Here is a 57195-nt window from a genome sequence, read left to right on the forward strand (position 1 = left end):
CCTTTTCTCAGACGAAGAGTGCTACAACTACTTCAAGGCCGCAGGATATGAGGGCCATTGAGTGCAACATGCTCTAGTAGTGATGTTACGGCCAAGCAGGTCCGAAAAACCTGAAGGCTCGTGCATGCCCCCACCGTGCGCCGCCTTAACCGGGGCCCACCTGTAGGACAGGTCCGACGCAAGTCCGACGTTTGTCTGATCACGCAGTGCCAGCAAAAACAGGGGCATTAACCCGCAAATCGTCGAAAGCCGGGCCGGCCATCGCGCGGTGGGTCGCGCAACGGCCTGTGCCGGTCATTCAGATTTTCCCGCAACCCCGAAGCTGGGTGTCGTAAAGGACCGCCCGCGCCTCGACCTCACCCGCGATGCGGACCAGCCAGCTTTTTGATCGCCATGTGCCGCGCTGATACCCTGTTCGCCCGTCATGATAGGCAAGATATTGGTTGCGCGTGTCATGGATCGGCACGCCGGTTTCTTCAACCGTCTGGGCCATATACCAGCCCATGAAATCAGTGGCGGCGAAGATATCCTCGCGGCGAGCACGGCTGCCAGCCACTTCTTCTTGATACTCTTTCCAGGTGCCGTCCAACGCTTGGCTATAGCCCACAGCTGATGATTGACGGCCGACGGGGATCACCCCCAGCGCATATTGATGCGGCGGGCGGTTATCGCCGATAAATTTACTTTCCTGATAGATAATCGCCATCAAGGACGGCACCGGCACACCATACCTGCGCTCGACCTGCTGGAAAGCTCTCAGGTACTCGGGACGCTCTGACACGATGCTACAAGCGTTATCAAGCTCCCGTGGTGCGGAAAACTCACCAGAGCCCCCACCACAGCTGCCCATCAAAAGCACCAGTGCCATCGCGCGAAAGAAACTGCTCATCTGCCTCTCGCTATGTTTGTTTTTTTTCAACAATAGCGGATCAAATGCGGACTGTGAACGCAAAATGCGGGTGTTTCAGATCACAAATGCCAAAATCAGGGGCAATGTGGCGACGGATAGCAGGGTCGAAACCACGACAAGTCCCGCCACGGGCTGCGCGTCGGCCCCGTATTTTTCCGCCAGCAGATAGGATGTGACCGCGACCGGCGTGGCCAGTTGTACGATCAGCACTGCCGTGGCGACCGGTCCAAGACCGAAGACCAGCGCAGCCCCCCAGCCAGCGCCCACGCAGACCGCGACCTTGATGAGCGACAGTACCAGCGCTTGTGTCAGCGCCGCCGTTTCCAGCCGGGCAACGGCTACGCCTAATGTGATCAGCATCATGGGAATCGCCATTTGGCCAATCAATGTGAGCGTATTTGTCAGAAAATCTGGCGTTTCCCAGCCCTGCCACAGGAACACTGCGCCCAGTAAAGTGGCCGCCACCAATGGTTCCTGCGCAACACGTTTCAGCGAACCGCTGCCCGCGACCATCCAGATGCCAATGGTAAAAGACAGGATCGCCATCACGGCAAAGACCACCACCGCATAGCCCAAGCCGGTCTGGCCGAAGGCGAACAGGGCCAGCGGCAGGCCAAGATTGCCGGTATTGCCGAAAATTAGCGGGGCGAGATAGGTGCGCGTCTCCAACTCGCCCAGTTTCACCACGACAAAACTGACTATCATCACAAGGGCATAGGCTACGAATGCGGCCAGCGACAGATCGGCCAGCGCGGCCGGGTCAATCTTGGTCTCCATCAGCGCGGTGAAGATCAGGCAGGGCACGGCGAGCGTCATCGCCATGCGGGTGACGAACTGGACTCGATACTCGAACCCCAGTTTGACCCACACAAAGCCAACCGCTGCCAACAAGAAGACCGGCGCGGTGATGTTCAGTACTGTCAGGATGATGCTCACAAACTGTTTCCCTTAAAATAACGCTCAAACCATAGACTCTGCGGTTTCCACGGGCATATATGGAGTAAGGGGCAATGGAAATGTTTCAGAAAAACGCCAAATATCATCTCGGCCAGATCGTGCGCCATCGCAAGCATCCCTTTCGGGGGGTGGTTTTTGACGTGGACGCGATGTTTTCGAACACTGACGCATGGTACAACGCCATCCCCGAAGACAGCCGTCCGAAGAAGGACCAGCCATTCTATCATCTGCTGGCTGAAAACGATCAGAGCTTCTATGTGGCTTATGTGTCTGAACAGAACCTTGTCGCGGATAATACCGGCGAACCGGTGGATCATCCTGATCTGGATGAATTGTTCGGCCCGTTTGAGGACGGCCAGTATCCCCTGCAGGTGCAGTTGAACTAACCAGATATGATTGCGTGGCGATCGGCAATTCCTGATACAGGATTTGCTTGCAGAGTTTCTCTGAAACTCTGTTTTCGGTCCTCACGAGCCAGCCAACTGCGTTCTTTCTCTATCTTAATCCCGCATAAGTCACTGCTTTTAGCCATTCATAGGTAAAGTCGGCCAACAGGCCAGCGGGCTGGTCATCCGGTGTGACCGTGATACATCCCTGCCAAGGATCACCAAAGGAAAGCCACCAGATGCTCGTCGTCGTTTCCCCCGCCAAATCGCTGGACATGAACCCCGTTGATGTCGTTGCCACAGAGCCCGCGTTTCAGGCCGATGCGGTGCGGCTGGCGAAAACCGCGCGAAACCTGACGCTGAGCCAGCTGAAAGAGCTGATGGGTATTTCCGACGATCTCGCCCGGTTGAACCGCGACCGGTTCAAGGCCTTCGCCGCCGAACCTGCCCCTGAAGCGACCAAACCAGCCGCACTGGCCTTTAACGGCGACACCTATCAGGGGCTGGAGGCAAAGACGCTCTCCGATGATGACCTAGCCTGGGCGCAAGATCATCTGCGGCTGCTTTCGGGTCTTTATGGCTTGCTGCGCCCGCTCGACGCGATTCAGCCTTACCGGCTGGAAATGGGCAGTCGCCTGAAAACCCGCCGGGGTGGGTCGCTCTATGAATATTGGGGCGATACAATTGCCAAATCGCTGAACGCGCAGGCCGCCGCCGTGAACACCGACACATTGATCAACTGCGCTAGTCAGGAATATTTCACCGCCGCCGACCGGGCCGCGCTGAAACTGCGGGTTATTACCCCAACCTTTATGGAGCTGAAGGATGAGCGCCCCCGGATCGTTAGCTTTTTCGCCAAGCGTGCGCGGGGCGCCATGGCCCGGCACATCATCGAAAATCGTCTGACCGATCCTGACGATATCAAAGGCTTTGCGAGCGGCGGTTATTGCTTCGATCCGGACCTGTCCGAGGGCGATAAATGGGTGTTTTTGCGAGATTATCCTACGTAATGAGCCCAAATAGGGTGCAGGGAACGAAAGGGCACTAGACCGCATTCACGCGCATCGGTAAGAAATACCGTCGCCCAAATACCTGACGGAGCACGTAGCGATGGCTTTGGCCCGCAAACCCGAAAACGACGATACACGCATGGCCATACTGCAGGGCTATGATGTGCTTGATAGCGAAGCAGAGTCCGAATTCGATGATATCGTCGCGCTGGCCTCTGAAATCTGCAACGCGCCGATTTCCATCATCAGTCTGATCGACCATGATCGGCAGTGGTTCAAGGCGAAAACCGGGCTTGCCGACGGTGAAACACCGCTGGAAGAGTCGATTTGCGCCCATGGGATCCTCGAAGAGGGGATCTTTGAAATCCACGACACGCATGAGGACCCCCGTACAGCCGACAACCCGCTGGTGATGCGCGATCCTAATTTCCGTTTCTACGCCGGTGCGCAGCTTATCGCCGCGGGCGATCAACCGATTGGGATGCTCTGCGTCATTGATTCCAAGCCGCGCATGCTGACAGATTTCCAACGCAAAGCATTGCGGGTGTTGTCACAGCAGGTCGTCACACAGTTGGAGCTGCGCAAGCGGCTACGTGCGGAACACACCCTGCGTGCCGAGATGGACCACCGGGTCAAAAACTCGCTGCAAACCCTTTCGTCGATGGTCCGCATGGCGGGCAGTTCGGTGAAAGATGAAAAGGCGCTTGATGCGCTGAAACTGATCAACCGCCACATCGAGTCCGTCAGCGCATTGCACCGCGAATTGATGGTCCAGCAGGGGCGTGATCTGGTCTCTGTCGGGCCCTATCTGAAACGGGTCTGCGAATTGTTGCAGGACGCCGCACCCGGCAATGTGCTTTTGGACACCGAGGTCACCAATGTCGATATCTCGGCGCGGCTGGCCTCTGCGCTGGGCATGGTGGTCTGTGAATTCGTCGCCAATGCGCTGAAACACGGGTTTCCGGATGATGATTTCGCCGGACGCATCATGACCCGATTGGATCAGGATGGTGATATGCTTACCCTGACCTGCACCGACAATGGCGTGGGTGTTTTGGCATCGCGAAAGAACGGTGCTGATGACACCGGGATGGGAAAGATGCTGATGGATGCCGCGACAGAACAGTTGCGCGGGACCATGACGCAGGATTCTTCCCCTGCCGGAACAACACTGCGTGTGACCTTCCCGGCCGCAGCGGCCTATAGCGTTTGAAGTGCCGGTTTTTCACGTAACTTTTCAAGCCGCCGGGGCGGAGGTCAAATCCGCTCAATCGCCAATGCAATTCCCTGACCGCCGCCGATACACATGGTGATCAGGGCGCGGGTGCCGCCGGTCCGTTCCAGTTCATACATCGCCTTAACGGTGATGATCGCGCCGGTCGCGCCCACGGGGTGACCCAGCGCAATCGCGCCGCCATTCGGATTGACCTTGGCCGGATCAAGGCTAAGCTCACGGTTGACCGCAAGCGCCTGCGCGGCAAAGGCCTCGTTCGATTCAATCACGTCAAAGTCATAAACCGTCAGGCCGGTCTTTACCAAAATCGCGCGTACGGCGGGCACCGGGCCGATGCCCATCACTTCTGGGCGGACACCTGCATGGGCATAGCCCAACACCCGGAATTTCGGGGTCAGCCCGGCCGCCGCCGCTGCATCAGCCGTCGCCAGCACCACTGCCGCCGCGCCATCGTTCAATCCCGATGCGTTACCTGCCGTCACGGTCCCGTCTTTCTGGAATACCGGGCGCAACCCCGCCAGCGCCTCTGCCGTGGTCGCTTTGGGATGCTCATCGGTGACAAAATCCACCAAGTCACGCTTGTGTTTCACCTGTACCGGGGCAATCTGGCTGTCGAAATGACCTGCCGCAATCGCCGCCGCCGTACGTTCCTGGCTTTGCAGGGCAAATGCATCCTGTGCTTCGCGGGTGATCTGGTGTTCCTCGGCCACGTTTTCAGCGGTCACGCCCATATGGCCGGTGCCAAATGGACAATTCAGCGCGCCCAGCATCATGTCCTGCGCCTTGATATCACCCATCTTTGCGCCCCAACGCGCATCGGGCAGGATAAACGGTGACCGGCTCATATTTTCGGCACCGCCTGCCAGCCCGAAATCAGCATCGCCCAGCATCAAGGACTGCATCACCGATACGATGGCCTGCACGCCCGACCCGCAAAGCCGGTTCACATTCATCGCCGGGGTCGTTTCAGGCACGCTCGCATTCATGGCCGCCACGCGGGACACATACATGTCCTTGGGTTCAGTATTGATCACATGTCCCATCGCCACATGGCCGATCTGCGCACCCGCGACACCGGCCCGCTCCAATGCAGCCTTAAACGCGACAGTGCCCAGCGCGATGGGCGAGGTCCCGGCCAGTGCGCCGCCGAATGTGCCGATGGCCGTGCGCGCGCCGCCCAAGATTACGATATCTGTCATGAAGGCCTCCATTTTGTTGTTGGAAGACTTATAACGCGGCGGGTCAGGGAAAAACAAAAACGTCACGGAACGCCGTGACTTGAAAGGCTTGGCCCGACTTCCCACATGGTATACTGTTGTATGCAAAATGAAAGGTATTGCATGACCCAAGATGTATTAGAGGGAAAGCTTATCATCGTGGTGGTGGTGATCATCGCCGTCTTCTGGCTGATGGCGCGGATCGGCGGCAGCAAATCATCGCGCAGGAACCGCAATAGCGGAAGCGGCGGCAGCTGGTTTGACGGTGGATTTGGCGACGGTGGTGGTGATGGCGGTGGGGGTGGCGACTAGCCGATGATCACCGGGCTAGACCATATCCAGCTTGCCCACCCCGCCGGGGCAGAGGACCGGATGCGCGGCTTCTATTGCGATCTGCTGGGCATGTCTGAAATCGCCAAACCTGCACCGCTGCAAGGACGTGGCGGGTTCTGGGCCATGGCCGGGCCGCTACAGATACATTTCGGGGTCGATCCGGGTTTCATCCCCGCCCGCAAGGCGCATCCCACCTTCGTGATTGATGATCTCGATGCATTGGCTACACGGCTTGATGCCGCCGGGTATCACGTCACATGGGATGAAAGCCTGCCGGGTGTCCGCCGTTTCTTTACCGTAGACCCCGTCGGGAACCGGATCGAATGTATGGAGGAACACGCGCGCGAGGCCTAAACCGCGCTGAGCAGACCGAGATGAATCTGATGCCAACGCGGGCAATCCCAGCTAAGATCAGGCCAGTGGTTCATAAGTAAAGGGGTAGAGAGTGGAGCAGATAGCGACCGCCGTTCTGGTCATCGTCATAGGTGTCGGTTTGCTGTTGGTCGCGCGCCGTAACCGTAAACGCAGCGGGATGGACTGGGAAACAGAGGCGCTCGCCCGGATGCATCAAAAGGGCAACAAGCCCGATATGGCCTTCAGCGCCGGGCGCGATGCAGCGAATGAGGCAGGGCGCGCCCGCGAATACCACATCCCTATGTTACCCGCGTCAGAGCCTGAAATGCGGACCTTCTACCTCGACCTGCTTGGCATGACCGAAATGCGGGCGCCCAATCACATGTCCGCACAGGATGGGTTCTGGGCCATCATCGGGCGGCGGCGGGTCTATTTCGGGCTGCACCCCGCCTTTGAAACCGACCCGGCCGACATCCTCATGCTGGCCGTTCCCCATTTGGATACGGCCGCCGCGCATCTGAATACAGCCGGTCATGCGGTGGTCTGGGACACGCGCTATGCCTACGCGCGCAGGCTAGGCGTGGTTGATCCAGCGGGCAACACGATCACCCTGATCGGCGGCTGAGTGTCACATGGCATTTCCTTTACGCCCCAGCGTGTTAAATCTGTGCCAGCGAAAGGGACATTATGCTGCTCACTGTCACCGATATCCGCAAAACCTATACAACTGCCGATGGGCCTTTTGCCGTCTTGCAGGGCGTGGATCTGTCGCTTGATGCTGGCGAAACGCTCGCGCTGACCGGTGAAAGCGGCAGCGGCAAAAGCACGCTTTTGCATTTGATCGGCGGGCTGGATGCGCCAGACGCGGGGCAGATCATGCTGAACGGTGTCGACATCGCCGCGCTGGATGATGCAGGTCGCGCGCGTCTGCGGCGGGGCACGGTTGGCGTGGTTTTCCAGCAATTTAATCTGATCCCCAGCTTGAAAGTGGCCGATAACATCGCGTTTCAGGCGCGGCTGGCAGGGCAGCATGATCCGGACTGGGCGGCAACGCTGGCCGACCGCATGGGGCTTGGTCCGCAGTTGGGAAAGTACCCAGAGCAACTGTCAGGCGGGCAACAGCAACGGGTCGCCATCGCGCGTGCGCTCGCCTGCAAACCCCGGCTGGTGCTGGCCGATGAACCGACCGGCAATCTTGACGAAGCGACTGCCGAAACGGTGATGGATCTGATGCTGGAACTGGTCGCCGAAACCGGGGCAGGGCTGCTGATGGTCACCCATTCGCAAGCGCTGGCCGGGCGGATGTCGCGCCGCCTGCATCTGCGCGCCGGGCAGATTGCATGACGCGGGCCACCCTGCACGCGCTTTTGTCGCATTGGTGGCGCAACCCGTTGCAGTTGTTTACGCTTTTGGCGGGTCTGGCACTGGCCACCGCGCTTTGGTCCGGGGTGCAGGCGGTGAACGCCGAGGCGCGGGCAAGCTACGATGCCGCCGCCGCAACGCTAGGCGAGGGCCAGTTTGACCGGCTGGTCGCCCGTGACGGACAACCGATTGATCAGGCTACTTATATCGCATTACGACGCGCCGGTTGGCTGGTCAGCCCGGTGGTGCAAGGGCGGCTGGAAGGCGTGCGGATCATCGGGGTGGAACCGCTGACCGCCCCCGGTGCGCTGGGCGCGGTTGATGTCGCATCCGGAGCGGGGTTAGAGGCATTTTTTAGCGCAACCCTGATCGCGAATGCCGAAACCGCAGCACGGCTTCCGGGGCTGGATATACAGATCACGCCAGACACCGCACCCGGCACGGCCATTGGTGATATTGCCGTCGCCCAACAATTGTTGGGGCGCACAGGTGAGATCGACCATCTGATCATCGCACCCCGCCAGCCTATCGGGCGTCCCGATCTGGCCGATGTCGCGCCGCAGCTCACACGACAGGCGGCGCAGGGCGGGTCGGATATTGGGCGGTTGACGGATAGTTTTCACCTGAACCTGACGGCCTTTGGGCTGCTGTCCTTCGCAGTGGGGATATTTATCGTACATGGCGCGATTGGTCTGGCGTTTGAACAGCGCAGGCCGGTGATCCGCACATTGCGTGCGCTGGGTCTGCCCTTGGGGCGGCTGATGCTGCTGATCGCGGCTGAGCTGCTGATTTTTGCTCTGATCGCGGGGCTGATCGGCGTCGCGCTGGGCTATCTGGTGGCTGCGCTATTACTGCCCGATGTGGCGGCGACCTTGCGCGGGCTTTACGGGGCAGATGTCTCTGGCACGCTACAACTGCGGCCCGTCTGGTGGCTGTCGGGGCTTGGCATCGCACTGGGCGGTACAACATTGGCGGCAAGTGGCGCGCTTTATAAGCTATCACAAATGCCACTTTTGGCCGCTGCGCAGCCACGTGCGCTGGCAATGGCGGCGGGACGGCGGGCCATTTGGCAGGGGGCGGGGGCCGCGTTGTTATTGGGGCTTGCCGCGATCCTTGTTTTTACCGCTGAGGGTTTGATCGGCGGGTTCACCATGCTGGCCGGGCTGCTTTTGGGGGCCGCATTGGCCTTGCCGCTGATCTTGGGACAGATCCTTGCCGGTGCCAGCCGCTTGGCCAAATCTGCCACCGCGCAATGGTTCTGGGCCGACACGCGCCAACAACTACCGGGGCTGTCACTTGCGTTGATGGCGCTGCTTTTGGCCATAGCGGCCAATGTGGGCGTCTCGACCATGGTGTCGAGCTTTCGTTTGACCTTTGTCGATTTCCTCGACCAGCGCCTGTCGTCAGAGCTTTACGTCAGCGTCGAAGGTAACGACCAGCGCGCTGCATTCATCGCCCATGCGACCCCGCGTGTCGAAGCGCTGTTACCGATCCTGTCGGCGGACAGCACGATTGCCGGACAACCGACAGAGCTGTTCGGCGCGCGCGACCACCGGACCTATCGCGACAATTGGGTGTTTTTGCAAAGCACGGCACAGCCCTGGCAGACAACTTTTGACGGGGCGACAATCCTGATCAATGAACAACTGGCACGGCGCGCAGACCTAGGGATCGGTGACAGCGTGCAGGTGCAAGATCGCGCCTTTGCCATCGCGGGGGTCTATGGCGATTACGGCAACCCGATCGGGCAGGCGGTGATTGGCGAAGACATGTTCGGGGCGCTTTACCCAGATATCCGCGCGGATCGTTTTGGCGTGCGGATGGACGCGGGCGCGGTGCCTGATCTGGTCGCCGATCTTGCGGCGGATGTCGGCATTCCCGCCAGCCAGACCGTCAATCAGGCGGGGATAAAGGCGATTTCATTACAGGTTTTTGAACGCACCTTTACCGTGACCACAGCGCTGAACGTGCTGACCCTTGCCGTGGCCGGGTTCGCGATATTGATGAGCCTGCTGACCCTCGCCGCGATGCGCGTGCCGCAACTGGCACCTGCGTGGGCAGTGGGCATGACGCGGGCGCAGCTTGGCCGGTTAGAGCTGTTGCGCGCGGTGCTTTTGGCCACGATCACTGCCATGATCGCGCTGCCTTTGGGGTTGGGGCTGGCGTGGGTGCTGCTCGCCGTGGTCAACGTCGCGGCCTTCGGGTGGGAGCTGCCGATGTTCCTGTTCCCATGGGACTACGCGCGGTTGGGGCTTTTCGCGCTGCTCGCCGCAGCCTTGGCGGCCTTATGGCCCGCAAGGCGGCTGGCGCGGACGCCCCCTGCCGATCTGCTCAAGGTGTTTTCGAATGAACGGTAAAATGACAAACGCCATCGCCGGGTTGGTCTGCCTGCTCTTCCCGATGCCCGTGCTAGCGCAGGGTTTCGCTGGATTGGGCACCTCCGCCGAAGGCTTCGCAACCCCCGAACCTAATCCCAGCTTCAGCTTCCCCGCCGATCACGGGGCGCATTATGACTACCGGGTCGAATGGTGGTATCTGACCGCCAATCTGAACGGGCCCGATGGCACGCCTTACGGTCTGCAATGGACATTGTTTCGCACCGCACTCGCCCCGGAAGAAGGGGCAGGCTGGCAGGCGCCACAGCTATGGATGGGGCACGCCGCCGTCACCACGCCTGATGCGCATTACGTGACCGAACGGCTGGGCCGGGGCGGGATCGGTCAGGCCGGCGTAGCGGCTGATCCGTTCGAAGCTTGGATTGACGATTGGCATCTCTCAGGCGATTGGCAGGACATGGTGATGACCGCCAGCGGGCCCGATTTCAGCTATGATATGGCGCTGTCGGCGCAGGGTCCGCTGATTTTTCACGGAGAGGGGGGATATTCAGTCAAGTCTTCGGATGGGCAAGCATCTTACTACTATTCACAACCCAATTTTAGCATTCTCGGTACACTGCATCTCCCCACAGGTGATATTCCCGTATCCGGTAACGCATGGTTCGACCGTGAATGGTCGTCGCAATTGTTGTCTGACAACCAGATCGGCTGGGATTGGTTTTCACTCTCTTTCGATGATGGGGCCAAGCTGATGGGCTTTCGGCTGCAACAGCCTGATGAAAGCAATTACACCTCGGCCACATGGATCAATGCTGACGGGCAGGCGCAGGCCTATCCCGATGGCGCGTTCCAAGCCACGCCGCTTGCGACACATAAAACTGCAGGGCGTGATGTGCCGGTGCACTGGCAGGTCACATTGCCCGATCAAGGCGTTGACGTGACCGTATCCGCACTGAACCCCGATGCGTGGATGGCCACCGCGATCCCCTATTGGGAAGGGCCAGTGCAGGTCACGGGCAGCCATCAAGGCAGGGGCTATCTGGAAATGACGGGCTATGAGTGAATGGTATGAAACACTGACAGGCCTGCACGGGCGGGTCTGGGATACGCTGGCGCGCGGCGTCGCCGATGCGCGCCACCCCGCGCGGCTGCCCACGTTGGCCACACTCTCCCCCGATGGCTGGCCCGAAGCGCGCACGTTGGTCTTGCGCGCCGCCGATGCTGCTGCGCATAGCGTGACGCTGCACACCGATCTGTATTCCGACAAGATCACCAGCCTGCGTTACAGCCCGCGCGCCGCATTGCATATCTGGGATGCCGATCAGGCCCTGCAAGTCCGGTTGCAAGCCACTGTCACAATCGAAAGCGGCAACGCCACCCGCGCGCTGTGGGATCGGGTGCCTGATCATGCGCAGCAAAGCTATGGGGTGACCCCGCCACCGGGCACGCCGATCCCCACCGCGCTGGATTATGTCAAATCACCAGACCCGGACAGCTTTGCCGTACTGGAGTGCGCCATCACCCATGTGGATGCGGTGCATCTGGGCACCCAACACCGGCGGGCAGCGTTTTCACGGGGGAGTGACTGGGTCGGGCAATGGCTTTCACCGTGACCCTTGCTGCGCTAAAGCGGGCGGCATGACGAACTTTCTCCTGACACGTGATCTTGTCCTGATTGGCGGCGGCCATACCCACGTGCTTGTGCTGCGAAAATGGGGGATGACTCCGTTGCCCGGTGTGCGGCTGACGCTGATTAACCCCGGCCCCACAGCCCCCTATTCAGGCATGCTGCCCGGCTTTGTCGCCGGGCATTACACGCGGGATGAACTGGATATCGACCTTGTCAAACTGGCGCGGTTTGCCGGGGCGAGGCTGATCAACGGGGCGGCGGCGGCGATTGACCGACAGGCGCGACAGGTCGCCGTGCCGGGCTATCCGCCGATCGGCTATGATACGCTGGCAATTGACGTGGGCATCACCTCGGCCATGCCAGAGCTGCCGGGGTTCAGCGACTATGCGGTGCCTGCCAAACCATTGGGGGCGTTTGCCAGCAAATGGGCCGCGTTTCGACAAAAGACGAATGACCCACAGATCGCCATCATCGGCGGCGGGGTTGCAGGGGCAGAGCTTGCCATGGCGATGGCCCATGCGCTGCGCGACAAGAACCCAACGGTGCAACTAATCGACCGGGGCAAGGTGCTGAGCGCACTTGGCGATACCGCGCGACAGACAATGCTGAGCGCGTTGCAGGACGCGCAGATTACGCTGATCGAAGACTCACAGGTCACCGAAATCACCGACCAAGCGCTGGTGCTAGACAATGGGCGCAGCATCCGCAGTGATTTTACCACGGGTGCGGCAGGGGCCAAGCCGCATGATTGGATCGCTGCAACAGGGCTTGATCTGCATGATGGTTTCATCAGCGTCGATGCCACCTTGCAATCCAGCGATCCGCATATCTTTGCGGTCGGCGATTGCGCGCATCTTAGCGCTAGCCCGCGTCCCAAGGCCGGGGTCTTTGCGGTGCGCGAGGCGCCTGTGCTGTTCGACAATCTGCGCGCCGCACTCTCTGGCGGCGACCTGCGTCCGTACAAGCCACAGCGCGATTACCTCAAACTTGTGTCGCTCGGTGAAAAATCCGCCTTGGCTGAACGGTTCGGCACGGCGCACAAGGGGCCGCTGCTCTGGCGGCTGAAGGATTATATCGACCGTAAATTCATGCGGCAATTTGATGATCTACCGACGATGGCCGCGCCCGCATTGCCGCGCACCCATGCGCTTGGTATGGCAGAGGCGCTGGGCGATAAACCCATGTGCGGCGGCTGCGGTGCGAAACTGGGACGGGCCGCGCTGCAATCTGTGCTCGGCAGCGCTTTCGGCGACGACGCGGCAGAGGTGCAGCCGGGTCAAGTCATGACGACAGACCACCTGCGCGCGATGGTGGCCGATCCGGTGATGATGACACGCATCGCCGCCACCCACGCGCTGGGCGACATCTGGGCCATGGGGGCCAAACCGCAGGCCGCCACAGCACATCTGATCCTGCCGCGCATGTCCGCCACCCTGCAAGAACGGACCTTGGCAGAGATCATGGCAGCCGCAGAGGACGTCTTGGGCGAAGCAGGCGCGAAAATCATCGGTGGGCACAGCTCGCTGGGGGATGAACTGACCATCGGCTTCACCATTGCCGGGCTGACCGACGACCCGATCACGCTATCCGGTGCGCAACCCGGTGACGCGCTGATCCTGACAAAACCCATCGGCAGCGGCACGATCATGGCGGCCGAAATGGCCGGGCAAGCGCGCGGCGCCGATGTGATCGCCTGCCTTGATCTGATGACACAAAGTCAGGCAGCAGCGTCAGACATCCTGCGCGGGGCCAATGCGATGACCGATATCACCGGCTTTGGGCTCGCCGGACATCTGCGGGGGATCTGCGACGCATCCGGCGTAGGGGCCGCGTTGGATATGAATGCAATCCCGCTGATGCCGGGGGCGGCAAAGCTGGCGGGGCAGGGGATACGTTCATCCCTCTTCGCTGATAACCAGCAAGGGGCAGGTGCTATTACTGGTAACCCGCATGATTTACTATTTGATCCGCAGACTGCGGGGGGGGTGCTTGCTGCGATGGCGCCATCCCGTGCCAATGAAGCGGTGCAGGCGTTAAATCAGGCGGGATACGGGGCCGCAGTGATCGGGAATATCACTGATGGTTCAGAGCTTTACGCGCACTGAAGTGGACAAACCCATCGGTATTTCACGACAGAACAAGTAGCCTGCTCGCGCAGTTGGGGGCTAAAAATTGTCGTCGGATGAATGTCCGAAAACGATCGGACCCCTTTGTCAGATATCGGGCTCCGCTGTCCCTTCGGGACAGCTATGCGTCGCCATTTTCACATCAGAGCCGTCACAAGCTGTGCGGCATTCAGCATGTTTACGGATGTTGAGATCAACCTTTGTATAGCAAAAAAGTCGCTGATTTTCTGGCGGGGCTAGCCTATTTTTTGCTTCAATTTAAGACACAGTAATTCAATTTTGCGGATATGGTTGCTGATTGTGGGGTGCACCCACAACTTGTGATTTAAGCGCACCATCCGTTTGATATTTAACGTTAAAATTCATTGACAGGACGGTGTCTGACTTCTTATCGAATACGCGGTTTAATGCATTGTGAATTCAATTCGGCCGCATCATGCAGGACAGTATTGGTCATGCACCGCTATTTGCGGGCGCCAATTTAGATTGGTCATCAAGACAATTTTGTCGGGGACATATCCCGCATCGGGCGCCGTGCTGGTTGCATAGCGTATCAGACTACTTGAAAGAGATACCCATGAAGAATTCAGCGTCGACCGGGCCTGCGTCCTGCGGCCAAGGAGCGTTCTATCTGCATCCAGTAATGACGAAAAAAATTGGCAAACGCGCGCTGCTCTGCGCGACGGCGCTTGTCAGTGTCGCCGGCGCAGGTTGGGCAGATGAGGTGATTGATGGCGGGGCGGTCGAAATCGTCGACGGCGCGGGCACTGTTGCCGGTGGCACCAAAGACAGCCCTTGGACCATTACTGAACTTCTTGATGTCGGCTATACTGGCGTAGGTGAGCTGATCGTCAGAAACGGCGGCAGCGTAAGCAATAGGAAAGGCTATATCGGGACGTTCTTTGGCTCTGACGGCAAAGTCACGGTCACGGGAGAAGGATCAAGCTGGGCGAATAGCGGCGGCCTCTTTGTCGGCAATATGGGCATGGGCACGTTGACCGTCGCGGCGGGCGGCAGTGTAAGTAATACAGACGGCTATATCGGGCGCGACGCAGGTTCCGAAGGTAAGGTCACGGTCACAGGGGCGGGATCAAGCTGGGAGACTAGCGAAACACTTTTTGTCGGCATGGATGGCACCGGGGCGTTGACCATCGCGGATGGCGCAACCGTTACTGTGGGCGGCGGTGTCAACCTCGCGACGCAATTGTCTGCGGCGGGCACCTTGAACATTGGCCCCGCAGCGGGCGACAATGCTGCTGCCGCTGGCACGCTGGCTGCGGCAAACGTCGGGTTTGGCGCTGGCGCTGGCGAAATCGTCTTTAATCACACCGATACAGGCTACGCCTTTGATCCGACGATTTCTGGGAACCGGTCGGTGTCGGTCCTTGCCGGGACGACGGTTTTGAATGGTACGCATAGCTATTCCGGCGGCTGACGGCGGCGCCAGCTTTCATATTCAGGGTGCCCCGATCGCCGCCGACGCGGCCGTGATCACCGCAGGGATTGATTTTGATCTGGGCCGCAGCACAAGCGTCGGTTTCGGCTATGCCGGGCAGTTGGGCGAAGACCCCCAAAGCCACAGTCTGGAGGCGAGCCTGACGAAGTCGTTCTAGGCCCTTGAGCGTGCGTGGCTTGCGGTGGCGGGAAATAAGCGTCCTCACTGTTGATCCAAAGCGTTCTCTCCGTTGAAAGCGCGGGCCGCGCGGGGTATGACGCCTTCAAATCTGAATTTCGGAGGGGCCGATGTCCAACGCAGAACTTGAAACCGCTATCGAGGCCGCGTGGGATGCCCGCGACCAGATCACGCCCGCCACCACGGGCGAAACCCGTGACGCGATTGAAAACATGCTGAACGCGCTGGACAGCGGCTCCCTGCGCGTTGCTGAAAAGCAGGATGACGGCAGCTGGCATGTGAACCAATGGGCCAAGAAAGCCGTGCTGTTGGGTTTCCGTATCAAGGATATGGAGTTCCAGTCCGGCGGTCCGCAGGGCTCTGGCTGGTGGGACAAGGTTGATAGCAAATTCGCCGGCTGGGGTGATGAAGAATTCGGCGCGGCCGGGTTCCGCGCGGTCCCCAATGCAATTGTACGCAGATCAGCCTTTATCGCACCCGGCGTGGTGCTGATGCCGTCTTTTGTGAACCTCGGCGCGTATGTCGATACCGGCACAATGGTTGACACATGGGCCACCGTTGGGTCCTGCGCACAGATCGGCAAAAACGTACACCTTTCGGGTGGTGTTGGTATTGGTGGTGTTCTGGAGCCGATGCAGGCTGGCCCCACGATCATCGAGGATAACTGCTTTATCGGGGCGCGTTCCGAAGTGGTTGAAGGCTGCATCGTGCGCGAAGGCTCTGTCCTTGGGATGGGCGTCTTTATCGGCCAGTCCACCAAGATCGTTGATCGCGAAACCGGCGAGGTCATGTATGGTGAAGTGCCGCCTTATTCCGTGGTTGTTGCAGGCTCCATGCCCTCCAAAAATGGTGTGAACCTTTATTGTGCGGTCATCGTCAAACGGGTGGACGAGCGGACCCGGTCAAAGACCGGCATCAACGAATTGCTGCGTGACTAAGTGATCATCAGCCGCATTCTGGCAAAACGGCATATCGCGGCGGGGCGGCGCCCCTCGCGCCGTGCAGCGTGGGTGCCGGTACTGGTGGATTGCCTGCTGGTCGGGCTTCTTGCCATCGCGCTGTGGCAGCCCGCGCTGACCTTTGTTTATGTGATGGATTTTTCGCTGCCGGTGACGATCCTGTTTCTGTTCATCGTCATTTACCTGCCGGTCCAGTTGGTGATCATCGTATCAACCATCTGGGCCGTGCGGGCGCGTTGGGTGGGGCTGAACGACTCGTAACGCCTGAATGCTGGCAAGGCGCTATGTGATGGCATCACGCCGATTGACAAGCCCTGCAATCAATCCCATCCAAGAGCAGCGCAGCAAGGAGCATGACATGGCAAAGAACGCATCACGGCAGCAAGTCTACACCCTGCTGGTCGAGGTCGGGCGGAATGTGGGTGACGGGCTGCCCGAGGGGGCGAGTGGTGGCGCGCTGATGTGCTATGCCAGCGGCGTCGACGAGGCAGAAGCCGTGCGTGAAACTGTTGCGATCCTGAAACAGGCCGATCTGGCCCCGCTGGACGTGTCAGGATACGGCACGCTGGACGAACGGCTGGCCGAGGGGCACGATATTTCGGATGATGAGCGCGCGATGATGCAGCGCGCGCTGGAAGAAAACAGCGTCATCGTTGCGCAGATGACGCCGTTTTTTGACAAAGCCTAAGTGTTAAAGCGTTTCAAATCGTATAGCTGGGCAGCTGTCCGAACGCTTCTTTCAGGGCTTTGCCCCAGTCTTCGGAGATTGACTGGAAAATCTCATCCGTCGCTTCGATCCGCTTTGTCCGGTCAGAGCTAAAGGAATCATTGTCGTAGACTTCGACATCAAAGGGCAGGCCGACGCCCAGATTTGCCTTGATCGTGGAATCGAAGGAAATCAGTAGCAGTTTCAGCGCGTCATCAAAGCTAAGGTCGGGGTCATAGGTGCGTACCAGAATAGGCTTGCCGTATTTGGTTTCGCCGATCTGAAAATACGGCGTATCCTCTGTGATCTCGATAAAGTTGCCTTCGGGGTACACCAAAAAGATCGTCGGTTTTCCGCCAGCGATCTGGCCACCGACAATGACCGAGGCGCTGAATTGGTCCTGCGACAGCTGCTCACCCTCGCTGGAATCGACGATGACCTCTTTCAGGGTCCGCCCGACCAATCGAGCGACCTGAAACATCGTCTGTTCGCGCAGAATGCTGGGGTCGCGATCTTCTGCAGATTTGGACCGTTCCTCTAGCAGGCTGATCATCGCCTGTGTCGTGGCCAGATTGCCTGCGGTCATGATCGTGATTTTACGCTCTCCGGGGACAGTCCATGTGAACATTTTCCGGCTGACCGAGAAATTATCGACGCCCGCGCTTGTACGGGTATCGGACATGAACACCAATCCCCGGTTAATGCGCATACCTACGCAATATGTCATAGTGTTGAAACCTTTGTTGGGCCGTGATGGCCGCTTTGAGAATATCTATTGCTGCACTTGCAAATAAACAATCAAATCTTCGTCAGAATTCCCCATACGCATACCTGAAACAGGTGCCGCGTCGCGCGCATCGCGGCCAACGGCAATGCGCACGTATTTTTCGTCTGGCGCCACACCGTTTGAAATATCAAAACCCACCCATCCCAGCTCGGCGATATGGGCCTCGGCCCAGGCATGGCTGGCCTCTTGGTTGATCTGGCCATTTACCATCAGATAGCCGCTGACATAGCGGGCGGGCATGCCGATGTGCCGGGCGGCGGCCATGAAGATATGAGCGTGATCCTGACAGACCCCGGTGCCGATCTTCAGCGCTTCGGCTGCCGTGGTTTCTGCCTGGGTATTACCAACATGGTAAGGGCAAGCGTTCAGCACCGCGGCAGAAAGGGCGTGCAGACCCGCAAGGGTGGTTTCCGCCGCGCCGACCACTTTCGCCAGTTCCTGAATATGCGCATCCGCCGTTGTCATATGCGTCGATTGCAGAAAATGCCAAAGCGGCGCTCGCCCGTAGATATGCCCGAACACCCCCGCCGTATCGCGGGTGTGGACAATGCCCGATGCAGTCAATGTCAGCTTTTCAGCGCCGGGCGTGATGCTGACCAGATCTGTGTGATTGCCATAGTGATCCTGATAGCTGGCCTCGATCTTGCCGCCCTCGACCTGCATCTGCCAGTCCGACACGTCCTGCACAGCAGAGTTAAGCGGATGCAGACGCACCTTTTGCAGCCCGTAATCAACCGGCTGATCATAGCTGTATTCCGTCGTATGTCGGATCTTGATCTGCATGCTATTTGTTGAACCTGTAATCCTGTTCGATCTGGAAACCGAGCGTGGCGTTATCGCGGATCACCGATCCCAGAAATTCATGCAGCCCCTCATCGAAGATCGCATCAATATCCTTGTCCTTGATCCGCGCGCGCATCGATTCCGCCAGATCGTGGCACGGCATCCGGCAATTATACTCTGTTTCCAGATAGCTGAGGTTAGAGATGATCTCGGCCATGCAAAAGGACAGGGATCGCGGCATGCGCCGATCCATGATCAGAAAATTCGCAATGGCGGGTGCTGAAAATTCACCTTCTGACACCCAGCGGAAAGACCGGTGGGCAGAGACTGATCGCAGGATCGTTTCCCATTGCACATTGTCCATCCGGCTGCCGACGAATGACGGGGCGGGCAGCAGGGAATAGTATTTTACGTCAATGATCCGGGCGGTGTTGTCGATCCGTTCGATGAAGGTGCCGATGCGGCAAAAATCATAGATATCATTGCGCAGCATCGTCCCGTGAAGCGCGCCGCGCACCAGCGCAGATTGTCGGCGGATGGTGCCCAGCACATCGGGCAAGTCGACCTCTTCCACCGGGTTTTTGAGGATAGCGGATAGCAGCATCCATGTTTCATTGACGGCCACCCACACCTCTGACGTCAGCGCGGTCCGTACCAGCCGGGCGTTGTCGCGGGCTGATTTGATGGACGAATAGACCGATGATGGGTTTTCGGGATCGTTCAGAAGGTAGCTGATAACGCAAGGCGCATCATAGCGATCATGCTTGGCCTCGTAGGCGCTTTGCTCTGCCGAGGTGACGATCACGGATTTCCATTCGGCTTCGGTATCGGTCGACCGGGTCAGTGCGATCCGAAATCCGGCCTCGATCAGACGCGCGGTATTCTCTGCCCGCTCTAGCGAGCGGAACATCCAAAACAGGCCTCCTGCGGTTTTACCAAGCATCAGTCTTCCAATACCCAAGTGTCTTTGGTGCCGCCGCCTTGGCTAGAATTAACCACCAGGCTGCCCTCTTTCAGTGCAACACGGGTCAGCCCGCCGGGCGAGATCACGATCCCCTCTGGCGACACCTGTACAAAGGGGCGCAGGTCTACGTGGCGGGGGGCAAGACCCTGTTCAGTAAAGATCGGCACGGTGGACAGAGACAGGGTTGGTTGTGCGATGTAATTAGCCGGTCGCGCCTTCAGCTTCTCGGCGAAATCCGATAATTCCTGCTTGCTGGCGGCGGGACCAACCAACATGCCGTAGCCACCGGAACCGTGCACCTCTTTCACGACAAGATCAGCAAGATTATCCAGCACATATTGCAGCATCTGTGGCTCGGAACAGCGATAGGTTTCCACATTCTTCAGGATCGCCCGCTCACCCGTGTAGAATTCAACGATATCGGGCATATAGCTATAGATCGCTTTGTCGTCGGCCACACCGGTGCCGGGTGCATTGGCAATGGTGATATTGCCCGCGCGGTAAACATCCATAATCCCCGGCACACCCAGCATGGATTGCGGGTTGAACGTCAGCGGATCAAGGAAATCATCATCAACCCGCCGGTACAGCACGTCGATCACCTTGTAACCGCCTGTCGTGCGCATCGCGATATGACCATCAACAACGCGCAGATCGTGCCCTTCGACAAGCTCAACCCCCATTTGATCGGCCAGAAAGCTATGTTCGTAATAGGCTGAATTATGGATGCCGGGCGTCAGCACCGCCACGACAGGCCGGCCGGAGCAGGATCGCGGGGCAGAGGCCGCAAGCGACCGGCGCAGGTTCTTAGGGTAATCGCTGACCCGCTGCACCTTGATCCGGCTGAAGAGTTCAGGGAACATTTGCAGCATCGTCTCACGGTTTTCGAGCATATAGCTGACACCGGATGGGGTACGTGCGTTGTCTTCCAGCACAAAGAAATCATCTTCGCCGGTGCGCACGATATCGGTGCCCACGATATGGGTGTAGACGTCGCCCGGCGGGATGAACCCCATCATTTGCGGCAGAAACGCATCATTCTGGGAAATCAGCTCAATCGGGATCACGCCTGCCCGCAGGATTTCCTGCCGGTTGTAGATATCATGCAGAAAGGCGTTGATCGCCTGCACTCGCTGTTCAATCCCGCGCGATAGCTTTGTCCATTCGCGGCTGGACAGGATACGTGGCACCAGATCGAAGGGGATCAACCGCTCTTCGGCATCTGCCTGACCGTAGACATTAAAGGTGATGCCGGTCTGGCGAAAAAACGCCTCTGCCTGTTCGGCCTTGGTGGACAGGCGGGCGTTGTCCTGATCTGCAAACCAGCTCGCATAATGCTGATAAGGGTCGCGAATGCCCGACGCGGACTGCATTTCGCTGAAATGTATATCTTTCGAAGTCATGCATTAATCTTATGTCATTCGCGTCACAAAGCAATGCCAGGGGCCGATATGATCCTGTCCGCCCCCAACGCAGCTGCGCCGCAAAGGCCCGTTTGATGGGCGCCCAAAGGGCAGCATGCCCTGCCGCAAGACGGTTGTAGATGCAGCAGAACGCACATTTTTGAGCATGATTTTCAGGCAGCTCCGCAGGCGTCGTGCTCAGGTGCGTTACAGGGCGCGTTTATTTTTGACAATTCAGGAACCGGTGGCTTTGCAATGCGATCCCGTCACTGGCGAAAAAGATTATAGGGCCGTGCCCTATGCTGATGAAATTCTAAGCGAATTTGGGAGAGGCAAGCAATCGGCGCTTAGCGCCACTTGATCGAACAGCCCATCGACGGCACTTGGTCCTTTGGCCCGTGCCCGGTTTTGGCGACCATCTGCATCACGTTCAGCAATTCAGGCACGCGGATCGCCGGGTCTTTCATGCCTGCATCATCAATCCGGCCCCGATATTGCAGCCCGCCATCCCGGTCAAAGCCAAAGAAATCCGGCGTGCAAACCGCATCATAGGCGCGGGCCACTGTTTGGTCGGCATCCAGCAGATAAGGAGCGGGCAAGTCATGGGCGGCGGCAAAACGGGTCATATTTTCGGGGCTGTCAGCGGGGTAGGCGGCATAATCATTCGACATAATGCAGACCGCGCCGATCCCTGCGTTCTGCATCTGCCGGATGTCATCGGCCAGCCGGTCAATCACCGCGATCACATAAGGGCAGTGATTACAGATAAAGGCCACCAGAAGTCCGTTTTCGCCCATCAGGCTGTCGCGGCTATGCCGGTCACCTTGGGGCGTGGCCAATGTGAAATCAGGGGCCGCCCAGCCGAAATCGCAAACAGGTGTGTTCATCGCCATCGCAGTTCCTCCTCTGTTTGGTTATCAATTGCATCTTAAGGCCTAAAAAGCGACTTTGCGCTGATAGTAACAAGGACGGCAGATGACAGACGACCGCAAACACCAATTTAGAGACAGCCAGCAGGACCGCGAAGAGGCGCGCCAGATCCCGGATACGCCACAGACGCGCGCACCGTCCTATGCGCTTGCCTTTGCTGATGAAGACTTCCTGCTGCGCGAAGAATTGCGACCAGTGCGGTTGCAGCTGGAACTGCTCAAACCCGAAATGCTGATGAATGAGGCGGGGATCAATTCGACCATCGTTCTGTTTGGCGGTGCCCGGATTCCGGAACCTGCAAACAAAGACCAGGCCCGCACCGAAACGCTGGCTGAGTTGACGAAATATTATGACGAGGCGCGCAAATTTTCCCAGATTATGACAGCCAAATCGCTGGCCGGCGGCGGCAGTGATGATGTGATCGTCACCGGTGGTGGCCCCGGCGTGATGGAGGCAGGCAATCGCGGTGCTGCCGATGCGGGTGGACGGTCCATCGGGCTGAACATCGTGCTGCCGCATGAACAGGCCCCGAATGAATATGTCACCCCGGATCTGTGTTTCAATTTCCACTACTTCGGCATCCGTAAAATGCACTTTTTGATGCGCGCCTCTGCGGTCTGCGTCTTTCCCGGCGGCTTTGGCACGCTTGATGAAATGTTCGAAGCGCTGACACTGATCCAAACCGGTCGCATGGCGCAGGTACCCTTCCTGCTGTTCGGGCGGGCCTTTTGGGAAAAGATCATCAATTGGGATGCGCTGGCCGATGCGGGCACGATCTCGGATGCTGACTTGCAGCTTTTCCGCTTTGTCGAAACAGCAGAAGAGGCGGTGACTGCGCTGGAAAACTGGGAAGGCAAAGGGCAGAAGCGCGGGGTCATTCCGGGCCGCTGATGAAACCCGCGATCATGATCATGGGCGTTTCGGGCTGCGGCAAATCCAGCGTGGGGGCTGCACTGGCGGCCGCGCTGGGCGGCGCGTTTCTGGATGGCGATGATTACCATCCGCAATCCAATGTGGACCACATGGTCGCAGGCCAGCCGCTGACGGATGCCATGCGCTGGCCCTGGCTGGATCGTCTGGCGGCGGTGGTGACGGAACGACGCGGGCAGGATGTGACGGTTTTTGCCTGTTCCGCGCTCAAGCGTAGCTATCGTGACCATCTACGGGCCGGGATCGCGGATTTGCAGATTGTCTATCTTGATGCGCCCCAAGCACTGATCGCGGCGCGATTGGGACGGCGGCAGGGGCATTTCATGCCGCCAGCCTTGCTGGCCAGCCAATATGCCGCGCTGGAACCGCCGCTGCGGGCGATCCTCGTATCGGTCGATCAGCCGATTGCCGGGATCGTGGCGGCAGTAACGCCGCGGCTGTCGCTTACAGAGCCAGCTCCGCCAGCATCGCCTCTGCCGTGACGTCGGCCTTGTCGGCCCGACGTTTCACAGCACCACGTGTCATCACGACGAACCGATCCGCAAGACCGAAGGCGAAATCAAAATTCTGTTCGACCAGCACAATCGCCATATCGCCTTTTTCGCGCAGCAGGCTGATCGTGCGCCCGATCTGCTGGATGATATTGGGCTGAATGCCCTCGGTCGGTTCGTCCAACAGCAGGACCTTGGGCCGGGTGATCAGAGCGCGCGCAATGGCCAGTTGCTGCTGCTGCCCCCCCGATAAATCGCCACCGCGCCGGGCCTTCATATCCAGTAACACCGGGAACAGTTGGAAAATCTGATCAGGGATAAAGCGTTCTTCGCGCGGCAGGCAGGCAAAGGCGGTTTCCAGATTTTCCTGCACGCTCATCAGGGCAAAGATTTCGCGGCCCTGCGGCACATAGGCGATACCCGCGCGGGCGGCAGTAAAGGCGGTGGGGTGATCCAGCGCCTGACCGTTCACCGCCACCGCGCCATCACTATAAGGATGTCGCCCCGAAATCGCCTTGAGCAGGCTGGTCTTGCCCACGCCATTGGTGCCCATCACGGCAGTGACTTCACCAACGGCGGCGGTCAGGTCAATCCCATTCAGGATCTGGCTTTGCCCGTAATGCAGGGTCAGGTCTTCAACATTCAGCATTCTCAGCGCCCCAGATAAACATCAATCACGGTCTGGTTCGCAGTCACGTGATCCAGACTGCCCTCGGCCAGAACCGACCCTTCGTGCAGTACGGTGACCTTGCAATCCAACCGGCGGACAAATTCCATATCATGTTCCACCACGACCACAGCGCGGGTCTTGGCCGCGCGTTTGAGCAGGTCTGTCGTGTGTTCACGTTCCTGCGTGGTCATGCCTGCTGCTGGTTCATCGACCAGCAGCAATCGCGGGTCTTGGGCAAGTAACATGCCGATTTCCAGCCATTGTTTCTGGCCGTGGCTCAGCTCGCCCGCTTGTCGGGTCAGCGCATCGGTCAGCCCGACCTCTGCAGCGATTTCTTCGATCCGCGCACCACCATGTTTGGTCTTTTTGTAGAACAAGACGGAAAACGGTCCGCGCGGATTGCGCAGCGCCATGGCGAGGTTTTCGCGCACGGTCTGCGCCTCAAACACGGTTGGTTTCTGAAACTTGCGCCCGATCCCTTCCATTGCGATCTGGCTTTCGGACATCCCAAGAAGAGAGATATTCTTGTCGCCCCAAGTGACGCGGCCTTCATCCGGTTTGGTCTTGCCGGTGATGATATCCATGAATGTTGTCTTACCCGCACCGTTTGGTCCAATCACCGCGCGCAGTTCTGGCTCACCAATCTGGATGGACAGGTTGTTGATCGCACGGAACCCGTCAAAACTTACAGAAACGCCATCGACCTCTAGCAATGTGCTCATGATGGTTTCCTCACTAGATAGTCAAAGAGGCCGCCGATCCCTTTGGGAAAGAACAGGGTGACAGCAACAAAGGAAAAGCCAAGCAGGACCAGCCACCAATCTGTCCATTTAACGATGTAGAACCCCAATGGGATGGCCGGGGCGCCGCCGCCGGTGAACCAGCTGGACAGAAGCGACACAACCGCCGCCCCGATCACTGCACCATAAAGCCGCCCCCGCCCGCCGATCGCGACCCAGACGGCAAGGTAGATGGACGCGATGGGTGCGATTTCTGCCGGGTTGATGATCCCGGCCTGCGGATAATAAAGCGCCCCCGCGATACCTGCGACAATGGCCGTCAGGGTGAAGACGAAAAGCTTGTAGCTTTCCACGTGATAGCCAAGAAAGCGCACACGGGATTCATTATCGCGGATCGCTTTGATCACGCTGCCCATCTTGCCTGATACAACCCAGGCAAAAAGGATATAAGCCAGTGCCAGTGCCAGTGCAGAGGCATAAAAGAAGGCCAGCGAGATGGTGGATTGCGGTGAGTCCTCAAAGCCGGGAATATTCTGCAAGCCTGACAGCCCGTTATTACCGCGCAACCCGCTGTCATTCTGGAACAGATAAAGCGCCAGGGCGAGCGTCATCGCTTGGGTCAGGATGGACAGGTAGACCCCCGTGACCCGGCTGCGAAAAGCCAGCCAGCCAAAGACCAGCGCCAGCAGCCCGGGGATCAGAACCACCATGAGCAGTTGCAGGAACAGGCTGTCGGCAAAGGCCCAGATCAGCGGAAAGTCAGAGCTGCCGACCACGCCGAAAATCTGATTGCCAATGGCGTCAGTGATTTCCTGCGTTGTGGGCGGGATCGTCTGAGTGGCAAGGCTTTCTGTCACGATCCGCTCTGTCCGCGCATACATCAGCCACATGCCGATGGCGTATCCGCCGATGCCAAAAAAGGCAAAATGTCCCAGACTGAGGATGCCACAATAACCCCAGACCACATCCATCGCGATGGCGATCAGGCAAAGGCAGAGCGTCTTGCCCAGCGTTTTGACGAAAGAGGTGGAGATGATGCCCATGCCTGCCTCGGACAGGACGGTGACGCCCAGTGTGAAAAGCCCCAGAGCGAGCAGGAACCAAAGGATCGACGGGTTTCGGGCGATGAAGCTGTTATTCATGCGGGTGTCTCATTGTGAAAGAGGTTTTGCGCCGCGCTGTGCGCGCCGCCACGCTGAGGGGGCTTTGCCCCCTCAGACACCCCCAGAATATTTTTGGCCAAAAGAAGATACATCGGTTCAATCCGCAGCCGCCCGACCTTTGAGTGCGACAATGCCTCGGGGTCGGAACTGGATAAACAGGATGATAAACAGGATCATATAGGTCTGTGCGGCCAATGTGTTCGACGGGTTCAGCCATTCGATGCCCTTTTGCAGGAAGCCAATCAGCGACGCCCCGGCCAGCGTGCCCCAGACATTGCCGACGCCGCCTACGACCACGGTCATAAAGCTTTGCACGATGTAATCGGCACCCATTTCCGACGTCACCTTGGCATAAAGCCCGATGGCCACGCCCGCGATGCCTGCGATGCCGGATCCCAGCCCAAAGGTCAGCATGTTGATCTTGTCAGGGTTGATCCCCATGGACGCCGCCATTCCGGGGTTTTGGGTCACGGCCCGGACCTCTAGCCCCAATCGCGTGCGTTTTAGCACAAAGAGGATCAGGCAAAGGAAGATCAGCGCGAGGATGAAGATCGCTATGCGAATATAGCTGATTTGCACCACGTCACTAAAGACCAGCGCCCCGTCCAGCCACTCTGGCGCGGTCAATGGGCGGGCCTGCGTGCCAAAGATGTTTTTGGCCAGTTGTTGCAGCGCGATGGAGATGCCGAAAGTGGCCAGCAGCGTTTCCAGCGGGCGATGGTACAGGTGACGGATAACCAGCCGTTCCATCGTGACGCCCGCACCAAAGGTGATCGCAAAGGCCAAGGGCAGGGCGATGATGATCGACAGCGTGTAATCGGGTATAAAAAGCTGCACCACATAGCCGGTATAGGCCCCCATCATGATGAATTCACCATGGGCCATGTTGATAACCCCCATCACGCCAAAGGTGATCGCCAACCCGATTGCCGCCAGAAAATAGATCGAGGCGAGTGAAAGCGCATCAAGCCCCAGATCGGCAGCCTGCCCCACCGCCACGCGGGTTTCGACCGAGGCGAGCGCCTGCTCTGCAGCGTTTGTGATGGCGGGGTTTTCTTCGTCATAGGTTTCGAAAAAGACGAAGTGCGCCAGTGTTGCGTCGCGGTCGGCCTCTGTCACCAATGGCGGGACCGTGCCAGCGGCAGCAAGGTTCGCGTAGGCCGCTGCGCGGGCTGTATCGGTGTTCAATTGGGCGACGGGAACGCCGCCCACGCGTCCTGCGATGATGTTCGCTTCGAGAGATGTGCGGATCGTAGTGGCGGTCGTGCGTGGCGGTGCCAGATCAGCGGCGACAAGCAGCGCATAGGCGTCGTCCTTTGAAATCGTGTCACCCGGGGTCAAGACCCCGGCCACGTTAACATCGGTCGGAATATCTTCGGCAATCGCAGCGCTGGTGGACAGGATCTGGTTCAGCACTGCGCGGGCCTCTACGCTGGTATCGGTCGACAGGCTATTGATCGCCGCGATCCGGTCAGCGTCGTTTTCAGCAAAGCTGGCCGAGAGGAAGTTGGCGAGCTGGATTTTGCGCGCCTTCAGGGCGGCGTCAGGTTCATCCGCGACAGAGGCGAGAAGCGGCGCAAGCTGGCTGGCCTCTGGCCTGCGTGCGATGGCGGCGATGGCGGTTTGCCGTCTGGCGAGATCAGGATCGGTCAGTTGGAACTGGACCAGCGCGGTGCCGATCACACGGCGCACACCGCCATTTGGTTTCAACTGGGTGAAATCAGCCACCGGCGCGCTGCTTTCCGCATCCGTATCAACATCGCGCAGCGCAAGCGTGTTACTATTCTTTGTCGCAATGAAAAACAGCCCGTCAGCATCGCGCTGCCAGACAGATTTATCCTGCCATTGCTCAAGAAAGACAGGCACCTGAGGCAGGCCGGATGCGACAAGGGCGTCCAGTGCTGTCCCGACCGTTTGCCGCCCGGGAGAGGCGATTTCATCGGCGTGGGTTTGCAGCAGGTTTTGCAGATCCTGCGCTTGGGCAGCCGGGGCAAGCCCGATCAACAGGGCGCAGAGGGTAAGGATGCGATGCATGGGAATTCCGGTTCGGGGGCCGGGTGCGCCGTGATGCACCCGGCGGGCCGTTTTAGTAGTTAGAGGTCAGCTGGACGCATGTCTCGGTCTCGGTGTTGTACATACCGCAGCCAAGGTCTTTCCAATCCGACATCAGCACAGCGCTTTCAGGCAGGAAGTCGGTCCAGGCGTCGCCTGCGACTTCTTCGGTCTGGCTGATGATGTCGAACTGGCCATCGGCCTGAATTTCACCGATCAGCACCGGCTTGGCCAGATGATGGTTCGGCAGCATCACGGCAGTACCGCCGGTCAGGTTCGGGAATTCCTGCCCGTACATCGCTGTACGCACGGCGTCCACATCGGTGGTTTCGGCATCCGTCACCGCGTTTACCCACATGTTGAAGCCGATATAATGGGCCTCCATCGGGTCGTTGGTGACACGATCTTCACCCGCGAAAGCTTTCCATGCTGCGATAAAGTCAGCATTCGCATCGCCTTCTGCGGATTGGAAATAATTCCACGCCGCCAGATGTCCAACCAGATTGGATGTATCAAGGCCAGAAAGCTCTTCTTCACCGACAGAGAAGGCGACGACAGGAATGTCATCGGCAGACACACCAGCGGCGGCCAGTTCCTTGTAGAAACCGATATTTGCGTCGCCATTGATGGTGGAGATCACACCCACCTGCTTGCCATCTTCGCCCAATGCGACCACGTCAGCCACGATTGTGGCCCAGTCGGAGTGACCAAAGGGGGTGTAGTTCACAAAGATATCTTCTTCGGCGATGCCGTTATCCTGCAGATAGCTTTCCAAGATGTTGTTTGTGGTGCGGGGATAAACGTAATCAGTGCCCAGCAGCGCGAATTTTTCGACACCCAGCTCTTCAAGGAAGTAATCTGTGGCCGGAATGGCCTGCTGGTTCGGGGCGGCCCCGGTGTAGAAGACGTTTTTCGAGCTTTCCTCGCCCTCGTACTGAACCGGATAGAACAGCAGGCCGTTCAATTCCTCGATCACAGGCAGGACAGATTTCCGCGAGACGGAAGTCCAGTTGCCAAAGATCACGTCCACCTCATGCACGGTCAGCAGCTCACGCGCTTTTTCTGCAAAAAGTGGCCAGTCAGAGGCAGGGTCCACGACCACGGCTTCAAGCTGACACCCCAGAAGGCCGCCCGCTGCATTTTGCTGTTCGATCAGCATCAACATGGCATCTTTCAGCGTCGTTTCCGAAATCGCCATAGAACCGGAAAGAGAGTGCAGCACGCCGACCTTGATCGGATCGGCACAATCTTGTGCGGTAACCATGGTTGTGCTGGCCAGTAGAGTAGCGAAAACAGACGCACTCAGTGATTTGATATTGGTCATCTTTACAATGTCCCCCTGTCGTTGCTGCGGTGCCCTGTGCAGGGGCGCGGCCGGATGATATCAGGACCCCGCAACAGTGATGTTGTAGTCGTGCAAGGGGCGGATTCTGCCAGGAAGAACCCCTTGCGCGGCGATTGATGTCTCAATGGACGGTCTATGGGTAATTGCCGCAACGCAGCGAGTCTCTTGCTGCGCGCTCAAAATTGAGGCGAAATAGTTAACTTGTGCGTTTTCGGGCTAATTTGCGGGCATCTGCATGTAAATTAATCATTTTACTAAGATTGATCCCTCTGTGCGTGCGTATGCGCAATGATGCCCGGTAGGGTGGTGTGTTCTTTCCTTTGCAAGAACCGGCGAATTCCCGCCACTTAGGGGGTAAAACCAGTGCTCGCGCAAAAGATGAGTAATGCGTTTCCTGCAATACTCCTGATACAATTCTCCTACAGATAGAAAATGAATTCTAATGGTTGGGGGAAATCAAATGAGTTTTCATCGTACAAGCTTTCTTTTCGGCACCTGGGGTGACGACGTATTGACGGGCACCGCAGGGCGCGACGTTGTTTTCGGCTTTTGGGGCAATGACACGATTTCGACTGGTGCAGGTGATGACATCATCTTTGCGGGCTGGGGAAATGATGTGATTGCAGGTGGCGCAGGCAGCGACACGATCAGCGGTGGCCGTGGTTTTGATACTGTAACCTATGCAGGCAGCATTGCCGCATACGATATTTCGATTGGCACCGGCTGGTTCGGTCAGACGACCGTCAGCACAGCAGGGGATACTGATCGGCTCACAGGGGTTGAGGCGCTGTATTTCGCGGCAGAGGACTACACCTTGTTTCTGGACGGTACGAATAACGCTGTCCTTGCGGCTGACGACGCGCGCTCGTTCGAAGAAGGCAACGAAAACACTCTGGCTGCCATCAACACGCTGTTTCTTCTGTCGAACGATCAGGAATTCGATGGCGACACGATGACTGTCACGGCTGTCTCAGCGACGAGCACAGCAGGGGTCGCGGTATCGTTGAGCGGCCAAACAATTACCTATGAAATCGGCGATTTCTTCGACAGCCTGGGAGAAGGTGAAATCGCTACTGATACCTTTACCTATACCGTCGATGACGGCAAAGGCGGCACGGATACGGCCACGGTAACACTCACCATAACGGGCAAGAATGATGCGCCGACACTGACGGCAAGCAGCGTCACGATCAACGAAAACACCACGATCATCGCCGCAGACATCAGCGCCACGGATGTGGACAGCGATACGCTGACTTATAGCATCAATGGTGCGGATGCCGCGCTGTTCAACATTGACGCGATGACTGGGGCGCTGACCTTCATCAATGCGCCCGACTTTGAAGCCCCTGACGATGCGGATGGGGATAACGTCTATGACGTTACGATCTCTGTCAGCGATGGTGCCCTGAGCGCGAGCGAGGATATCACCGTCACGGTTGCCGATGTGGATGAAACCCCGGCGTTTGAGGCGCGGATCAACGAATTCCACTATGACAACGCTGGCGATGATGTGGGCGAGTTTATTGAAATTCGGGTCAATGCCGGGGCCGATATCTCGGGTGTTGTGGTTGAGCTTTATAACGGCAATGGCGGCGCGGTTTATGATACGCTGACCCTGATGGACGATGCGGTGCTGGGTACGGGCAGCGACAGCCAGTACGACTATTACGTGATCAACCTGCCTGTGAACGGCCTGCAAAACGGCTCACCTGACGGAATCGCGCTGTCAAATGACGGCGCACTGATCGAATTCCTTAGTTATGAGGGCAGCTTCACCGGAGCGGGCGGCACTGCCAACGGGGTGACCTCTACAGATATCGGCGTGTCTGAGCCGAATGACACCGCCATCGGTGACAGCCTGCAACGCAATGATGACGGCACATGGGCCGAAGCGGCCCCCAATACCTCTGGCGCGGCAAATGACACTGGCGGGACGACATCCGCGCGGATCAATGAATTTCACTACGATGATGTCAGTACCGATGACGGCGAGTTCATCGAAATCCGGGTGAACACCGGCGAAGATGTCAGCGGGCTGAGCGTCGACCTTTATAACGGCAATGGCGGCGCCTCTTACGAAACCCTGTCTGTCAGCGACGGCGTCATGACCTCGGACGGCACCTATGATTACTACGTGCTTGAGGCCGGGGTGACCCCCGGCTTTGGCAGCATCCAGAACGGCCCGGACGGGATCGCCCTGTCCGATAACGGCACGGTCGTCGAATTCATCAGCTATGAGGGCGAAATCACCGCAACTAATGGGCCCGCAGCGGGCCTGACCTCGACCGATATCGGCGTCGGGGAAACAAACAGCACACCCGAAGGGCAATCGCTGCAGATCGATGCAAACGGCAACTGGGTTGGGCCGATCGACGAAACAAAAGGGGCGGCGAATGAACCTGTCATCACCCCGGGCGAAGACCGGCTGATCAGCGAAATCCAGGGCAACGGCGATGCTTCAACCTTGCAAGGTCAGACCGTGAATGTAGAGGCTGTCGTCACACATATTGTCTCGAACGGCTATTACCTGATGGAAGAAGACGCCGACCAAGACGGCGATGCATCCACCTCCGAAGGCGTCTTTGTTTTCACCGGCAGCGCGCCCACGGTCAGCGTAGGCAACCTTGTCGCCATCACGGGCGAAGTCGAGGAATTCTTTGGCCAGACCCAGATCACTAATGTCAGCGCGACGGTGGTGATCGCGGCACTGGTTGCCACGCCCACGGCGGCGCAGATCACCCTGTCGCCCAACGCCGCCCCCGATTACGAGGCGGTCGAAGGCATGTTGGTCAACGTCACCAGCGGCACGCCTGACCCGCTGACCGTGATCGAGAACTTTAACTTTGATCGCTTCGGTCAGCTTGTCATCAGCGCAGGCGTGCAGGTCCAGCCAACCCAGATTTACGACGCCCAGACCGAAGCCGCCGAAATCGCCGACCTGCAAGAGCAGAACGCAAACAACCGGCTGATCCTTGATGACGGCGACGGATCGCAGAACCCTGACCAGTTCGAATTCGTTCCGGGCGGCCCGGGGGATAACGGCAACGGCTATCTGGACAGCGGTGATGATTTCAGTGACGGCGGATCGACTATCCGGCTGGGGACGGAACTGACCGACGGGGTCGAAGGCGTGATGTCCTTTGCCTTTGGCGACTACCAGCTTGTCGTGACTGAAACGCTGGATATCGACGAAAGCACCAATTCCGGCGCGCGGCAGGATACGCCCGACGATGTGGGCGGCACACTACAGGTCGCCAGCGTCAACGTGCTGAATTACTTCTCGACTATCGATGTTCCCGGTGCTGGCTCCGGCCCCGGCAACCTTGATCCACGCGGCGCAGATACGCCCGATGAACTGCTGCGCCAGACCGAAAAACTGGTCGCCGCGATCACCGGAACAGAGGCCGAAGTCTTTGCCCTGCAAGAGATCGAAAACGGTGGCTTTGGCCCCGACTCTGCGATCCAGACCTTGGCCGATGCTTTGAATGTCGAAGCGGCGCTGACAGGCTCGGGCGCAAATTACGCCGTGGCCGATCCAACCACAGATGCAGGTTTCATCGGGACAGACGCCATCACCACGGGCATCATCTATGACGCCAACGCGGTCACGCTGCTGCATAGCGATTACATCACCTATACCGAATCTTCTGCCGCGACGACATTCTCGCTGGCCGAAGTGCTGCACCCCTTCGTATCCTCAAGCGATCGGATTGGTGATTTTCAGCGCAACCGCCCCTCTGTCGCCGCAACCTTTGAAGACAACGCAACGGGTGAGACCTTCACCGTTGTATCGTCTCACTTCAAATCAAAAGGCGACAGCAACCTGCAAGACCTTGCCGAGGCGGCTCAGGCCTACCTAGACGGGGGGGGCATGGGCATCACCCAGGCAGATATCGACGCGTTGATCAACGATCCCAACTACGATCAGGGCAATGGGCAAGGTTACTGGAATCAGGTCCGGCTGGATGCGGCAATCGAACTGAACGACTGGATCGAGAGCACCTACAACGGCGGCGGCGCAACAAACTACGTTCTGCTGGGCGATCTGAACGCCTATGCAGAGGAAGACGCGGTGCAGTATCTGGACGATGATGCAGGGCTGAATGACCTGATCGACGATTTCATCGGTCAGGACGATGCCTATAGTTTCGTCTTTGACGGGCAGCGCGGCACGCTGGATCAGGGGCTGGCGGATGACGTCTTTGCTGATTTTGTCACTGGCGTGACCGAATGGCATATCAACGCGGATGAACCGGACCTGATTGGGTACGATACATCCTTCACTAATCCCGATTTCTACAATGATGGGGTCTATGGTGCATCCGACCACGATCCGTTGATCATCGGTCTGGACTTTGGCAGTGGACTGTTATCAGCCTGACAAAAGGGGCGCGGTGGGTTCTTCTCCCGCGCCTTTGCCTCAGCCTGTGATCGCGTACCAAGAGGCGATGATCGCGCCGATATCGGCGACCTCATAGGCAAAAACACAGGTTTCAACCCCGATATAGGCAATGGCAATCGCCGCGCCGCTTTCTGCCGCGCCTTCGACACAGACCAGCATCGGATCGGTTTGCGTGCCAACCAACGCCTTGTGACGCTTGCGAAATGCAGCGGCCTGATCGTTCAAAACGGTCTGCAACAGCGCTGTATTGCCCTGCTCTTCCACAAGGCTCCGACGAGAGGTCCACATATACGCCGACATATGGGCGACATTGGCCCGAAGAAAGCGCTGCATCGGCGGGGCAGGTTGGGCATCACGGTCGATGTTCCAGAAATCGGCCAGACCTGCAGCAGAGATCCCAGCATCCGCGCTACCACCCAGCGGGCGCGGCGGCAGGTTGCGCACCGTGACGCGGGTCGCGGCAACGCAAAGCAAGGTTAGCATATCACCTGCGGCATGCACGATTTCAGGCTCTTCACGAGCAAAGGGTTTGCCAATGACATTGGCCGCCTCTGGCAGATTGCCCGAAACCTCAGCAATGCCACGCAACCTGCGGCCGGCGACCACCATGCTCAGGTTCACGTCATCAATGCCGAACAGCAATGTGCGTTCCAGCACTGTGTTGTCGATTTCGTTCAGAATGGCGACGAGCGCGGGTGGATCACCCCCCTGAGAGATAACCCGGGCACCGGCAATATATACCTCGTCCTCTGCAATCAGCGCAGCAAGCTTATTTGCCAAGGCCGTCATATCAGTCACTACGTTAATCCTACCTCAGTCATTCTCTACTCTACGCGATTAACCACCGCTGCTGATCTTATCAAGACAGGGGCGGGCATCTTCAAGAAACGTATCGATATCCAGACCTGCGCTACACACACAGCACAGCACATCTGTCGGTTCATGGCTGGCGCGCAGGAAAATCTTGATTTCGCCTTTCCCGGCGACGATGGCAGCCCCCCCGGGCTTTTGTCCAAAGGGGACTTTTTTGTCAGTCCCCAGCGCCAAAGCAGCCTCAGAGCAAAGCTTGTCCAACGCTTCGCGCCGCAGCTGGGTTGTCGTGTTGGTCACAAGGATCATCTGGGTCGACAGATCGGCAAAGGCAAGCGTCTCGCATTCCGCGAATTTGCCTTCCAGCGTGTCTAGCGCTTCCATCACCATGATTACACCGCCCTTAGTTGCGTGGTCATCCACTGACTACGGCAAAAAAAGGCTGGGTGGAAGCGGTCTTCCGACGTTAGCTGTCGCGTAAGATTGGGGAATTGACCGCGCTGGCGTCTGCTGCGGGACGTTCACGCTCTGCCTTGTCGCCTGCTAACGGACGCTGAACACGCCGGGGGGCCACGGCGCGGGCGACCGGGGCCGGAACGCCATCTGCATAGTTATACAAAGGTTTATCCGTCCGGGCCGCGATTTTCGTCAGCTCGTCGATCATCTCGATCATGTGATTGACAAAGGGGCCTGCACCGCTGGCATCCCATTTGTCATAATCTTCGCCTGCCTCAAGTGCGTGTAGCAGCGAAATCGGGAAAGTTCCGCCAAACATGCCTTCGGTCTCGCGGCGGACGCGTTTGAAAACACGGCGACGGTCCTTGTCGGTCGTCAGCTTATCGAAACGGGTGATCAGCAGAATCGAATTTTCGCGGACGGCGTCGGGCATCGAATCCCAGACGGCAGCCTCTGACTGACGCCAGGCCTGGGTCGCATGGGTGCACCAGATCACAGCGTCCACTTCGGTCAGCATACGTTCCCACACTTCGGACGACATGTTCGGGTCAGAAATGCCCGGAAAATCGATCAAATCGCACACGTCCAGAATATCGGCTTCCATGAACAGACGAATGACGCGGGTTTCTTCGACCGGGATGCCTTCCAATTGGGTCAGCGATACGGGTTCGGTCGAGCCATCGATATCTACGCGGTAAGGCGCGTCGGTTCCAAAGGAAATCCAAACCGGCGACAGGCGTGTCGCCGTGACTTTTTCCGGCAGAGGGCGGGCACCCATCAAGAGGTTGGACAGTGTGCTTTTTCCCGCACTGAATTCACCCATCAGCGCGATGCGTGGTTTGCGCGGGCCACCTGCGGCGGCGGTCTGATCACTCATAGAGTTGTTCCTTAAGCTTCAGCAGGTACGTTGTCGCTAAGCTCTTCGAAGATATAATCGAACAGCTCTTCGCGTTCCTGCTGCGCAGTAATCCCGAAAATGTCTTCTAAATCGTCAACATTCACACTGGATTTTTCGCTGATATCGGTCAGGAAGCCACGCTGCTCTGCCAAAAAGTCGCGCAATTCGCGCTCGGCCATGCCGCGGATATCCTCCGCTTGCCGGACCTTTAGCTCATCAACGATAGGCGCTGTTTCCGCTTCGATCAAATCATAGAAACCGCTGGCAAATGCACGATAGCCCTTGCGGCGTTTCCACCAGCCCTTCCACCATGACGTTTGAAGATCCAGCGCAATTGTCTTGCCCAATTGGACTGGCGCCGGGATTTCGGGCGATGCCGGTGGTGTAATCGCAAAGTTTTCAACCTGAACACCAAAGGCAGACCGATAGGTATCGGCCAGATCCTGTGCCGCACTGTTGAACACCTGATCACAGGCAGAGGCCACATTGCGGCGCATTACCTGGTAGCTGGTACGCAGCAGCATACGCAGACCATCGGGGCTATATTGCCATACCTCATCTTCACCATTGTTTTCCAGATGCTGAAGCAAGGATTCAAGCGCACGATCCAAGAACCGCTTGTGGGACTGATCTACACGCGATCCGAACTGCTGAAAAACAATGTCCAACCGGTCATTAAGATATTTCAGGTTATCCGTCTCAAGCGTTTCCAGATGTCGCATCAGCTCGTGAGGCGGCATGACCTGCGCCTGTTCGCCATCCAACCGCATCGATACCATCGAGTTAGAGGCACGGACGCCGCCCACAAGGTTCAATGCGCGCTTGCGCGAGGCGCTTAGCACCTCTGCGCCGGGACCTTCGGCAATCCGCTCGGACAGGGCACGGTACAGCTGCGGAACGCCCGACAGATGCCAGACAAGCTCGTTGCTTTCCATGCCGGCTGTATCAGCGTCCAATGATGCCTCTGCCCAGTTGAACATCGCTTCTGCGCTTTCAGACACGATATCGTTCAGGTTCTCGGACAGGGCGATATTGGCCCAATAGGCACTGCCGAAAATCAGCTCAGGCTGTTCCGGGCCGTTGTTGTCGGCAAGAGTCTGCAAAATGCTGTCGCGGATTTCCGGCACTTGCTCGCCCGGGTTCGACAATTCATCGATCCGGTTCACAAAGATGATGACCTCACGGGATTTCACATTCGCGATCAGGCGGATCAGCCCCATATCCATCGACGTCAGCGCCTGATGGGCAGAGAGCACCACAACACAGATACGGCTATCACGCAGGGCGTTAATCGTGATCTGCTCGCGCATCATGAACGTATCGTTCACGCCGGGCGTGTCACGCAGGCACAGGGGCATCGGAATTGCATCTGCCTTCAGATACAGATCGGCGGATTTGGTAATATCGGCGAATTGACCCTGCTGGTCCTCTTCTTCCATATCCTCGAAATCATCGCCCATGCAGACATAGCGCTGCACAAGATCATCGTTCAGTTCCGCATAACTATGTTTCTGGCCCAGCAGCAGTTCGAATTTGCGGCCAAGGCGCGCTTTGGTCTTGTCGCGCATTTCGGCAATTTGCACGCGCACCTTTTCCAGCTCTTCATCGGCACCGGCACGGGCGGACAGTTCGCCAATGCGGCCACCGTTTTCGACCAGATGGTCCCATTCACCTTGGCTAAAAAACTGGAACGTTGCAGTCGGGGCATCAACCGGCAGTGGCGCGTTCAGGTGCAGCGACGTCACAACCGAGGTCCACGGGTTCACATCGGCAGGCAGCAGATCGGGACGGCCAACCATTGCATTCACAAGTGACGTCTTGCCCGATTTGATCTGGCCGATCATCGTGATGCTCGGCTCGAACATGCGCAGTTGCTTGATGAGCTTACCGGCCTTCTTCTCAGCCTCGGAGCCGCCAAGCTTCACCACATCCGCAAGGGTCGCTTCAAGATCAGTGACTTCGTCATGGAATGCCTCAAGCTTTTCCAGACCAAGCCGCATGAAAGGGTGGTGCGCTGCAGGGACTTTGTACCCATCCCCTTTTGTCAGCTCTTCCATCTTCATTCTTGTTCGTCCTCAATCAACCGTATTGGCACCACCATTAGCAGTTGTTCGCCGCTTCGCCAAATCACGACACCACTACTGATTTTATTGCGCTAATGGAAACAGAGTAGCGCGGCAAAAATATGGCGAAAACTTTAACAACCCCTTGGCAAGGGCAGGTGTCAGGCGGCAAGATCCGCCTGTAATTCGTGCTTTAGTTGCAGCAAAAGGCTCAGCGCCTCGATCGCCGCACTATCGCGTTTTTCCATCTGCATCAGCTGAACCAGATCGGCCGCGTCCAGTGCCGCATCACGCGCCTGTATCAGCAAAGGATCGGCGTCATCCCCGTTTTCATTAAGGTATTCGCTGAGCCACTGCACATGTTCAACCGCCTTGGCGATGATCTTTGCAGGCGCCGCGTCGCCCGTTTTTTCGGCGAGATCAAGCAGTGCGCGGCTCTCTGTCATGATGTATTGCAGGGCGTTTTCATAGGCCATGCGGGTCGCCGGGAGCAGGACAACAACGTCGGATTCTTGTTGTGCCGCAAGGGGTTCTTCTGCGCGGGTTTCCGCTGGGTCAACAGCGGGTTTCGGCGTTTCGACTTTCGCAACAGTGGATGCGATGGCTGTTTCAATTTCGTCTGCAGACGAATCAACTGATTCGGGTTCGACCGGGAGCGAAGGCACTGCGGTTACAGGGGTTTCCGCTTTGGGCGCAGCCGCTTTCAGCAGCTCGGCGTGCTGGTGTAGCAGAATATCGGCCATATCAACGGCTGACTGGCGACCTTGTTCGACTTGTTTCAAAACAGAAGAAATCAGCGAAAGTCCGCCGCTTGCCCGCATTTTTGCTTTATCGACGGTCCCGTCAGGCCGGCGTGCGGCCAGCGCTTGCAGGGTGGCGATTGGCAGAATCTGAGTAAATTCGTCCACGGCAACGGCGCGTACAGCGTCCATCGTGCTATCCATGATGCCGTTGGCTTGCAGAAAATCCGCCTTGGTGAGCATCAAGAATGAATGGTCCTTGATGAGATCCGGCATTTGCCCCCAGATCGACTGTTCGGTCTGGTTAAAGCCCTGACTGCACCACAAGGCGACATCGCAACGCTTGGCGGCCCATTGGGTTGCGCGATGCAGTGATGTCGCATCGTCCGGTGTCACGATCTCCAGCACTGAAATTTTGGTCAATGCGGGCAGTGCCATGCGCATTTCGACAAAGACAGGGGACAGCTCTGCGATTTCATGGGCGTCGGTGGATGCAAGCGTGATCTTCGACCCATCCGACAATGTGCAGATGCTTTCGGCCACATCGCCATATGTCAGCTGCAATGTCGGAAGCTGTACATTTTGCTTTAGTACATCTGCGCCAACGAGCAGATTTAACAGGGTGGATTTCCCTGACCCCGGAAACCCCATGATCCCCAGCCGGACGGGTTTGCGCAGACGTTCAAGCAGTTGTATCGCACGCTGCTGAACGTCTTCAGGCAGCAGCTCAGAAGCTACTGCCTGTGTGAGCTCTTCTTGAACCCGGTTCCCCAAAGATTGATTCGACATTATTTGCCTCCAGCGGCAACCTTAGCTGGTGGTGCAGTCTCTTCAACCTCCTCTAGTTTATTTTCATGCGGCGTATTGGCAGGTTGAACCTCGGACATCGCGGCGTTTCCGTAGCCATCATCTGAACCGGATGCTGCAACCTGCCCATCTTCCAGCTCTACCACGCGGGTGACGCCAGTGCCGTGTACGTCGACATGGCCGACAGGCTTGGCGCGGATGGCGCGGATCACCGGTTTGTTGTGGTTCAGTTTGATCACCGAGAATGAACAATTATCCTGATCAGGATCGCCCAGCTCTTCAATAGCTTCCAACAGATAGCCGCAAATCTCGGCGCTCTTGCGGCGACGATAGCGGTGCAGGATCTTCTGGATTTTCTCGTCTTCCAGATATTGCAGACCGTCCGAAGACACCACCACGATATCGCCGACTTCCAGCTGGAATGGCGTGTTGGGGCAGTCTGATTTGGCCACGCGGTCGCCCAAAATTACAGAGGTCAGGCAATTGCGGTCAGGGTGATTGCGGCCAGCTTCGGGATCAATCAGACCCTGTTTGACCATAAAGTCGATCTGAGGGGCCATCGAATGGTCCTCGTTCAACTGCTGCATCTTGCCGCCGCGATAATGGTACAGCGGGCTGTCACCAATCGACATCCAGAACAACCGGTTCTCGATCAGCACAAGCGAGACAAGCGTCGCCCCCATGCCACGGGTTTCCGGATGATCCATGACATATTCACGGACACAATTGTTGGCATTGACCGCTGCCGAGGTCAGATATTTCGGGATTTCGGTTTCGAAATCGTTGAAATTCGCGCTCTGGAACTTCAGCTCGCTAAAGACCTCTGTGACAACAATCTTACTCGCCACGTCACCGGCAGCATGGCCACCCATACCGTCGGCCAGCACGACAACACCGCTGTCCATGCCAAAAGGAAAATCCGTGACAATCGCATCTTCTTGATAGTCACGTCCGCCCTGACAAATCGCCGAAGCGACGTCAAAACGAGGTTCAGGCGATCGCCACATCTTCGTCCTCCCCATTTGCGCTGCCAGCCCAGTTGAACGATTTATCACACAGGGCCACAAAGCGCAGAACGGTCTCGCCAATACGAATAACGTCACCGGATTTCAGCATTTCATTGCTGATCAGCGGCTTGTTATTCAGGCGCACAATGTTTGATTTACCACCATGCCCAAGGAAGAACTCATGCCCTTCGGGGTCATAGACAATAGCAGCGTGATTGGTCCGCGAGATCGAGTTGTCGCCAAAATCAAGCTGAACAGCCTGATCTTCGCCACGTCCGATCTGCGACATCCCTGCTTTCAGGGCAAAGCTCTCGCCACGGCCGGGGCCTTCGGCGACAACAATCCATCCCACAGGAAACTTAGCGCGGGGTGCCGCAGCAACCGCAGGGGCAGAAGGTTTCTGCGCGTCATTAAACAGATCGACCACATCGCCATCGGATTTTTCAAAACCAATCAGGCGGGTCTTGGTCCGGCGGGACCGGGCCGGTGACCGGGACGCCGCAGCAGATGCGGTGGCCGCCGGTGCAGGTGCTGCGGGTGCGCGGGTTGGCAGTTCCGGTGCCTTGCTGGGCAGTTCCGACGACGGTGCATCGTCATCCATATCCCAGATATTGACAGATTTCGGCTCTTCCGTCTTGGCGACCTGCGGTTCGATCACGCGCGTCCGGGTTGGCCGGGCGGGGGCAGGTGCCGCAGGGGCTGCGGCGACGGGCGGCTCGTGGTTCACCTTGGAATTGATATTCGTCAAAATATCGGTAACCGCAGGGGGCTCGCCACGTCCGCCACGGCGCACGGCCACACTGTCATCGAACGAACCGCCAGCGGTCCGGCTGGGGGAAGCGTCGGAACGTTCATCACCCCGTTTTTTGCCAATGAGATCACGAATGAATTTCATCTTACATACCTTCCGATTTGCTGCGCGATCGACACCCGGCGGAGCGTCAGCCACGTATTAGTCATCACTGCCCGTATACCTCAGTTGGGATGCCCAGGTGCTTTCTCCGCGCAACACGGCAAAAGTGAATAGTTCAGTCCCGTTTTCCAGCTCGCGCTCAAAGATATCTCGTAGTGTCTGACGTCCGCTAATTTCTTCGCCCGTGCTGATATAGGACACAAGAACATCGCCTTCTTCAAGAACGCCGGCAAGCGATGCTGGGGCTTCCGCCACAGTCGTCCGCCAGTTGTTTCCTGCAAAGACAGTTTCAAACCGTACACCATTCAACAAAGTCGTTTCTTGCACAACAGGCACAATCCAGTCGCGATTCAGCAGATCACCCGATACAGGGTTCAGCGTGCCAAAAGTCACTTCAAGAGTGGGCGCTTCTGCCCCGGCATTGCTTTGCTCACGCAGAACGCCGGGAATTTGGTCAATCGCACTGATCGCAACACCGTTGACCGACATGATCATCAGGCCAGTCTGCACCCAGACAGGGGCCACGTCGCCAATATCACCAATAACCGGGGAATCAGGACCTGCAGGTGCGAAGGGGAGCTGCACGCTCCAGCTTGATTCGACACCGGTGCTTGGTGGGACAACCTCGTTTCCGGGAGTTACTGCCGCGATCTCGACGTCTGGGCCGATGCCGACAGCGGATACATCATCCGGGGTGTCGGGCAATGCGACTTCAGCCGTTTCCGTATCGGCAGCAGGGCGACCATTGGCCTGATCAGGGAATGCAACACTTGCTTCCGGCTCAGTGACTTCTGGACGCGGAGTGTCTAACGGCTCTGGCAGCGGCTCTGGCGCGGCGGCCAGTTCTACACTGTTCGGGCGGCTCGATGGGCGCACATCTGGTGTGGGTTGCGCTTCGCTTGCCGGGGCTTCGACGATTACAGGCGTAGGGGTGCTTGGCTCTTCGACGATTTCCGGGGCAGCCTCATCCACGATTACGGGCGCAGGCGCCACTTCGGGTTCAGTGACGGGGAGCTGCGCGACTTCGGACGCGATCACCGTTGGTGTCGTCACCGCAGGGGGCGTTTGCACCTCAGCGACGGGTGCTGCGTCTTCGCCACCGCCCATCATCATAACGCCGACACCCGCAACAATCGCAAGAACGGCAGCTGTGCCCAAGAGCAACGGCATTTTCGATTTCTGCGCCGGGGCTGTCTCTGCCGCACCAGCGGGGACGGCGGTATCAGCTGCCGGGTTCACGACATTCAGCGCGGTCACATTGCCTGCATTGCCATCCATTGCATCCAGCCACGCACGGGCGGATTGCAGACGGTCCTTGGGCAGAACAGCGAGCGATTTGTCGATGGCCGCAAGGAAATTGTCATCATACTCCGGGAAACGACCCGCAAGAGGATTATAGGGGTCCTTATCACCAGAGGCGATAGCGGCCAGACGGGCCTGACTGTTCGGGGGCACATCCCCGTCGATCAGGTGAAAGAACGTCGCACCCAACGCATAAAGGTCACTGCTGGGGCTCTGTTCAGAGCCAGCAATATAGAATTCCTGTGGCGAGTAGCCGTCCTTGACCACACGCAGGGCCGAAAGAACGCGACTTTGCTTGGTGGCCTCTTCACGGGCGGCACCAAAATCGATCAGAACCGGATGGAAATCCTGATTGATCAGGATGTTATCGGGCGAGATGTCACGGTGCAGAATGCCCTGATCGTGAATAAAGCCAACCGCGCTCAGCACTTCCTTGAGGATGGTGCGAATCTGTGCGGGGACCAGCCCGTGATTGGGGTCTTCGATCGTGTCCAACAGGTCACGGCCTTCGACGAAATCAAGCGCCATATAAGCCGTGTCGTTGTCTTCGAACACCTGGTGCACGCCCACGATATTGGGATGGTCCAGCTTGGCAAGGCTGCGGGCCTCTTGCACGAACAGGCGGACAATCGACTTCAGCTCGTTCTGGTGAGCACGTGAGCGTGCCTGCACAACATAACGGCTACGGCGGCAGAAAGCGCCGGGAAAACATTCTTTGATAACGATCTTACGGTCGAGGCTATCCTTGGCAAGGTAGGTGATGCCAAAACCGCCAGCGTTGAGGAAGCTCTCAATAGTGTACTGGCCGTGCATCAACTTTGTGCCCGGTTTCAGCTCATCTACGAAGCCGTCCTTATCGTCTGCGTTGTCTTTTATTTGCGCCTTACCCATCTCACATCCAGCTCTCAGCTTAAAAGGCGATCCCGGAAAACCCGATCACCCCCATTTGTCTAGTCTCATTCAAATTGGGCCAAAAAGTGACGCCAACTTGTTGTTTCGAGGTTCACAATCTAGGATTTCCCCAAGCGAACCCACGCGTTCTAGTAGTACCCTCAGGCAAGTTTTCGCCGATTGCCACCTATTTCAACCTTTAAGTGATGATTTCCTTATCAAGGTGTGCATGCGCCTGTTTCTGTGGCGCAGAAATCACCCTTTTTCGATAGTTTTCAACCATTAAGGTAGTGCCTCAGCCAAACTCCCAGCGTCCAAAACGCGAATCACTCGCGAATCTGCTCGCCCTTTGCGCGACAGAATGCCGATGCCAGGCAGCCGATCTGCTATATCGAGACAGCCTTCAGGTTTGAAGCCCCGACCGTTGTAAATGACGTAATGTTGAGGCATCACCAAGGCACGATAGCGGGGGCAAAAATGACGCGTGTGTTGATCAACGGATTCGGTCGGATTGGTCGCACGGCGCTCAGGGCCTGGATGTCGGGCAAATGGCCCGGAATCGACATCGTCGGAATCAACGATATCGCAGCACCCGATCTATGTGCCCATCTCTTTGCTTATGATAGTGTGTTCGGTCCCTATCCGGGGCGGGCAGAACTTGATGGCGACATGCTCGTGATCGACGACAGGCGGTTCCCGCTTTATCGGACGCCGGATATTGGAACGCTTGACCTGTCGCTGGTCGATATCGTGATGGAATGTACCGGCAAGGCGGACACACGGGATATTGCAGAACGCGGGCTGGGGGCCGGGGCGGGGGGCATCCTGATTTCCGGACCGTCTGCTGCCGCTGATTTGACGATGGTGCTTGGGGCAAATGATCATCTGTTGGCCAACCAGCCCATCGTTTCGAACGCCTCTTGTACGACTAACGCATTGGCGCCGCTGGTCCGACTGCTGGACGATACCTGGGGCGTGCAGACCGGGTGGATGACGACAATACATTGTTATACCGGCAGTCAGCCAACGATTGATGCGCCAAGAGGCGACATGCAGCGCAGTCGCGCGGCGGGGCTGTCCATGGTGCCGACAACGACCTCTGCCCAGCGGCTGCTGGAAGAGGTCCTGCCCGACCTTGCCGGACGGATAGAAGCCGCTGCCGTGCGGGTGCCCACCGCATCCGTCTCGGCCATCGACCTGACAGTGACACTGGATGCAAGGCCGGACCTGACCGCCGTGCATGATCTTTTCCGGGCTCAGCAGGGGGTGATCGGATGCACGGACAAACCGCTCGTATCCTCTGACCTGCGCGCCCGCTCTGAAAGCCTGATCGTGGCCCTGCCGGAAACGCGGGTAACGGCGGGCGGCTTGGTACGGGTCTTCGGGTGGTATGATAATGAATGGGGCTTTTCCTGCCGGATGCTCGATGTGGCGCAGCGGATGTCATAAGGCAGGTGGATCAAGATCCACCTTACAGGCGGCGCGGTTGCGTCTATTTATTAACGCCGTCCACCGCACGCTAAGTTAACTGTGCCAAACCATGCGCGCATGTCCGATGAAAGTCCGACGCATTTCCGAAAGGATACATCGCCCCGAACCGCAGCATTTATGAATGAGTCGCCCCGCAACTTGTAAACCGCTCCATCGCGCATACATCCACAGCCGCACGGCACGTTAGACCTGCCTTTCCCTTTCGAACCTTCGGGACTAGGTTCTGCCTGCCAAGTCAAGGATACCCTATGCAAGCCATCGTTTCCGTTCAGAACCTGCGCAAAGCCTATGCCGGGGGCTTTGTGGCTCTCAAGGATGTGAGTCTCGACATTGAAGAAGGCGAGATCCTCGCGCTGCTTGGTCCCAATGGGGCCGGTAAGACCACCCTGATATCAACGATTTGCGGGATCACCGTGCCCAGTTCTGGCAGTATCACGGTTGGCGGTCATGATACGCAGACAGATTTCCGGGCGGCCCGCGAGCTGATCGGGCTGGTGCCGCAGGAAATCAATCTTGAACCGTTCGAAACGGTATTCAACACGGTCCGCTTTTCGCGGGGGCTTTTCGGGAAGCCACGCAATGATGCCTTGGTCGAGGATATCCTGAAGCAACTGTCACTGTATGATAAAAAAGACAGTAAGGTCATGACCTTGTCCGGCGGGATGAAGCGGCGGGTGCTGATTGCCAAGGCGCTCAGCCACGAACCGCGCGTGCTGTTCCTGGACGAACCCACCGCCGGTGTCGATGTGGAATTGCGCAAGGACATGTGGGATGTGGTTGCCACGCTCAAGGCGTCCGGCGTGACGATCATTCTGACGACACACTATATAGAAGAGGCCGAAGCGATCGCCGACCGTGTCGGTGTCATCAGCAAGGGCGAAATCCTATTGGTGCAGGATAAAGCTGATCTGATGACGCAGATGGGCCAGAAACAACTGGAAATCACGCTCTCCGAGGCGGTGACCCAAATTCCACAAAGCTTGCAATCCTACGGGCTGGACCGGTCGGAGGATGGGTTGCAGCTGACCTACAGCTACGAAACAACCGGCGAGCGGACGGGCATTACCGCGCTGCTCAATGATCTGCAGGCCAGCGGGCTACAGATGAAAGATATTCAGACACGTCAAAGCTCGCTCGAAGACATCTTCGTCGGGATGGTAAAGGAACAGGCATGAACTTCACGGCCGTAAAATCCATCTACATCTTTGAGATGACGCGCTTTTTCCGCACAATCATGCAAAGCCTCATTTCGCCCGTCTTGTCGACCTCGCTTTATTTCGTCGTGTTCGGCGCGGCCATCGGCAGCCGGATCGATCAGGTCGAGGGCGTCAGTTATGGCGCGTTCATCGTGCCTGGGCTGATCATGCTTTCGGTCATGACGCAGGCTACCGCGAACGCAAGCTTTGGCATCTATTTCCCGAAATTCACCGGCACGATCTACGAGCTTCTTTCGGCCCCGGTGAATTTTCTTGAGATCACAATGGGCTACGTGGGTGCGGCGGCGACTAAGGCGATGATCATCGGCCTTATCATCCTTGGCACCGCGTTTTTCTTTGTGGATCTGCAAATCGCACACCCGCTGGCGATGCTGGCCTTTCTGGTTCTGACCTGCGTCAGCTTCTCACTCTTGGGCTTTATCATCGGCATTTGGGCGGGAAATTTCGAACAACTGCAGCTGATCCCCTTGCTGGTCATCACACCGCTCGTGTTCTTAGGGGGATCTTTCTACTCGATCTCCATGTTGCCATCTGGCTGGCAGACAGTCGCCTTGTTCAATCCGGTGGTCTATCTGATCAGCGGCTTCCGCTGGGCATTCTTTAACACGTCTGACGTGGGCATCGGCATTTCGCTGGCGGCCATCACGCTTTTCACCGCTATATGCGTCACGGTAATCTGGTGGATCTTCCGGACCGGCTGGCGCATCCGGCAGTAACACTTGCAGGCATAAGCACCACTGCTACATGGATAGATATGAAACGATATATTCCCTTTATCAAATCCGACCCGTTTGTCGCCGTGATCCGGTTGCAGGGGGCTATCGCCAACAGCGGCAGGGGGCTTGATAACCCCGGTCTTGCGCCTGTGATTGAAAAGGCGTTCAGCCGTGGCAAGCCCGCTGCGGTCGCGTTGGAAATCAACTGCCCCGGTGGATCGCCGGTGCAATCCTCGCTGATCGCATCGCGGATTCGGCGGTTGGCAGACGAAAAGAAAATCCCTGTTTTCGCCTTTGTCGAAGATGTGGCCGCCTCGGGCGGGTACTGGCTGGCGTGCGCGGCGGATGAGATTTTCATCGACAGTTGCTCGCTTACCGGGTCGATCGGCGTGATCAGCTCCGGCTTTGGCGCGCATGAGGCGATTGAGCGTTACGGGATTGACCGGCGCGTCCACACCGCTGGTAAATCCAAGTCCCTGCTGGACCCGTTCCAGCCGCAAAAACCGGCTGATGTGAAAAAGCTCAAAGGCTGGCTGGAAGACCTGCACGCGACGTTTATCGCCTATGTGAAATCCCGGCGCGGCACAAAGCTGGCTGATAATCCTGACCTGTTCACCGGCGAGGTGTTCATCGGTCAAAAGGGGGTTGAGGCAGGATTGGCAGACGGGATCGGCCATCTGGCCCCGGTGATGAAGGCACGGTTTGGCGACAAGGTGAACTTCCGCCGCTACGGCCAGAAGAAACCGCTCTTGGCGCGATTTGGGGCTGCCTTTGTGGATGACGCCATCGCTGGGGTTGAAGAGCGCGCCGCTTTTGCAAGGTTTGGCCTGTGATCATCAAATCTGTCTTTCTGTTTCTGGCCTTCATGATTGTGCTGGGGATTTTTGGCAAATGGCGGTTCCCCGGACAATCGCGGCTGTCCGCTGCCAAATGCCCAAAGTGTCAGCGGTTCAGGATCGGTAATGGACCCTGCCCCTGCCAGAAAGGCCGCCCGTGAAGGCATTGGTGACAGGGGCTGGCGCGCGGTTGGGCAAGGCAATGGCGCTTTATCTTGGGCAGCGGGGCTATGATGTCGCGGTGCATTATGCTGGCTCTGAACAGGGGGCCGCAGAAACGGTCGCCGACCTGAAAAGGATGGGCCGGAACGCCGTTGCGTTACAGGCCGATCTGCTGGACGAGGCCGCCACACAGGGCCTGCTGGCGCGTGCAACAGATGCGCTGGGCGGGCCGTTCACCTGTCTGATCAACAACGCCTCGATTTTCGAATACGACGCGATTGGCACGGCCACGCGGGAAAGCTGGGACAGGCATCTGGAATCGAACCTGCGCGCGCCTTTCGTGCTGATCCAGAACTTTGCGGCGCAGGTGCCCGAACCTGTTCAGGACGACATGGATGAACCCGTGGCGCAGGCGCTAGTCATTAATATGCTGGATCAGCGAGTCCACAAGCTGACGCCGGAATTCATGAGCTACACAATTGCCAAGATGGGCCTATGGGCGCTGACGCGCACCGCCGCGCAGGCGTTGGCGCCACGTGTACGTGTCAACGGCATCGGCCCCGGCCCGACCCTACGGGGCCACCGGCAAAGCCAGAGCCATTTTGACAGGCAGCGCGCAGCGACGATTCTGAACCGTGGCGCAAACCCTGCGGATATCACTGCCGCCCTCGGATATTTCCTGGATGCGCCTTCGGTCACCGGGCAAATGCTGGCAGTCGACGGGGGACAGCACTTGGGCTGGGAGACACCGGATGTACTGGGGGTGGAATGATCGCAGCGTAAAGTTGTGCACGTCTGTCATGTCACTTTCACGCAACTGTCATATTAACCTTTTTTCTAAGGCATTAATGATATTTGAATAAATAAGTTCAATATTTTCAACGCCTTGAAAATGCGCCTAAAAAATAGGCAAACAGGTGAAGTCTGCCAAAAACAACGAAAAAACCCTGTTCACAAAGATTAACCCACACAGTTATCCACAGAAATGGTGGATGCCTTTCCTCTTGTTCTTGCTGCATTACCATTAGATCAGCCTGAGAATCACAAAGCGCCTATGACCGAGTATCCGACCATTTCACCTAAGACGGGATATGCCTGTATTCAGGACTACCTCAGGACGCTGGATTCCTCGCCCGGTGTCTATCGGATGCTCGATAGTGACAGCCGGGTGCTCTATGTGGGCAAGGCCCGGAACCTCAAGGCGCGGGTCAGCAGTTACGCCCGCCCTGGTCAGCATTCGGCCCGGATCACCCGCATGATCCGCGAAACCGCGTCGATGATGTTTCTGACCACACGAACAGAGACCGAAGCGTTGCTGCTGGAGCAGAACCTGATCAAGCAGCTGAAACCGCGCTACAACGTGCTGCTGCGCGACGACAAATCCTTTCCCAATATTCTGGTGGCCAAGGATCATGCTTTTCCGATGATCAAGAAGCACCGGGGCGCGAAGAAACAGAAGGGCGATTATTACGGCCCCTTTGCCGGTGCAGGCGCGGTCAACCGGACCCTGAACCAGTTGCAGCGGGTGTTTTTGCTGCGCAACTGTACTGACAGCGATTTCGAAACCCGCACACGGCCCTGCCTGCAATATCAGATCAAGCGTTGCTCTGGTCCGTGTTGCGGGCTGATTTCGGAAACCGACTATGCCGCGACGGTCGCCGATGCCGAAAAATTCCTGCAAGGCCGCACCAAAGGCATTCAGGAAACGCTGGCCAGTCAGATGCAAGCCGCGAGCGAGGCGATGGAATTCGAACGCGCCGCCGCCCTGCGCGACCGGATCAAGGCGCTGACGCAGGTGCAGTCGGCGCAAGGCATCAACCCGCAATCCACAGCAGAGGCGGATGTAATCGCGCTGCATACCGATGGCGGGCAAGCCTGCGTGCAGGTGTTTTTTATTCGGGCCAACCAGAACTGGGGCAATCACGACTACTACCCCCGCATCAGCGGGGAAGAAGATATCGCCGAAGTGATGGAGGCGTTTGTGGGTCAGTTCTACAGCAACCGCGAACCGCCGCGCATGCTGATCCTGTCCCACGGGTTGGACAATGAAGACCTGATGGCAGAGGCGCTTTGCGAAAAAGCGGACCGCAAGGTGGATATCGTTGTGCCCCAGCGCGGCGAAAAGGTCGAACTGGTGCAATCCGCCTTACGCAACGCACGCGAAAGCCTCGCCCGGAAAATGGCGGAAACCGCCACGCAGGGCCGCCTGCTGAAAGGCTTGGCAGAGGCGTTCGAGCTGCCCAAAGTGCCCCAACGGATTGAGGTTTACGACAACTCTCATATCCAAGGCGCGCATGCTGTTGGCGCGATGGTCGTGGCCGGACCGGACGGGTTCGACAAGAACCAGTATCGCAAGTTCAACATCAAAGGCACCGATCTGACCCCCGGCGATGATTTCGGTATGATGAAAGAGGTGCTGACCCGCCGGTTCCAGCGCTTGCTCAAGGAAGACCCAGAGCGGACCCAAGGCACCTGGCCCGATCTGTTGCTGATTGACGGCGGCGCGGGACAGGTCAGCGCGGTGCAGGACATCATGGATACCCTCGGCGTTGCAGATATCCCGATGGTTGGTGTCGCCAAAGGCGAAGATCGCGATGCAGGTAAAGAAGAATTCTACCGTACTGGCAAACCCGTCATGGCCCTGCGCCACAACGACCCTGTGCTCTACTTCATCCAGCGCATGCGGGATGAGGTGCACCGCTTTGCCATCGGCACCCATCGGGCAAAACGGTCAAAGGCAATCGGGGCAACGCCTTTGGATGATGTCCCCGGCGTCGGCGCGACCCGAAAACGCGCATTGCTGGCGCATTTTGGGTCGGCCAAAGCCGTGGCCCGTGCAAACCTTGCCGACCTCAAGGCGGTCAACGGCGTGTCGGCGAATATGGCGCAGACCATCTATGATTTCTTTCACGACGGCGGGTGATATCTGCGCCCAGCAAGCTACCCTTTCTAAAATCGCTTCCGGCACTTGAAGGGAAAAGCCATGTTTTTCGACCACGTTATTCTTGACGCGATCACACGCGGGGCCGTGCTCAGCGCGGTGGGGCTGTTCTGGATCATCCTGCTGGTGCGCGTCGTCGGGTTGCGGTCCTTTTCCAAGATGACAAATTTTGATTTTGTTATGACGGTTGCTATGGGCTCGCTTTTGGCGGGCGCATCGCAGACCGGAAAATGGCCCGACCTGCTGCAAACCTTGACCGCGATGGCCTGTCTTTTTGCGGTGCAATACGGGGTGTCTCTGATCCGCCAACGCTCTGACACTGTGCAGACCGCTTTGCAGAACACACCGGTTCTGCTGATGGAAGACGGCAAGATGCTATATGAGGCCATGCGCGCAACGCGTGTGACAAAGGACGATCTGGTCGCCAAGCTGCGCGAAGCCAACGCGCTGAACCTGTCAGAGGTGCGGGCGGTTGTGCTGGAAACCACCGGCGACGTGTCGGTGCTGCACGGGCCCCAGATTGATCCGATGCTGATCGGTGCCGTGCGACGCATCTCATGAGCGGCAGCACCACCCAAGAGTTGCGGCCCCGCCTTGCAGTTTGCCGATCAGTTTGTGATCCTGTGGCAAGGCGGCGGGATATGGTCAGTCGCTGCGAAGCGGGGTAGTTATTAAAGCCATGACGATGAACCTTCCCAATACCCTCACCATCTTGCGCCTGTTGGCGGCGCCCGGTGTGGTGATCATGTTTCTTTATTTCAATCGCCCATGGGCGGATTGGTTTGCCCTTGTGCTTTTTGTGGTCGCTGCGGTGACGGATTTCCTCGACGGCTATCTGGCCCGCGCGTGGAAACAAGAAAGCAAGCTGGGCGCGATGCTGGACCCGATTGCGGATAAGGCGATGGTGGTGATCGCGCTTTTGGTGATTACCGGATTTTCGGGGATGAACCCGTGGATCCTGCTTCCCGCCACGCTGATCATGTTCCGCGAAGTCTTTGTCTCTGGCCTGCGGGAATTTCTGGGCGATACGGCGGGCACGCTCAAGGTCACTAACCTAGCCAAATGGAAGACCACCGCGCAGATGATCGCGATTGCGTTGCTTTTCGCCGCGGGCGCGTTTGAGCATTATCTTGTGATGCAGTCACAAGGAATGGACGCGCAGATGGTCAGTGACGTGCTGGACGGGCAGTTGTCGGACGAACTGGGACTGTGGTGGAAACATCAAGGTATGACTGTCAGCTGGCGGAGCGGGATTATCGTGCTCTGGCTGGCAGGTGCCCTGACGCTGCTGACCGGATGGGATTATTTCAATAAGGCGAAACCCTATCTGAAGGACGTCAATCAATGAATGTGATGTATTTTGCATGGGTCCGTGAACGGATCGGCATCCCGCAGGAAGAAATCACATCACAGGCCGCAACCGTCAACGATCTTGTGGCCGAGCTGACGGCGCGCGAAGAACGCTATGCCGCCGCCTTTGCCGATACGTCCGCCCTGCGCGTGGCGCTGGATCAGGAACTGTCAGAGTTCGACGCGCCGCTTGCCGGTGTGCGCGAGGTGGCATTTTTTCCGCCGATGACAGGGGGCTGAATGCAGGTCCGTGTCCAGCAGGACGCTTTCGATGCTGGGGCAGAGCTGAACGGTTTTGCCAGCGCCCGCACTGATATCGGCGCGGTGGTCAGCTTTACCGGCGTGGTGCGTGATACGGACGGCAGCCTGCAGGCGATGCAGATCGAACATTATCCGGGCATGACTGAAAAAGCGATCAGCGGGATCGCCCGTGAAGCGATGGACCGCTGGTCATTGGCGGACGTGCTGGTGATCCACCGCTATGGCTCGCTGGCACCCGGCGCGCCGATCATGATGGTGGCCACAGCGGCAGCGCATCGGGCCGCCGCGTTTGAAGCGGCAGATTTCCTGATGGACTACCTGAAATCCCGCGCGCCGTTCTGGAAAAAAGAACTCACCGATCAGGGCGCTGACTGGGTCGCCGCGAAAGACGCGGATGAAGACGCGTTAAAGCGTTGGTGACCGGGCAAGCGCCGCACATTCGCTATGCCGAAAACAGCCGGTGATGTGATTGTTGAACAATCCGGTTGCCTCCATGAAGGCATAGACAATTGTTGGCCCGCAAAACTTGAACCCCTCTTTTTTGAGGTCCTTTGAGATTTGGTCGCTCAACGGGGATTGGGTGGGTATCGCACTGCGGTCTGCAGCGGCTGTCTGTAGCGGGACGCCATCAACATAACGCCACAGAAATTGGTCAAACCCGCCTTGTGTCTCAATCTTTTGCCATGCACGAGCATTGCTGATTGTGGCTTCTATTTTGCCGCGATGGCGGATGATGCCGGGGTCAGCCAGCAGGCGGACGACGTCATCTTCACTCCACTGGGCAATGGCATGCGGATCAAACCCGGCAAACGCCTTGCGAAAGTTTTCACGCTTTTTCAGGATAGTGATCCAAGACAAGCCGGCCTGAAATCCGTCCAGTATCAGCTTTTCCCAAAGCGCCCGGCTGTCATATTCAGGCACGCCCCATTCGGTGTCGTGATAGTCGATGTAAATCTGTTCGGGCCCGGCCCAGCTACAGCGCGTCGTCATAGGTACACTTTAATCAGTTGTTAGCAGCGGATGCGGCATGGTTGCAGGGCAGTATGGGATCCGATCATGCAGAAAACCACATTTACCCAAGCGGAAATCGAAGAACAGTCGCTGACAGATCCTTTGCACTACGCGATGGCCAGTCAGGACGCCGATGTAAAGTCTTTGGTGCGTGCCGCGATCGCGGCAGGCCGGGCACAGCTGGCGTTTCACCCGATTGTCACCGCAGATGCCAGCCAGCGGGTCGCCTTTTACGAAGGGCTCGTGCGCCTGATGGATGACACCGGGCGCATCATCCCCGCATCCCATTTCATGCCTACGGTCGAAGAAACGGGCATAGGGCGCGAAATTGACTGTATTACGCTGGAACTTGCGCTGGAAACATTGCGGCAGAACCCGCAATTGCGGCTCTCGGTCAACCTGTCGGCCCGTTCCATTGGGGATGGGGCATGGCGGCGAACCCTTGATCACGGGTTGCTGGCCCGGTCCGATCCGGGTGAGCGGCTGATTTTCGAAATCAGCGAAAACTCAGCCATGCTGCTGCATGAAAATGTGATTCGGTTCATGGCGGAAATGCAACCCAAAGGCGTTGCCTTTGCGCTGGATGGCTTTGGGGCAGGGATGACCGCCTTTCGCTATCTCAAGGATTTTTTGTTCGACTTTGTGAAAATCGACAAAAGTTTCATCAAAAATATTGAAAGCGACCCGGACAATCAAGTTTTGGCAGAGGCGCTGATCACCGTTGCCCATCAGTTCGAAATGTTCGCCGTCGCCGATGGGGTCGAAACAGAGGCAGAGGCTGATTTTCTCAGAAAGCTCGGCGTGGATTGTCTGCAGGGCTACCATTACGGCGTGCCGCGGTTCGATTTATAACAACCTGATGTTGCATGTGCCGGGGAATCAGATTGCCCTGCGTTAACCAACACAATAGACAAGTGGTTGAGCGGTAGGGGGGCTGCTCTGACCCGACGGGTCTATCCGGCCTCGCCCTGCCACGGGAAAAAAACCTGGAGGGACCAATCCATGACCAATGTTGTTATCGCCTCTGCCGCACGTACCGCTGTCGGCAGCTTCATGGGGGCTTTTTCAAACACCCCCGCCCATGATCTTGGTGCCCATGTCTTGGAAGAGGTCGTGGCCCGCGCCGGGATCGACAAATCCGAAGTCAGCGAAACCATTCTGGGTCAGGTCCTGACCACAGCACAGGGGCAAAACCCCGCACGTCAGGCGCATATCAACGCAGGGCTGCCGATCGAATCTGCCGCGTGGGGGATCAATCAGGTTTGCGGTTCCGGCCTGCGGGCCGTGGCGCTGGGTGCGCAGCATATCCAGCTGGGCGATGCGGATATTGTGGCCGCTGGTGGTCAGGAAAACATGACGCTTTCTCCCCATGCGCAGGTGCTGCGTGCAGGCCAGAAAATGGGCGACATGAAATTCATCGACACGATGATCCGCGACGGTCTGTGGGATGCGTTCAACAATTACCACATGGGCCAAACCGCTGAAAACGTCGCTGAACAGTGGCAGATCACCCGCGACATGCAGGATGAATTTGCCGTGGCCAGCCAGAACAAGGCCGAAGCCGCGCAAAAGGCCGGGAAATTCGGGGATGAAATCGCGGCCTTCACCGTGAAAACCCGCAAGGGTGACATCATCATCGACAGTGATGAATATGTGCGCCACGGCGCTACGCTGGACGCGATGCAAAAACTGCGCCCGGCCTTTGCCAAGGACGGATCGGTCACAGCGGCCAACGCTTCGGGCCTGAATGATGGCGCGGCGGGCACCCTGCTGATGACAGCAGAGAACGCCGAAAAACGTGGGATCGAACCGCTCGCCCGTATCGCATCCTACGCGACAGCTGGTTTGGACCCGTCGATCATGGGTGTCGGCCCGGTCATGGCCTCGCGCAAAGCATTGGAAAAGGCAGGCTGGTCTGTCGAAGATCTGGATCTGGTCGAAGCGAATGAAGCCTTCGCCGCCCAGGCCTGTGCGGTGAACAAGGACATGGGCTGGGACCCTTCTATCGTCAACGTGAATGGCGGTGCAATCGCCATCGGGCACCCGATTGGGGCCTCCGGTGCGCGCGTTTTGAACACGCTGCTATTTGAAATGAAGCGCCGCGGCGCGAAAAAAGGTCTCGCCACGCTGTGTATTGGTGGTGGTATGGGCGTCGCCATGTGTGTCGAGCGTCCTTGATTTAGACCAAAAAGGCGGTGCCACGCGGCACCGCCGGTCAAAGTTTATAAACGGAGGAGGAGAAGATTATGGGACGTGTCGCACTTGTCACCGGCGGTTCACGCGGGATTGGCGCAGCTATTTCAACGGCATTGAAGGACGCAGGCTATACCGTGGCCGCGACCTATGCAGGCAATGACGAAAAGGCCGCCGCCTTCACGTCGGAAACCGGCATCAAGACCTATAAATGGAACGTCGCGGATTACGACGCCTGCGCCGCAGGGATCAAGCAAATCACAGAAGAGCTCGGCCCGGTCGAGGTGCTGGTCAACAACGCGGGCATCACCCGCGATGCACCGTTTCACAAGATGACACCGCAGCAATGGCATGAATGCATCGACACAAATCTGAACGGCGTGTTCAACATGACCCATAATGTCTGGGGCGGGATGCGTGAACGCAAGTTTGGCCGGATCGTGACGATCAGCTCGATCAACGGGCAAAAGGGTCAGTTCGCGCAGGCCAATTATGCTGCGACAAAGGCTGGCGACATTGGCTTTACCAAAGCGCTGGCACAAGAGGGCGCGCGCGCAGGGATCACCTTGAACATCGTTGCGCCGGGTTATATCAACACCGAAATGATGAGCACGATCCCCGAAAAGGTCATGAACGAGGTCATCCTGCCTGCGATCCCCGTGGGCCGCTTGGGTGAACCTTCAGAAATCGCGCGTGCGGTTGTTTTCCTTGCGTCTGACGATGGTGGCTTTGTAACCGGTTCGACACTTTCGGCCAATGGCGGACAATACATGTCCTGAATGAGACGCATCGCAATAAAAAAGGGCCACGTTGCTGCAACGTGGCCCTTTTTCGTTCAGCGGTCATGCGCAGATCACAGGCTGATCAATGCGGAACCTGTCGTGCGGGGCAAACATTATATGCGCTGGCGTGCCCCGCCCTGATGGGAATTAATGCGCGGTAAGGCGGTTGATTTCTTCCTTGAGCATCAGCTTTTGCTTTTTTAACTTCGCAATTTCGAGGTCATCCGTCGCCGGACTGCGTTGAAGTGCTTCCACATGGTTCGATATATTTTGGTGCTTCTTCTTCAGTTCATGCAAGTGCGAAGTCAGGCTCATGGTCGTCCTCCTTGAGTGCGTTTTGTAAAAGTATTGCAACACATCTGGATCAGCCTGTCACGCCGCAAGGCAGCAAAGCCGATCACAAAGAAGTTGTCCGAGAAAACTTGCCAAAAAATTAAGGTCTGATGGGGAGAGATGCGCCATTCCGCAAAACTTTACGCATGTCTGCGGTGTAGCTTTCCGTGTCACCTTGATGCGAAGGGCCTTCGTGCAT

The 57195-nt window shown here is 57.8% G+C and carries 56 protein-coding genes (1 of these 56 only partly in view); 32 read left to right on the forward strand and 24 right to left on the reverse strand.

Annotated features, from left to right (window positions below; all coding sequences use genetic code 11):
* Positions 1 to 298: 298 nt before the first annotated feature.
* Positions 299 to 889 (reverse strand): transglycosylase SLT domain-containing protein, encoded by a 591-nt coding sequence (locus ACJ5NV_RS10395; RefSeq protein ID WP_411643614.1) that lies wholly within the window; start codon positions 887 to 889, stop codon positions 299 to 301.
* A gap of 75 nt (positions 890 to 964) precedes the next feature.
* Positions 965 to 1846 carry an AEC family transporter gene (locus ACJ5NV_RS10400; RefSeq protein ID WP_411643615.1) on the reverse strand — a complete coding sequence of 294 codons (882 nt, stop codon included), beginning with the start codon at positions 1844 to 1846 and terminating at the stop codon, positions 965 to 967.
* An 80-nt stretch (positions 1847 to 1926) separates the two neighbouring features.
* On the opposite strand from ACJ5NV_RS10400, the gene hspQ reads away from it, so the two are divergent.
* The 3 genes from hspQ to ACJ5NV_RS10415 all read left to right on the forward strand — a co-directional run bounded on the left by hspQ (position 1927) and on the right by ACJ5NV_RS10415 (position 4476).
* Positions 1927 to 2253: a heat shock protein HspQ gene (gene hspQ, locus ACJ5NV_RS10405; RefSeq protein ID WP_411643616.1), complete on the forward strand. Its 327-nt coding sequence runs from the start codon at positions 1927 to 1929 to the stop codon at positions 2251 to 2253.
* 239 nt (positions 2254 to 2492) lie between these two features.
* Positions 2493 to 3263 (forward strand): peroxide stress protein YaaA, encoded by a 771-nt coding sequence (yaaA, locus tag ACJ5NV_RS10410; protein ID WP_411643617.1) that lies wholly within the window; start codon positions 2493 to 2495, stop codon positions 3261 to 3263.
* A 100-nt stretch (positions 3264 to 3363) separates the two neighbouring features.
* Positions 3364 to 4476, forward strand: a complete 1113-nt coding sequence (locus ACJ5NV_RS10415) for a sensor histidine kinase (protein WP_411643618.1) — start codon at positions 3364 to 3366, stop codon at positions 4474 to 4476.
* 44 nt (positions 4477 to 4520) lie between these two features.
* Here ACJ5NV_RS10415 and ACJ5NV_RS10420 read toward each other — a convergent pair whose 3' ends face one another.
* Complete coding sequence (locus tag ACJ5NV_RS10420; protein WP_411643619.1) at positions 4521 to 5696, reverse strand: acetyl-CoA C-acyltransferase family protein; 1176 nt, start codon at positions 5694 to 5696, stop codon at positions 4521 to 4523.
* A gap of 141 nt (positions 5697 to 5837) precedes the next feature.
* Between ACJ5NV_RS10420 and ACJ5NV_RS10425 the strand changes: the two genes are divergently transcribed.
* The 13 genes from ACJ5NV_RS10425 (at position 5838) to ACJ5NV_RS10485 (ending at position 17135) form a co-directional block, all read left to right on the forward strand.
* Positions 5838 to 6026, forward strand: a complete 189-nt coding sequence (locus ACJ5NV_RS10425; protein ID WP_411643620.1) for a hypothetical protein — start codon at positions 5838 to 5840, stop codon at positions 6024 to 6026.
* A 3-nt stretch (positions 6027 to 6029) separates the two neighbouring features.
* Positions 6030 to 6401: a VOC family protein gene (locus ACJ5NV_RS10430; RefSeq protein WP_411643621.1), complete on the forward strand. Its 372-nt coding sequence runs from the start codon at positions 6030 to 6032 to the stop codon at positions 6399 to 6401.
* A gap of 91 nt (positions 6402 to 6492) precedes the next feature.
* Positions 6493 to 7026 (forward strand): VOC family protein, encoded by a 534-nt coding sequence (locus ACJ5NV_RS10435; RefSeq protein WP_411643622.1) that lies wholly within the window; start codon positions 6493 to 6495, stop codon positions 7024 to 7026.
* 62 nt (positions 7027 to 7088) lie between these two features.
* Positions 7089 to 7745, forward strand: coding sequence for an ABC transporter ATP-binding protein (locus ACJ5NV_RS10440; protein ID WP_411643623.1), 657 nt, complete (start codon positions 7089 to 7091; stop codon positions 7743 to 7745).
* Positions 7742 to 10120, forward strand: a complete 2379-nt coding sequence (locus tag ACJ5NV_RS10445) for an ABC transporter permease (protein ID WP_411643624.1) — start codon at positions 7742 to 7744, stop codon at positions 10118 to 10120. The genes ACJ5NV_RS10440 and ACJ5NV_RS10445 overlap by 4 nt, the downstream gene beginning before the upstream one ends.
* A complete protein-coding gene (locus ACJ5NV_RS10450; RefSeq protein ID WP_411643625.1) occupies positions 10110 to 11162 on the forward strand; it encodes a lipocalin-like domain-containing protein in 1053 nt (350 codons plus the stop codon). Before ACJ5NV_RS10445 ends, ACJ5NV_RS10450 begins: the two co-directional genes overlap by 11 nt.
* Positions 11155 to 11712, forward strand: coding sequence for a pyridoxamine 5'-phosphate oxidase family protein (locus tag ACJ5NV_RS10455; protein WP_411643626.1), 558 nt, complete (start codon positions 11155 to 11157; stop codon positions 11710 to 11712). The genes ACJ5NV_RS10450 and ACJ5NV_RS10455 overlap by 8 nt, the downstream gene beginning before the upstream one ends.
* 25 nt (positions 11713 to 11737) lie before the next feature.
* Positions 11738 to 13834: a selenide, water dikinase SelD gene (selD, locus tag ACJ5NV_RS10460; protein WP_411643627.1), complete on the forward strand. Its 2097-nt coding sequence runs from the start codon at positions 11738 to 11740 to the stop codon at positions 13832 to 13834.
* Between the two features lie 598 nt (positions 13835 to 14432).
* Complete coding sequence (locus tag ACJ5NV_RS10465) at positions 14433 to 15290, forward strand: hypothetical protein (RefSeq protein WP_411643628.1); 858 nt, start codon at positions 14433 to 14435, stop codon at positions 15288 to 15290.
* Entirely contained in the window at positions 15262 to 15468 is a 207-nt protein-coding gene (locus tag ACJ5NV_RS10470) for a hypothetical protein (protein WP_411643629.1), read from the forward strand. The genes ACJ5NV_RS10465 and ACJ5NV_RS10470 overlap by 29 nt, the downstream gene beginning before the upstream one ends.
* A 130-nt stretch (positions 15469 to 15598) precedes the next feature.
* A complete protein-coding gene (dapD, locus tag ACJ5NV_RS10475) occupies positions 15599 to 16426 on the forward strand; it encodes a 2,3,4,5-tetrahydropyridine-2,6-dicarboxylate N-succinyltransferase (RefSeq protein WP_411643630.1) in 828 nt (275 codons plus the stop codon).
* Positions 16427 to 16708, forward strand: coding sequence for a hypothetical protein (locus tag ACJ5NV_RS10480; RefSeq protein WP_411643631.1), 282 nt, complete (start codon positions 16427 to 16429; stop codon positions 16706 to 16708).
* A gap of 97 nt (positions 16709 to 16805) precedes the next feature.
* Entirely contained in the window at positions 16806 to 17135 is a 330-nt protein-coding gene (locus ACJ5NV_RS10485; protein WP_411643632.1) for a hypothetical protein, read from the forward strand.
* Between the two features lie 13 nt (positions 17136 to 17148).
* Here ACJ5NV_RS10485 and ACJ5NV_RS10490 read toward each other — a convergent pair whose 3' ends face one another.
* From ACJ5NV_RS10490 to ACJ5NV_RS10510, 5 genes are all read right to left on the reverse strand, one after another.
* Positions 17149 to 17880, reverse strand: a complete 732-nt coding sequence (locus tag ACJ5NV_RS10490) for a peptidase (RefSeq protein WP_411643633.1) — start codon at positions 17878 to 17880, stop codon at positions 17149 to 17151.
* Positions 17881 to 17925: 45 nt separating this feature from the next.
* Positions 17926 to 18723 (reverse strand): transglutaminase family protein, encoded by a 798-nt coding sequence (locus tag ACJ5NV_RS10495; protein ID WP_411643634.1) that lies wholly within the window; start codon positions 18721 to 18723, stop codon positions 17926 to 17928.
* 1 nt (position 18724) lies between these two features.
* Positions 18725 to 19666, reverse strand: coding sequence for an alpha-E domain-containing protein (locus ACJ5NV_RS10500; protein WP_411643635.1), 942 nt, complete (start codon positions 19664 to 19666; stop codon positions 18725 to 18727).
* Positions 19666 to 21090, reverse strand: a complete 1425-nt coding sequence (locus ACJ5NV_RS10505; RefSeq protein WP_411643636.1) for a circularly permuted type 2 ATP-grasp protein — start codon at positions 21088 to 21090, stop codon at positions 19666 to 19668. Before ACJ5NV_RS10505 ends, ACJ5NV_RS10500 begins: the two co-directional genes overlap by 1 nt.
* 347 nt (positions 21091 to 21437) lie before the next feature.
* Positions 21438 to 21983, reverse strand: coding sequence for a thioredoxin family protein (locus tag ACJ5NV_RS10510; protein ID WP_411643637.1), 546 nt, complete (start codon positions 21981 to 21983; stop codon positions 21438 to 21440).
* An 82-nt stretch (positions 21984 to 22065) separates the two neighbouring features.
* Between ACJ5NV_RS10510 and ACJ5NV_RS10515 the strand changes: the two genes are divergently transcribed.
* Both ACJ5NV_RS10515 and ACJ5NV_RS10520 read left to right on the forward strand, forming a co-directional pair.
* Positions 22066 to 22911 (forward strand): LOG family protein, encoded by an 846-nt coding sequence (locus ACJ5NV_RS10515; RefSeq protein WP_411643638.1) that lies wholly within the window; start codon positions 22066 to 22068, stop codon positions 22909 to 22911.
* The gene (locus tag ACJ5NV_RS10520; protein ID WP_411643639.1) at positions 22911 to 23432 is read left to right on the forward strand and encodes a gluconokinase; all 522 of its coding nucleotides are present in this window, start codon (positions 22911 to 22913) and stop codon (positions 23430 to 23432) included. Before ACJ5NV_RS10515 ends, ACJ5NV_RS10520 begins: the two co-directional genes overlap by 1 nt.
* Here the strand turns inward: ACJ5NV_RS10520 and urtE are convergent.
* The 5 genes from urtE to urtA all read right to left on the reverse strand — a co-directional run bounded on the left by urtE (position 23395) and on the right by urtA (position 29330).
* On the reverse strand, positions 23395 to 24090 hold the full coding sequence (gene urtE, locus ACJ5NV_RS10525; RefSeq protein ID WP_411643640.1) for an urea ABC transporter ATP-binding subunit UrtE: 696 nt from the start codon (positions 24088 to 24090) through the stop codon (positions 23395 to 23397). The two genes, ACJ5NV_RS10520 and urtE, sit on opposite strands and share 38 nt — an antisense overlap.
* Before the next feature lie 2 nt (positions 24091 to 24092).
* Entirely contained in the window at positions 24093 to 24833 is a 741-nt protein-coding gene (gene urtD / locus ACJ5NV_RS10530) for an urea ABC transporter ATP-binding protein UrtD (protein WP_411643641.1), read from the reverse strand.
* Entirely contained in the window at positions 24830 to 25993 is a 1164-nt protein-coding gene (gene urtC / locus ACJ5NV_RS10535) for an urea ABC transporter permease subunit UrtC (protein WP_411643642.1), read from the reverse strand. The genes urtD and urtC overlap by 4 nt, the downstream gene beginning before the upstream one ends.
* 117 nt (positions 25994 to 26110) lie before the next feature.
* Positions 26111 to 28048 carry an urea ABC transporter permease subunit UrtB gene (gene urtB / locus ACJ5NV_RS10540; protein ID WP_411643643.1) on the reverse strand — a complete coding sequence of 646 codons (1938 nt, stop codon included), beginning with the start codon at positions 28046 to 28048 and terminating at the stop codon, positions 26111 to 26113.
* 52 nt (positions 28049 to 28100) lie between these two features.
* Positions 28101 to 29330 (reverse strand): urea ABC transporter substrate-binding protein, encoded by a 1230-nt coding sequence (gene urtA, locus ACJ5NV_RS10545; protein WP_411643840.1) that lies wholly within the window; start codon positions 29328 to 29330, stop codon positions 28101 to 28103.
* Positions 29331 to 29871: 541 nt separating this feature from the next.
* On the opposite strand from urtA, the gene ACJ5NV_RS10550 reads away from it, so the two are divergent.
* Positions 29872 to 33795, forward strand: coding sequence for an ExeM/NucH family extracellular endonuclease (locus ACJ5NV_RS10550; RefSeq protein WP_411643644.1), 3924 nt, complete (start codon positions 29872 to 29874; stop codon positions 33793 to 33795).
* A gap of 39 nt (positions 33796 to 33834) precedes the next feature.
* On the opposite strand, the gene ACJ5NV_RS10555 is transcribed toward ACJ5NV_RS10550, so the two are convergent.
* The 8 genes from ACJ5NV_RS10555 to ACJ5NV_RS10590 form a co-directional block, all read right to left on the reverse strand.
* Complete coding sequence (locus ACJ5NV_RS10555; protein WP_411643645.1) at positions 33835 to 34614, reverse strand: hypothetical protein; 780 nt, start codon at positions 34612 to 34614, stop codon at positions 33835 to 33837.
* 39 nt (positions 34615 to 34653) lie between these two features.
* Positions 34654 to 35049 (reverse strand): hypothetical protein, encoded by a 396-nt coding sequence (locus ACJ5NV_RS10560; RefSeq protein ID WP_411643646.1) that lies wholly within the window; start codon positions 35047 to 35049, stop codon positions 34654 to 34656.
* Positions 35050 to 35092: 43 nt separating this feature from the next.
* Complete coding sequence (locus ACJ5NV_RS10565) at positions 35093 to 35959, reverse strand: dynamin family protein (RefSeq protein WP_411643647.1); 867 nt, start codon at positions 35957 to 35959, stop codon at positions 35093 to 35095.
* A gap of 11 nt (positions 35960 to 35970) precedes the next feature.
* Positions 35971 to 38043, reverse strand: coding sequence for a dynamin family protein (locus ACJ5NV_RS10570; protein ID WP_411643648.1), 2073 nt, complete (start codon positions 38041 to 38043; stop codon positions 35971 to 35973).
* Positions 38044 to 38204: 161 nt separating this feature from the next.
* Positions 38205 to 39572 carry a GTPase gene (locus tag ACJ5NV_RS10575; protein ID WP_411643649.1) on the reverse strand — a complete coding sequence of 456 codons (1368 nt, stop codon included), beginning with the start codon at positions 39570 to 39572 and terminating at the stop codon, positions 38205 to 38207.
* A complete protein-coding gene (locus ACJ5NV_RS10580) occupies positions 39572 to 40597 on the reverse strand; it encodes a PP2C family protein-serine/threonine phosphatase (RefSeq protein ID WP_411643650.1) in 1026 nt (341 codons plus the stop codon). Before ACJ5NV_RS10580 ends, ACJ5NV_RS10575 begins: the two co-directional genes overlap by 1 nt.
* On the reverse strand, positions 40581 to 41492 hold the full coding sequence (locus tag ACJ5NV_RS10585; protein WP_411643651.1) for an FHA domain-containing protein: 912 nt from the start codon (positions 41490 to 41492) through the stop codon (positions 40581 to 40583). Before ACJ5NV_RS10585 ends, ACJ5NV_RS10580 begins: the two co-directional genes overlap by 17 nt.
* Positions 41493 to 41549: 57 nt before the next feature.
* Complete coding sequence (locus ACJ5NV_RS10590; RefSeq protein ID WP_411643652.1) at positions 41550 to 43703, reverse strand: serine/threonine protein kinase; 2154 nt, start codon at positions 43701 to 43703, stop codon at positions 41550 to 41552.
* A 477-nt stretch (positions 43704 to 44180) separates the two neighbouring features.
* Here ACJ5NV_RS10590 and ACJ5NV_RS10595 point away from each other — a divergent pair, with 477 nt between their 5' ends.
* The 10 genes from ACJ5NV_RS10595 to ACJ5NV_RS10640 all read left to right on the forward strand — a co-directional run bounded on the left by ACJ5NV_RS10595 (position 44181) and on the right by ACJ5NV_RS10640 (position 53097).
* The gene (locus tag ACJ5NV_RS10595) at positions 44181 to 45152 is read left to right on the forward strand and encodes a type I glyceraldehyde-3-phosphate dehydrogenase (RefSeq protein WP_411643653.1); all 972 of its coding nucleotides are present in this window, start codon (positions 44181 to 44183) and stop codon (positions 45150 to 45152) included.
* A gap of 290 nt (positions 45153 to 45442) precedes the next feature.
* Positions 45443 to 46369, forward strand: coding sequence for an ABC transporter ATP-binding protein (locus tag ACJ5NV_RS10600; protein ID WP_411643654.1), 927 nt, complete (start codon positions 45443 to 45445; stop codon positions 46367 to 46369).
* Positions 46366 to 47127: an ABC transporter permease gene (locus ACJ5NV_RS10605; protein WP_411643655.1), complete on the forward strand. Its 762-nt coding sequence runs from the start codon at positions 46366 to 46368 to the stop codon at positions 47125 to 47127. The genes ACJ5NV_RS10600 and ACJ5NV_RS10605 overlap by 4 nt, the downstream gene beginning before the upstream one ends.
* 38 nt (positions 47128 to 47165) lie before the next feature.
* Positions 47166 to 47960: a S49 family peptidase gene (locus ACJ5NV_RS10610; RefSeq protein ID WP_411643656.1), complete on the forward strand. Its 795-nt coding sequence runs from the start codon at positions 47166 to 47168 to the stop codon at positions 47958 to 47960.
* Between the two features lie 160 nt (positions 47961 to 48120).
* A complete protein-coding gene (locus tag ACJ5NV_RS10615; protein WP_411643657.1) occupies positions 48121 to 48897 on the forward strand; it encodes an SDR family oxidoreductase in 777 nt (258 codons plus the stop codon).
* Between the two features lie 282 nt (positions 48898 to 49179).
* Positions 49180 to 51048, forward strand: a complete 1869-nt coding sequence (gene uvrC, locus ACJ5NV_RS10620) for an excinuclease ABC subunit UvrC (RefSeq protein ID WP_411643658.1) — start codon at positions 49180 to 49182, stop codon at positions 51046 to 51048.
* 60 nt (positions 51049 to 51108) lie between these two features.
* On the forward strand, positions 51109 to 51627 hold the full coding sequence (locus ACJ5NV_RS10625) for a DUF421 domain-containing protein (protein WP_411643659.1): 519 nt from the start codon (positions 51109 to 51111) through the stop codon (positions 51625 to 51627).
* Between the two features lie 118 nt (positions 51628 to 51745).
* Positions 51746 to 52414 (forward strand): CDP-diacylglycerol--glycerol-3-phosphate 3-phosphatidyltransferase, encoded by a 669-nt coding sequence (gene pgsA / locus ACJ5NV_RS10630; protein WP_411643660.1) that lies wholly within the window; start codon positions 51746 to 51748, stop codon positions 52412 to 52414.
* The gene (gene moaD / locus ACJ5NV_RS10635; RefSeq protein WP_411643661.1) at positions 52411 to 52656 is read left to right on the forward strand and encodes a molybdopterin converting factor subunit 1; all 246 of its coding nucleotides are present in this window, start codon (positions 52411 to 52413) and stop codon (positions 52654 to 52656) included. The genes pgsA and moaD overlap by 4 nt, the downstream gene beginning before the upstream one ends.
* Positions 52657 to 53097, forward strand: coding sequence for a molybdenum cofactor biosynthesis protein MoaE (locus tag ACJ5NV_RS10640; RefSeq protein ID WP_411643662.1), 441 nt, complete (start codon positions 52657 to 52659; stop codon positions 53095 to 53097). It begins immediately after the preceding gene.
* Here the strand turns inward: ACJ5NV_RS10640 and ACJ5NV_RS10645 are convergent.
* Entirely contained in the window at positions 53083 to 53667 is a 585-nt protein-coding gene (locus ACJ5NV_RS10645; RefSeq protein ID WP_411643663.1) for a DNA-3-methyladenine glycosylase I, read from the reverse strand. The genes ACJ5NV_RS10640 and ACJ5NV_RS10645 overlap by 15 nt on opposite strands.
* A 66-nt stretch (positions 53668 to 53733) precedes the next feature.
* Between ACJ5NV_RS10645 and ACJ5NV_RS10650 the strand changes: the two genes are divergently transcribed.
* From ACJ5NV_RS10650 to phbB, 3 genes are all read left to right on the forward strand, one after another.
* Positions 53734 to 54540, forward strand: a complete 807-nt coding sequence (locus ACJ5NV_RS10650) for an EAL domain-containing protein (RefSeq protein ID WP_411643664.1) — start codon at positions 53734 to 53736, stop codon at positions 54538 to 54540.
* A 150-nt stretch (positions 54541 to 54690) separates the two neighbouring features.
* Positions 54691 to 55866, forward strand: a complete 1176-nt coding sequence (locus ACJ5NV_RS10655) for an acetyl-CoA C-acetyltransferase (protein ID WP_411643665.1) — start codon at positions 54691 to 54693, stop codon at positions 55864 to 55866.
* Between the two features lie 68 nt (positions 55867 to 55934).
* On the forward strand, positions 55935 to 56660 hold the full coding sequence (gene phbB / locus ACJ5NV_RS10660) for an acetoacetyl-CoA reductase (protein ID WP_411643666.1): 726 nt from the start codon (positions 55935 to 55937) through the stop codon (positions 56658 to 56660).
* A 150-nt stretch (positions 56661 to 56810) separates the two neighbouring features.
* Here the strand turns inward: phbB and ACJ5NV_RS10665 are convergent, their stop codons facing one another.
* Positions 56811 to 56978: a YdcH family protein gene (locus ACJ5NV_RS10665; protein ID WP_411643667.1), complete on the reverse strand. Its 168-nt coding sequence runs from the start codon at positions 56976 to 56978 to the stop codon at positions 56811 to 56813.
* Positions 56979 to 57096: 118 nt separating this feature from the next.
* On the reverse strand, positions 57097 to 57195 hold the 3' end of the coding sequence (locus ACJ5NV_RS10670) for a tRNA1(Val) (adenine(37)-N6)-methyltransferase (protein WP_411643842.1). 669 nt of this gene lie beyond the right edge of the window; the window shows 99 of its 768 coding nt (coding positions 670-768); its start codon lies beyond the right edge, outside the window; its stop codon occupies positions 57097 to 57099.

This window comes from Loktanella agnita (genome assembly GCF_046640325.1).
GTDB lineage: Bacteria > Pseudomonadota > Alphaproteobacteria > Rhodobacterales > Rhodobacteraceae > Yoonia > Yoonia agnita.

Excerpts from the sequence above, each read along its gene's own strand:
- ACJ5NV_RS10395 (WP_411643614.1), bottom strand. The coding sequence starts at position 889 with ATGAGCAGTTTCTTTCGCGCGATGGCACTGGTGCTTTTGATGGGCAGC.
- hspQ (WP_411643616.1), top strand. The coding sequence starts at position 1,927 with ATGTTTCAGAAAAACGCCAAATATCATCTCGGCCAGATCGTGCGCCAT.
- yaaA (WP_411643617.1), top strand. The coding sequence starts at position 2,493 with ATGCTCGTCGTCGTTTCCCCCGCCAAATCGCTGGACATGAACCCCGTT.
- ACJ5NV_RS10415 (WP_411643618.1), top strand. The coding sequence starts at position 3,364 with ATGGCTTTGGCCCGCAAACCCGAAAACGACGATACACGCATGGCCATA.
- ACJ5NV_RS10420 (WP_411643619.1), bottom strand. The coding sequence starts at position 5,696 with ATGACAGATATCGTAATCTTGGGCGGCGCGCGCACGGCCATCGGCACA.
- ACJ5NV_RS10425 (WP_411643620.1), top strand. The coding sequence starts at position 5,838 with ATGACCCAAGATGTATTAGAGGGAAAGCTTATCATCGTGGTGGTGGTG.
- ACJ5NV_RS10430 (WP_411643621.1), top strand. The coding sequence starts at position 6,030 with ATGATCACCGGGCTAGACCATATCCAGCTTGCCCACCCCGCCGGGGCA.
- ACJ5NV_RS10440 (WP_411643623.1), top strand. The coding sequence starts at position 7,089 with ATGCTGCTCACTGTCACCGATATCCGCAAAACCTATACAACTGCCGAT.
- ACJ5NV_RS10445 (WP_411643624.1), top strand. The coding sequence starts at position 7,742 with ATGACGCGGGCCACCCTGCACGCGCTTTTGTCGCATTGGTGGCGCAAC.
- ACJ5NV_RS10450 (WP_411643625.1), top strand. The coding sequence starts at position 10,110 with ATGAACGGTAAAATGACAAACGCCATCGCCGGGTTGGTCTGCCTGCTC.
- ACJ5NV_RS10455 (WP_411643626.1), top strand. The coding sequence starts at position 11,155 with ATGAGTGAATGGTATGAAACACTGACAGGCCTGCACGGGCGGGTCTGG.
- selD (WP_411643627.1), top strand. The coding sequence starts at position 11,738 with ATGACGAACTTTCTCCTGACACGTGATCTTGTCCTGATTGGCGGCGGC.
- ACJ5NV_RS10465 (WP_411643628.1), top strand. The coding sequence starts at position 14,433 with ATGAAGAATTCAGCGTCGACCGGGCCTGCGTCCTGCGGCCAAGGAGCG.
- ACJ5NV_RS10470 (WP_411643629.1), top strand. The coding sequence starts at position 15,262 with ATGGTACGCATAGCTATTCCGGCGGCTGACGGCGGCGCCAGCTTTCAT.
- dapD (WP_411643630.1), top strand. The coding sequence starts at position 15,599 with ATGTCCAACGCAGAACTTGAAACCGCTATCGAGGCCGCGTGGGATGCC.
- ACJ5NV_RS10485 (WP_411643632.1), top strand. The coding sequence starts at position 16,806 with ATGGCAAAGAACGCATCACGGCAGCAAGTCTACACCCTGCTGGTCGAG.
- ACJ5NV_RS10490 (WP_411643633.1), bottom strand. The coding sequence starts at position 17,880 with ATGACATATTGCGTAGGTATGCGCATTAACCGGGGATTGGTGTTCATG.
- ACJ5NV_RS10495 (WP_411643634.1), bottom strand. The coding sequence starts at position 18,723 with ATGCAGATCAAGATCCGACATACGACGGAATACAGCTATGATCAGCCG.
- ACJ5NV_RS10500 (WP_411643635.1), bottom strand. The coding sequence starts at position 19,666 with ATGCTTGGTAAAACCGCAGGAGGCCTGTTTTGGATGTTCCGCTCGCTA.
- ACJ5NV_RS10505 (WP_411643636.1), bottom strand. The coding sequence starts at position 21,090 with ATGACTTCGAAAGATATACATTTCAGCGAAATGCAGTCCGCGTCGGGC.
- ACJ5NV_RS10510 (WP_411643637.1), bottom strand. The coding sequence starts at position 21,983 with ATGGCGATGAACACACCTGTTTGCGATTTCGGCTGGGCGGCCCCTGAT.
- ACJ5NV_RS10515 (WP_411643638.1), top strand. The coding sequence starts at position 22,066 with ATGACAGACGACCGCAAACACCAATTTAGAGACAGCCAGCAGGACCGC.
- ACJ5NV_RS10520 (WP_411643639.1), top strand. The coding sequence starts at position 22,911 with ATGAAACCCGCGATCATGATCATGGGCGTTTCGGGCTGCGGCAAATCC.
- urtE (WP_411643640.1), bottom strand. The coding sequence starts at position 24,090 with ATGCTGAATGTTGAAGACCTGACCCTGCATTACGGGCAAAGCCAGATC.
- urtD (WP_411643641.1), bottom strand. The coding sequence starts at position 24,833 with ATGAGCACATTGCTAGAGGTCGATGGCGTTTCTGTAAGTTTTGACGGG.
- urtC (WP_411643642.1), bottom strand. The coding sequence starts at position 25,993 with ATGAATAACAGCTTCATCGCCCGAAACCCGTCGATCCTTTGGTTCCTG.
- urtB (WP_411643643.1), bottom strand. The coding sequence starts at position 28,048 with ATGCATCGCATCCTTACCCTCTGCGCCCTGTTGATCGGGCTTGCCCCG.
- urtA (WP_411643840.1), bottom strand. The coding sequence starts at position 29,330 with ATGGTTACCGCACAAGATTGTGCCGATCCGATCAAGGTCGGCGTGCTG.
- ACJ5NV_RS10550 (WP_411643644.1), top strand. The coding sequence starts at position 29,872 with ATGAGTTTTCATCGTACAAGCTTTCTTTTCGGCACCTGGGGTGACGAC.
- ACJ5NV_RS10565 (WP_411643647.1), bottom strand. The coding sequence starts at position 35,959 with ATGAGTGATCAGACCGCCGCCGCAGGTGGCCCGCGCAAACCACGCATC.
- ACJ5NV_RS10570 (WP_411643648.1), bottom strand. The coding sequence starts at position 38,043 with ATGAAGATGGAAGAGCTGACAAAAGGGGATGGGTACAAAGTCCCTGCA.
- ACJ5NV_RS10575 (WP_411643649.1), bottom strand. The coding sequence starts at position 39,572 with ATGTCGAATCAATCTTTGGGGAACCGGGTTCAAGAAGAGCTCACACAG.
- ACJ5NV_RS10580 (WP_411643650.1), bottom strand. The coding sequence starts at position 40,597 with ATGTGGCGATCGCCTGAACCTCGTTTTGACGTCGCTTCGGCGATTTGT.
- ACJ5NV_RS10585 (WP_411643651.1), bottom strand. The coding sequence starts at position 41,492 with ATGAAATTCATTCGTGATCTCATTGGCAAAAAACGGGGTGATGAACGT.
- ACJ5NV_RS10590 (WP_411643652.1), bottom strand. The coding sequence starts at position 43,703 with ATGGGTAAGGCGCAAATAAAAGACAACGCAGACGATAAGGACGGCTTC.
- ACJ5NV_RS10595 (WP_411643653.1), top strand. The coding sequence starts at position 44,181 with ATGACGCGTGTGTTGATCAACGGATTCGGTCGGATTGGTCGCACGGCG.
- ACJ5NV_RS10600 (WP_411643654.1), top strand. The coding sequence starts at position 45,443 with ATGCAAGCCATCGTTTCCGTTCAGAACCTGCGCAAAGCCTATGCCGGG.
- ACJ5NV_RS10605 (WP_411643655.1), top strand. The coding sequence starts at position 46,366 with ATGAACTTCACGGCCGTAAAATCCATCTACATCTTTGAGATGACGCGC.
- ACJ5NV_RS10610 (WP_411643656.1), top strand. The coding sequence starts at position 47,166 with ATGAAACGATATATTCCCTTTATCAAATCCGACCCGTTTGTCGCCGTG.
- uvrC (WP_411643658.1), top strand. The coding sequence starts at position 49,180 with ATGACCGAGTATCCGACCATTTCACCTAAGACGGGATATGCCTGTATT.
- ACJ5NV_RS10625 (WP_411643659.1), top strand. The coding sequence starts at position 51,109 with ATGTTTTTCGACCACGTTATTCTTGACGCGATCACACGCGGGGCCGTG.
- pgsA (WP_411643660.1), top strand. The coding sequence starts at position 51,746 with ATGACGATGAACCTTCCCAATACCCTCACCATCTTGCGCCTGTTGGCG.
- moaD (WP_411643661.1), top strand. The coding sequence starts at position 52,411 with ATGAATGTGATGTATTTTGCATGGGTCCGTGAACGGATCGGCATCCCG.
- ACJ5NV_RS10640 (WP_411643662.1), top strand. The coding sequence starts at position 52,657 with ATGCAGGTCCGTGTCCAGCAGGACGCTTTCGATGCTGGGGCAGAGCTG.
- ACJ5NV_RS10645 (WP_411643663.1), bottom strand. The coding sequence starts at position 53,667 with ATGACGACGCGCTGTAGCTGGGCCGGGCCCGAACAGATTTACATCGAC.
- ACJ5NV_RS10650 (WP_411643664.1), top strand. The coding sequence starts at position 53,734 with ATGCAGAAAACCACATTTACCCAAGCGGAAATCGAAGAACAGTCGCTG.
- ACJ5NV_RS10655 (WP_411643665.1), top strand. The coding sequence starts at position 54,691 with ATGACCAATGTTGTTATCGCCTCTGCCGCACGTACCGCTGTCGGCAGC.
- phbB (WP_411643666.1), top strand. The coding sequence starts at position 55,935 with ATGGGACGTGTCGCACTTGTCACCGGCGGTTCACGCGGGATTGGCGCA.
- ACJ5NV_RS10665 (WP_411643667.1), bottom strand. The coding sequence starts at position 56,978 with ATGAGCCTGACTTCGCACTTGCATGAACTGAAGAAGAAGCACCAAAAT.